This window comes from Faecalimonas hominis, from assembly GCF_054660755.1.
Map to the genome: position 1 here is coordinate 1 of NZ_BAAHSH010000025.1, position 57671 is coordinate 57671.

Here is a 57671-nt window from a genome sequence, read left to right on the forward strand (position 1 = left end):
GGGCAGTTTCTGCCATCTCCGTAACTTCGAGATAAATGGCTTCCGTCATTTTCCCAGAATGTTGATTGCTTTTTTTAATACTTCAAGGGCATCCTGTGCATCTCGTAATTCTCGTTTTAATCGTGCGATTTCTTTTGCTTCATCAGAAGCATAGTTACCGGAACCTCGGCTTTCAATATCACCTGTTTCACGCAGTTCTTTCTGCCAGCGTGATAAAGTCTGCTGACTGATTCCTAAATTTGTAGCACAGCCCTGCAGTCCTAAGGTCTTGTGATCATGATAATACTGGACTGCATCCAGCTTAAATTGTTTGTCATAGTGCTTTGCCATAATGAGATCCTCCTTCAGTGCGGTACCTACATTGTACCATAATTTTTCTTATAAGGAATTCTCATTTTGACTTGTACTATTTATATTCTAACACCATATATCATTTCGTACAATAGAATAGTATAATTGAATTAAGAGGAAAAGCGAAAGGAGGACTGGAATATGGGTATTTTTGTAACTTTGTAATAGCAAGGTGTATCAATGCTATTACGCCTTGCTAATCAGAAATAATATTAAAATTGATTAGGAGGCAAAATTATGTCATATTTTAAGTATCAGTCAAAAAGAATATTTTATAAAGAAATAGGGTGCGGAAAACCACTTATCATGTTGCATGGAGATGCAGTTTCTTCAACTATGTTTGAAATGCTGTTGCCGTTATATCAAGAACATTTTCGAGTGATTTTGATAGATTTTTTAGGAAATGGGAAATCAGACAGAGTGAAGAAAATTCCAGCAGATTTATGGAGTTCACAGGCTCATCAGGTTATTACGCTTATTGAACATTTAAAACTAGAAAAAGTAAATCTATTAGGAACAAGTGGCGGGGCTTGGGTTGCTGTCAATACAGCTTTAGAACGTCCAGACCTTATAGAAAAAGTAATTGCAGATAGTTTTGACGGCAGAAGACTAGATCAAAATTTTGTGGAAAATCTACTGAAAGAGCGTGAATATGCAAAACATGATACATACGGCAAACAGTTTTACGAATGGTGTCAGGGTGAAGATTGGGAAACGGTTGTAGACCTTAATACACAGGCACTTGTCGAGTGTGCAAAGAAAAAAATTCCATTGTTTTCTAAACCATTGGAAAGTTTGAGTATTCCGATTCTGTTTATAGGAAGTAAGCAAGATGATATGTGTCGAAAAGATATGTTAGAGGAATACGCGGAAATGAAAAAACTGGTTAAGCATGGCAGCATACATACTTTTGATACTGGTGGACACCCAACTATTGTCACAAATGCAGAAAAATTCGCAGATATTGTTTTACATTTTCTGAATGATTAAAGAATTGGGAGTGTCGCAAAATAACTGGTTAAATTCAGTTATGGAGCGATACTCCTAACTTTTTGCAAAAAAATGAGAAAATTAGAAGAAAGCGAGGATAATTAACATGAATTTCGGGCAAAATTTGTATCAATGTTTTTAAGCAACGCACAGAGCTTAGTGCTTATAGCGATTGTGGTAATCGGTATCTACTTAAGGATATGCAGGCAAAAGTCGGCTGTGAATATATTTCAGACCTGCCCTTTGAGGTGGACGGATATTCGGGTTTTGTATTTAAAGCAAAATCGGGCAGACCGCTTATGCCGAATGGCGTAAATAGTGTTTTATATAACATTGTAGACGCATATAACAAAACCGAAGTAGAAAATGCTTGACACCAAAAAAATAAAAATTGGTGTCAAATTGGTGTCAAAACAGAAAAAATCACAATTTTAGAAGATATAAAGGATTGCAAACCATTGATTTTACTGGGTTTGCAAAAAAATATGAAAAATATTAGCACTCAACTCTTGACATTGCTGACAGTAAGTGTTATACATAATGTAGAACAAGCAAAAGTAGAGGAGGAGTGACATATGAATATAAACAAATTTACACAGAAATCATTGCAGGCAGTGCAGGGTTGTGAAAAGATTGCTTACGATTATGGCAATCAGGAAGTGGAACAGGAACATTTATTGTACTCTCTTCTTACACAGGAAGATAGTTTGATTTTGAAATTGCTGGAAAAGATGAACATACAGAAAGAATTATTTATCAATCGTGTGGAAGAAGCCCTCAGAAAAAGGGTGAAAGTGCAAGGCGGACAAATTTATATCGGGCAGGATTTGAATAAAGTTTTAATTCATTCTGATGATGAGGCGACGCAGATGGGAGACGAATATGTTTCCGTAGAGCATATTTTCCTTTCCTTATTGAAATATCCAAACAGGGAGATAAAAACTATTTTTAAAGAGTTTGGAATTACGAGAGAACTATTTTTACAGGCTCTTTCCACAGTGAGAGGAAATCAGAGAGTGACAAATGATAATCCTGAGGCAACTTATGATACATTGAATAAATATGGAACAGATTTGGTGGAGCGTGCGAGAGAACAGAAATTAGACCCTGTTATCGGACGAGATGCGGAGATAAGGAATGTTATCCGTATTCTTTCCCGCAAAACAAAAAATAATCCGGTATTAATCGGAGAACCCGGAGTTGGTAAGACGGCAGCAGTGGAAGGATTGGCACAGCGTATCGTTCGTGGTGACGTCCCGGAAGGGCTAAAAGATAAGACAATATTTGCACTGGACATGGGTGCGTTAGTTGCAGGAGCAAAATACAGAGGTGAGTTTGAAGAAAGATTAAAGGCGGTACTGGAGGAAGTTAAAAGCAGCGATGGAAAAATAATTCTTTTCATTGATGAATTGCACACAATTGTAGGCGCAGGCAAAACGGACGGTGCGATGGACGCAGGGAATATGTTAAAACCAATGCTTGCCAGAGGAGAGTTACACTGTATCGGTGCCACAACATTAGATGAATACAGACAATATATTGAAAAAGATGCCGCATTGGAGAGAAGGTTCCAGCCGGTTATGGTGGAAGAGCCTACCGTGGAGGACGCTATTTCTATTTTAAGAGGATTGAAGGAACGATATGAAGTATTCCACGGAGTGAAGATTACAGATGGGGCGCTGGTATCGGCAGCAGTGTTATCCAACAGATATATTTCGGACCGTTTTCTTCCGGACAAAGCGATTGACTTAGTTGATGAAGCGTGTGCTTTAATTAAGACGGAACTGGATTCCATGCCGACAGAATTGGACGAGTTGAGAAGACGTATCATGCAGTTGGAGATTGAGGAGGCTGCATTAAAGAAAGAAAATGACAGGTTAAGTCAGGACAGACTTGTAAATCTTCAAAAAGAACTGGGAGAACTTCGAGATGAATTTGCAGGCAGAAAGGCACAGTGGGATAACGAAAAGGCTTCCGTGGAGAAAGTACAGAAAATCCGTGAAGAAATGGAAGCATTGAATAAAGAAATTCAGAAAGCACAGCGTTCTTATGATTTGGAAAAAGCGGCTGAGTTGCAGTACGGAAAACTTCCGCAGTTACAAAAACAACTGGCTGAGGAAGAGGAGAAAGTCAAAGCAAGAGAACTTACGCTTGTACATGAAAGTGTAACGGACGAAGAAATTGCAAAAATCATTTCCAGATGGACAGGCATACCTGTAGCAAAATTAAATGAAAGTGAAAGAAATAAAACGCTTCATTTGGAAGAGGAACTTCATAAACGTGTTATCGGGCAGGACGAGGGTGTTACGAAAGTGACAGAGGCAATTATCCGTTCAAAAGCAGGTATCAAAGACCCGAGTAAACCAATCGGTTCATTTCTGTTTCTTGGACCTACAGGTGTAGGTAAAACGGAACTTGCAAAGGCGCTTGCGGAAAGTCTGTTTGACGATGAAAACAATATGGTCAGAATTGACATGAGTGAGTATATGGAGAAATATTCCGTATCCAGATTAATCGGAGCGCCTCCGGGATATGTGGGATATGATGAAGGCGGGCAGTTGACGGAGGCAGTAAGGAGAAAACCGTATTCAGTTGTTCTTTTTGATGAAATTGAAAAGGCACACCCGGACGTATTTAACGTATTGCTTCAGGTGCTTGATGACGGACGTATTACGGATTCACAGGGAAGAACGGTAGATTTTAAGAATACGATTCTGATCATGACATCAAATATCGGTTCGGCCTACCTGTTAGACGGAATTGATGGTGACGGAAACATTCAAAAAGAGAGCGAAGAACTGGTGATGAGAGATTTGCGTAACCATTTCAGACCGGAATTTTTGAACCGTTTAGATGAAACGATTATGTTTAAACCGTTGACGAAATCAAATATTTGTGACATCATTGACTTGTTAGTAAAAGATATTAATCATCGATTAGAAGAGAAAGAAATTTCCATTGAACTGACGCAGGCGGCAAAAGCAATGATTACGGAGAGAGGGTACGAAGCAATGTACGGTGCAAGACCGCTTAAGAGATATTTGCAGAAACATGTGGAGACTCTTGCAGCTAAACTTATTTTGGCAGATAAGGTAAAAAGTCAGGATATAATTTTAATCGATGTGGAAAACAATGAATTAAAAGCAAGTGTAAGAGGATAAGATGACACCGATTATTTTTCATATTGATGTAAATTCAGCATATTTAAGTTGGACGGCAGTAGAAAAGTTAAAACAGGGAGCGGATATAGATTTAAGGGAGATTCCTGCCATTATCGGCGGTAATCAGGAATCAAGACACGGAGTTGTTTTGGCAAAATCTGTTCCGGCAAAAAGATATGGCATTCGTACGGGGGAACCTGTTGCGAATGCCTTTCGTAAGTGTCCGAATCTGATTATGGAACCACCTAACCATAAAATGTATAGTATATATAGTAAGGAACTAATGGAGTTTTTAAGGCAGTATACATCAGATATTGAGCAGGTGAGTGTTGACGAATGCTATATGGATTTTACGGGAATTGCGTACAAATATACATCTCCCGTAGAGGCGGCAGTGGAGATAAAGAATAAGATTTTGGAACAGTTTGGGTTTACGGTCAATATAGGGATTTCAACGAATAAACTGCTGGCAAAGATGGCATCAGATTTTGAGAAGCCAAACCGTGTTCACACGCTGTTTCCAGAGGAAGTTTCAAAGAAAATGTGGCCCCTTCCGGTGTCAAGTTTATATATGGCGGGAAGAGCAAGTGTGGAAGTGTTGAGAAAACTGGAGATAAATACAATAGGTGAACTTGCCGGAACGAATCCGCGCATATTGGAACTGCATCTGAAAAGTCATGGAAAGATGCTTTGGGAATTTGCAAACGGAATTGACCATGCAAAAGTACAGTCGGAAGAGACAAATGCGAAGGGGATAGGCAATTCAACAACTCTGGCGAGAGATGTTGCTGACAAAGAGACGGCGAAAGAAGTGCTTCTTTGGCTTTCGGAAAGTGTGGGTAAACGGCTCAGAAAAGCAGGGCAGAAAGCACAGATGATAAGTGTGGAAATCAAGTATTATAATTTCCGGAGTGTATCTCATCAGAGGCAGATGAGAAGGGCAGCGTATGAGGATAAAACTTTATATGAGAATGCATGCGCGCTTTTTGAGGAATTGTGGAATGGAGAGCCGATAAGACTTCTGGGAATCCGCACGTCCAAACTGGTGGAAGAAACGGCGCCGGAACAGTTAAGTATATTTGATATACAACAGGAGAAGCCAAAAGATGAAAAACATAGAAAATTAGATAAAGCATTGGACGAGATAAGAAAACGTTTCGGAGAAGACGCGGTGAAACGTGGAACATTTCTAAAATAGTAGGGAAAGGCAGTGGCATATGAAACTGACAAATCTGCTACGACCGATAAAATACAGTATATTACAGGGAGAATCAGAACCGGATATTGAGAAAGTGACACACGATTCGAGAGAAGTGGAAAGAGATACACTGTTTGTCTGTATAAAAGGTTCGGCTACAGACGGAGCATTATATGTCGGTGAAGCGGTAGAAAAAGGAGCGGTTGCCATTTTAGCGGACAGAAGAATAGAAGTACCTAGGGAAGTTACTTTTATTTTGGTAGAGAATGTGAGGGAAACACTGGCAAAAATAGCAAGTGTATTCTACGGAGAGCCGTCAAAAGAAATGACAGTCATAGGCATCACGGGAACAAAGGGAAAAACAACGACAGCCTATATGATTTATCATATTTTAGAGCAGTCGGGTTACAAAGTGGGGCTTATCGGGACGATTGAAATCCGTATCGGAGAAAAGAGAATACCGGCGAAAAATACATCACCGGAATCCGTAAATATACAGAGATTTTTAAGGGAGATGGTTCGGCAGAAATGTGATATCGCTGTCATGGAAGTGTCCTCACAGGGACTGAAACTGCACAGAACTGATGAAATACAGTTTGATATAGGGATATTTACCAATCTGGGAAAAGACCACATTGGAAAATTTGAACATAAAGATTTTGAAGAATATAAAAATTGTAAGGCGAAATTGTTTAGTCAGAGTGATTTTGGAATTGCAAATATGGACAGTCCGTATTGGAGGGAAATGTTTCTGCGCGCGAACTGTGATGTGGAGACGGTTGGATTTTCTAAGGAGGCAGATTATTATGCTTCAGATGAAGTGGTGACAAGAAAAAGCGGGCGGCTGGGAATTCGGTATCGGCTTAATGGAAAAGATCGGGGCGATATTGTTCTGTCCATGGCGGGCAGATTTAATATTTATAATTCTTTATGTGCCATAGCGGTATGCAGAAGATTAGGCGTTTCGTTTGAAAAGATAAGACAATCGTTATGTAAGACACAGGTAAAGGGAAGAGTAGAGCAGATAAGTACAAATAAGGGGACGATCATACTGATTGACTATGCTCACAACGCAATGAGTTTACAAAGTATTTTAGAAATGGTACACTCATATCGTCCGCATCGGATTATCTGTATTTTTGGCTGTGGCGGAAACAGAGCAAAAGAACGCAGGTATGAAATGGGAAAAGTATCGGGCGCATTGGCAGATTTTACGATTATTACTTCTGATAATCCAAGATATGAAAACCCTCTACAGATTATGAGTGAAATAAGAGAAGGGGTGGAGGACGGAAATGGCAATTATTTGGAGATATGTAATCGGGAAGAAGCCATTCGTTATGGAATAAAATATGCGGGTGCTGCGGATATTATAGTGATTGCCGGAAAAGGGCATGAGGAGTATCAGGAAATAGAGGGAATCAGGTATCACATGACAGACAGGGAAGTAGTCTGTCACATTATAGATGAGGAAAAGAAAAATGTATGCAGATATTATTATTGATATTGCACATGAAAATGTAGACAGAGTGTTTCAATATATTGTTCCGCCACAGTTGGAGGGAAAATTAAAAGAGGGCATGGAGGTCCTCGTTCCTTTTGGTGCTGGAAATAGGGAGAAAAAAGGGTACATTGTAGGTTTTTCTGAAAAATGCAACTATGATTCCACTAAGATGAAGGTGATTCATGATATTTCAGATACGGCAGTGCAGATAGAGGGAAGGCTTGTGGCGCTGGCAGGCTGGATAAAGGAAAATTATGGGGGAACGATGATACAGGCATTGAAAACCGTTCTTCCGGTTAAACAGAAAAGTCAGGAGAAAATAAACAGAACAATCAAACTCCTTCTGACGCAGGAAGAGGCAGAACAAAAACTGGAAGAATTTTTGCACAAAAATATGAAGGCGAGAGCGAGAGTGCTGGCAGAACTTATGGATAACAAAGTACTTCCGGAAAGTATAGTGATAAAGAAGTTAAATGTTGCCCGCAATGTGATAAAGGCATTGGAGGAGCAGAAAATTTTATCCGTGGAATCGGAGAGGATATACCGCAATCCGGTAAAAGCCGGAGAAAGAAAATCTGCTGAAATTACTTATACAAAAGAGCAGGAAAATGCCATAAGATTATTTAAAGATGATTATGATAAAGGAATACGAAAAACATATCTGATTCACGGCGTAACAGGCAGCGGGAAAACGGAAGTATATATGGAAATGATTGAAAAGGTGATTCGGGAAGGAAAGCAGGCGGTTTTTCTTATCCCGGAAATTGCCCTTACCTATCAGACTGTGATGCGTTTTTATCAGCGATTTGGCGACAGAGTGTCCATCATGCATTCCCGATTGTCAGATGGAGAAAAGTATGACCAGATGATGAGGGCAAAAAATGGAGAAATAGATGTAATGATAGGACCCCGCTCGGCACTTTTTACCCCATTTGAAAAGTTGGGGCTGATTGTTATTGATGAGGAGCATGAGGCGACTTATAAAAGTGAGCAGATTCCGAGATACCATGCAAGGGAGACAGCGAGAAGGAGAGCGGAGATGGAAGGTGCGAGCGTAGTGCTTGGCTCGGCAACTCCCTCGGTGGATTCTTATTATAAAGCGCTCCACGGAGAATATGTTCTGTTGGAATTAAAGTGTAGGGCAACAGGTCAGCAGCTTCCGGAAATGTACACGGTGGATTTGCGTGAGGAACTGAAAAGTGGAAACCGTTCTATTATCAGTGACAGACTGAGAACTCTTATGTCAGACAGATTGAAAAAGAGAGAACAGATTATTTTATTTATCAACCGCAGGGGATATGCAGGGTTTGTTTCCTGTCGGTCCTGCGGCTACGTGGCAAAGTGTCCGCACTGTGACGTGGCGTTGTCTGCGCATAAAAATGGAAAACTGGTGTGTCACTATTGTGGTTATGAAGAACCGATGCATACAAGTTGTCCCGAATGCGGGTCGCGACACATCGGAGGCTTTAGAGCGGGAACACAGCAGATAGAGGAACTTGTGAAAAAAGAATTTCCGACAGCGGGAGTGCTGAGAATGGATATGGATACGACGAAGGCAAAAGACGGTCACGAGAAAATTTTATCGGCTTTTGCAAATGAGGAGGCGGATATACTGATTGGAACGCAGATGATTGTAAAAGGGCATGATTTTCCAAATGTCACTTTAGTAGGCATATTGGCTGCGGATTTATCACTCTATGCGGACGATTATCGGGCAGGGGAAAGAACATTTCAACTGCTGACACAGGCGGGTGGCCGGGCAGGACGCGGCGAAAAGAAAGGTGAAGTAGTGATTCAGACATACAGTCCGGAGCATTACTGTATTCAGACAGCGTCCAGACAGGATTATGAAGCGTTTTACGAGGCAGAAATCAATTACAGGGAACTTATGGGGTACCCTCCGGCAGAGCAGTTGCTTGCCATTTATCTGACAAGTGAAGATGAGAAGTTGTTGGAAAGAGGGGCACATTTCCTTAAAGAGTATGCAGAAAGAGTAAATAAAAGAAAAGAATACCGGATTATCGGTCCTGTAAGTCCTTATGTGGAAAAAATAAATGATGTTTACAGAAAATTAATTTATATAAAACAGGAAAGATATGGTATGCTAATAGATATGAAAGATTTTTTAGAAAAATATATTGAGGTGAACTCCGGATTTCAGAGGATAAGAATTCAGTTTGACTTTAATCCGGTGAACGTATTTTAGAAGGGAGCAGACAATGGCTATTAGAGAAATCAGAAAAATAGGCGATGAAGTTTTAACAAAGAAATGTAAAGAAGTAAAAACAATTACACCGAGAACAGTAGAACTTATTGAAGATATGTTTGACACAATGTATGACGAAATGGGTGTGGGACTTGCCGCATCACAGGTAGGCATATTAAAGAGAATTGTTACGATTGACGTGGGGGAAGGTCCAATCCTTCTTATTAATCCGGAAATTATTGAGACAAGCGGAGAACAGACAGGAGATGAAGGCTGTCTCAGTGTTCCGGGCAAAGCAGGTCAGGTGACACGACCTTTTTATGCAAAAGTGCGGGCGTGCGACATTGATATGCAGCCTTTTGAAATAGAGGGAGAAGGACTTTTAGCGAGAGCGTTCTGCCATGAGATTGATCATCTGGACGGTCATTTATATGTAGATAAGGTAGAGGGCGAACTGCACGACGTTTCTTACGGGGAGGAAGAGTAAGATGAGAGTAATTTTTATGGGAACTCCGGATTTTTCTGTCGGAACTTTGGAAGAACTGATTCATGCAGGTCATGAAGTTGTGCTGGCGGTTACACAGCCGGACAAACCAAAAGGAAGAGGAAAAGAAATGCAGTTTACTCCGGTCAAGGAAGTTGCGCTGCAGCACGGCATACCTGTATTTCAGCCGAAGAAAATCCGTGATGCTGAAAGTATAGAAAAACTTAGAGAATATCCGGCAGATGTGATGGTAGTTGTGGCTTTTGGTCAGATTGTACCAAAAGAGATTTTGGAGATGACACCGTATGGCTGTATCAATGTACATGCCTCACTTCTTCCTAAATACAGGGGAGCAGCGCCGATTCAATGGTCTCTCATTGACGGAGAAAGCGTTACCGGAGTGACGACAATGCAGATGGACGAAGGTCTGGATACGGGGGACATGCTTCTTAAGACGGAAATTCCGATTTCTCCAAAAGAAACAGGGGGAAGTCTTCACGACAAACTGGCAGAAGCAGGGGCAAAACTGTGTGTGGAGACATTAAAGGCGTTGGAAGAGAAAACAGTTACAGGAGAAAAACAGGGCGAAACTCCTACTGCGTATGCGAGAATGTTAGATAAAAAATTGGGAAATATTGACTGGAGTAAAGGGGCGGCAGAAATCGAAAGATTAATCCGAGGACTAAATCCGTGGCCAAGTGCATATACTATGTGGGAAGGCAAAGTGATGAAAATTTGGGAAGCGGAAATTTTTGAAGGACAAAAGGAAAATGAGCCGGGAACAGTTGTGAAAGTGGAGAAGGACGGATTTTTCGTGCAGACGGGAAATGGACTTCTTAAAATAACACAGTTACAGATTCCGGGAAAGAAGAGAATGGAAGCGGGGGCATTTTTAAGAGGATATTCCATAAAAGAACAGACAAAATTAGGATAGTTTAGAAAGTAGAGGTAGTAATTATTATGTATTATCCAATGTATTTTGACCCGACATATATTTTAATTATCGCGGGAATGATAATCAGTCTTATCGCGTCAGCAAGAGTAAAAAGTACATTTGCAAAATATCAGCGTGTAGCAAACCACTCCGGTATGACAGGAAGAGATGCGGCGGAGAGAATCCTGCACGGTGCGAATATATATGATGTGCGTATTGAGAGAGTTTCAGGACATCTGACAGATCACTATGACCCGAGAGACAAGGTGCTTCGTCTGTCTGACAGCACATACCAGTCGGCGTCAGTAGCGTCAGTCGGTGTTGCGGCACATGAATGCGGACATGCTATCCAGCATGCGACAGGATATGCACCGCTTCGGTTCAGAGGGGCATTAGTTCCTGTGGCAAATTTCGGAGCGACAATTGCATGGCCGCTAATTTTGCTTGGATTTTTTATTAACAGTCGCTCATCAGATTTATTTATACACTTAGGTATTATTGCTTTTTCACTCTCAGTGTTATTTCAACTTGTCACTCTTCCGGTAGAATTTAATGCGTCCAGACGTGCTGTCAGAATTTTAGGGAGCAGTGGAATGCTATATCAGAATGAAGTGGCAGAAACGAAAAAAGTATTAGATGCGGCTGCGCTGACATATGTGGCAAGTGCGGCAGGTTCGATTTTGCAGTTACTTCGTATTCTTATTATTGCGGGAGGAAGAAGAGGAAATGACTAAGCAGATCAGCGAAAGAGAAATTGTATTAGGAATTTTGCTTGAAATTACAAAAGAGGGTGGATACAGCCACATTGTGCTTAGGAACACTCTGGAAAAATATCAGTATCTGGACAAAAAAGAACGCGCATTTATCACAAGGGTAGTGGAAGGTACGCTGGAGCATTTGATTGAGATTGATTACATAATCAATCAGTTTTCAAAAGTGAAGGTAAATAAAATGAAACCCGTTATCCGCACAATCATTAGGAACTCTGTCTATCAGATAAAATATATGGACAGTGTTCCTAATTCTGCTGTCTGCAACGAAGCGGTAAAACTGGCAGAAAAGAAAGGATTTTTCCAATTAAAAGGATTTGTGAACGGAGTGTTACGGAATATTGACAGAAATGTAAGCAATATTCAATATCCCGATAAAAAGAATATGGTAGAATATATGTCGATAAAATATTCTATGCCAATCTGGATACTGGAAGAGTGGGGGAAATCTTATGATTTTTCAGTGATAGAGAGGATTCTTCAAGGTTTCCTGGAGGAAAAAGGGACAACTATCCGCTGTAATTTAAACAAAATTTCTAAAGAAGAACTTGTGGAAAAGTTGAAAAAGGAGAATGTGCGTGTGAAGGAACACGCATATCTGCCATATGCTTTGGAAATTTCAGGGTATAATTATCTTGGAGATATGGAAAGTTTCAGGGAAGGGGATTTTCAGGTGCAGGACATCAGTTCCATGCTTGTCTCTGAGATAGCAGACCCTAAGAAAGAAGATTACGTCATTGACGTCTGCTCAGCGCCGGGCGGAAAGGCTTTGCACATGGCGGATAAACTGGGTGAAACAGGATATGTGGAGGCAAGAGATTTAACGGATTACAAGGTGAGCCTGATAGAAGATAACATTGAGCGTTCCGGAATGAAAAATATCCGCGCGGTGAAACAGGACGCGTTAATCTGCGATGAGGAGTCAAAAGAAAAGGCAGATATTGTTCTTGCAGACCTTCCCTGTTCAGGACTTGGCGTTCTGGGGAAAAAGACAGATATCAAATATAAGATGACAAGAGAAACTCAGCAAGAACTGAAAAAACTGCAGAGAAAAATATTATCGGTTGTGCAGAATTACACAAAACCGGGAGGAACACTTGTATACAGTACCTGTACGATTAATGAGGAAGAAAATATTGGGAATGTGCGGTGGTTTTTGAAGCAGTATCCTCAATATCAGTTAGTCTCAGTGGAAGACAGGTTGTGCGATGAACTGAAACCGTCCGTGAAAGAGGGCTGCCTTCAGTTACTTCCGGGAATACATAACAGTGATGGATTTTTTATAGCGAAGTTCAGAAAGGATTAGCATGGAAAAGAAAGATATTCGCTCTTACACACTGGAAGAGTTAAAAAAAGAGTTGGAAAGCATAGGAGAAAAGCCTTTCCGAAGTAAACAGATATACAGTTGGTTACATGAGAAACTGGCGGATTCTTTTGAAGAAATGACAAATTTATCAAAAGCATTGCGTGAGAAACTGGAAAAGGATTATGAAATTTATCCGGTGACAATGGTGGAAAGACAGGTTTCTAAATTAGATGGGACAAATAAATTTTTGTTTGCCCTTAGAGATAACCATGTTGTGGAAAGCGTGCTGATGCGATATAAACATGGAAATTCTGTCTGTATATCCTCTCAGGTCGGCTGCCGTATGGGGTGCAGGTTTTGTGCTTCCACATTGGACGGGCTTGCAAGAAATTTAACTCCTTCGGAAATGCTTGGGCAAATTTATCAGATACAGAAGATAACAGGGGAGAGGGTTTCCAATATTGTCATTATGGGAACAGGAGAACCTTTAGATAATTACGAAAATTTCGTCCGCTTTATTAAACTGATAAGCGATGAAAACGGATTACATGTCAGTCAGAGGAATATTACTGTATCCACTTGTGGAATTGTTCCGAATATGAAGAGGCTTGCCGAAGAGAAATTTCAGATTACGCTGGCGCTTTCCCTTCACGGTTCAACGCAGGAAAAGAGAAGAGAACTGATGCCGGTGGCAAATAAATATGAATTAAAAGAGGTACTTGAAGCCTGTGACAACTACTTTGACAGGACGGGAAGAAGAATTACTTTTGAGTACAGTCTTGTGCAGGGAGTAAATGACAGGGAAGAAGATGCAGGGGAACTGATATCCATTTTAAAACCACGAAACTGCCACTTAAATCTGATTCCGGTGAATCCGATTAAGGAAAGAAATTTTGAAAAACCGACACGGCAGAATGCGGAAAAATTCAAAAATAAACTTGAAAAAAGTGGAATAAATGTTACTATAAGAAGAGAAATGGGCTCTGATATTGACGGGGCCTGTGGACAACTTCGAAGACGCTACTCGGAGAAAAGTAAAATATAAGGAGAAGTTTATGAAGATATTTTCATTGACGGACATAGGCAGAAAGCGTGAAGTAAATCAGGATTATGTATATGTAACAGATAAGCCTGTCGGTCATGTTCCGAATCTGTTTGTTGTTGCAGACGGTATGGGAGGCCACAAGGCAGGAGACTTTGCGTCAAAATATGCAGTGCAGGTTTTAGAGGAACATGTCAGAAATCATTCGGGAATGGGTCCTGAGTTGATTATCACTGACGCTGTCCGGGAAGCAAACAGAAAAATTGTGGAGAAGGCAAAACAGGATACCGGCCTGGAAGGAATGGGTACAACTCTTGTAGTTGCAACAATTATTGAACATACACTGTATTTTGCAAATGTCGGAGACAGCAGACTGTATTTAATCAGAGATGAGATAAAACAGTTATCGAAAGACCATTCTCTTGTGGAAGAAATGGTTCGTTTAGGGGGAATAAATGAGGAGGAAGCCAAACATCACCCGGATAAGAATATTATTACAAGAGCAATCGGGGCAAAAGATGATGTGGAAGTGGACTTCTTTGAATATCGCTTGCAGAAGGGCGATATCATTTTGATGTGCACTGACGGCCTGACAAACATGGTTGATGATGATGAGATATTCAGAATCGTCAAAGGTGGGAGAGATGTCGTGGAGACTGCAATGCAATTAGTAGAAAAAGCAAATGAGAACGGCGGAAAGGACAATATTGGGATTGTGCTTGTCGAACCATTTGCATGTGAGGTGAATGTATAATGAAAGATGGAATTTTTATAGGGGATCGCTATGAGGTGCTGAGCAAAGTCGGCTCAGGCGGAATGGCAGATGTATACAAAGGAAAAGACCATAAATTAAACCGCTTTGTAGCGATTAAAATTTTGAAAAAAGAATACAGGGAAGATGAACTCTTTGTAAGAAAATTTCAATCAGAAGCGCAGGCGGCGGCAGGGCTTATGCACCCGAATATTGTAAATGTGTATGATGTGGGTGAGGAAAGCGGCTTATATTATATGGTGATGGAACTGGTGGAAGGAATTACGCTGAAAGACTACATCACTAAAAAAGGTGTTTTGTCATCAAAAGAAGTTATCAGTATTGCGATTCAGGTTGCAAATGGAATTGAAGCGGCACACTTACACAATATCGTTCACAGAGATATTAAACCGCAGAACATTATTATTTCCAAAGAAGGAAAAGTAAAGGTAACGGATTTTGGTATTGCGAAAGCAACATCATCAAACACCATCAGCACAAACGCACTGGGTTCTGTGCATTATACTTCGCCTGAGCAGGCAAGAGGCGGATTCAGTGATTTTAAGAGTGATATTTATTCGCTCGGTATTACGATGTATGAGATGGCTACAGGACATCTCCCGTTTGATGGAGATACGGCGGTTTCCATCGCAATTAAACATCTTCAGGAAGAAATTACGCCACCATCAGAATATGTGGAAGATATTCCGTTTAGCTTAGAGCAGATCATTTTGAAATGTACACAGAAAAGTGCGGACAGAAGATACCAGGACGTTGCTTCTTTAAAAGAAGATTTGAAACATTCTCTAGTGGATCCGGACGGTGATTTTGTCGTTATCGGTCCTATGCGTACGATGGACGAAACAGTAATGTTTAATCCTGACGATGTGCGCAAAGCAAAAAGAGAGACATCGTATGATGAAGATGATTTTTCAGAGGAGGATTATGATGATTACGATGACTTTGAAGATGATGATGACGATTATGATAAAAAAGGCCGAAAGAAGAATGGTGATGTGAATCCGAAGATGGCAAAAATGATGAAAGTGCTGACGATTGTTGCGGTTGTTATCATTGTGTTCATCGTTGTGTTCATTATAGGAAAAGCAACAGGACTGTTAAAGTTCGGTCCTTCAATTAATTTGGAAGATGATGCAGATAAAAACGAAAAAGTAAAAGTTCCTGATTTAAGAGGAATGACAGAAGAAAAAGCGAAAAAAGTTTTAAAAGATAAAAAATATGACATGACATTAGTTGTAGATTCAGAAGAAGAATCAACAACATACGAAAAAGGTCAGATTATCAAACAGACTCCGGGCAGCAACAAAGAAGTAAAGAAAAAAACCGTAATTAAAGTTGTGATCAGTTCCGGTAAAAAAGAAGAGACAAAGGCTATTCCTGATGTATCGGGAAAAGATCAGAGCGAAGCGTTACAGTTATTAAGTGAAGCCGGATTTACAAATGTAAAAGTGGATAAATCAAGATTTGAGACAAGTTCTGAATATGACCAGGACGAAGTTATCCGCACGGAACCGTCTGCCAACACAGAAGTGGCATTAGATGAAGAAATCAATTTGATTGTAAGTCTTGGCGAAAATAAACCGGAAGTTCCGAATGTTATCGGTATGACACAGTCAAGCGCCGTTTCCGCACTGGAAGCGAAAGGTCTTGAAGTTTCCGTGGAGGAAGATTACCATGACAGCACGGAAAAAGGAAAAGTATTTTACCAGAGCAAACGTGCTGGCACTCGAGTGACAGAGGGAAGCACAATCATTATCCGTGTAAGTAAAGGAAAGAAACAGGTAGAAGTTACTGTTCCGGATATTATCGGTAAATCAAAAACTTATGCGAAAAACAGTTTGGAAGCGCAGCAGTTAGGTTACAGAGAAGTATATCAGGACAGCGATTTGCCGAAAGATACGGTTATTTCCTGCGACCCGGGTTCAGGCAAGAATGTTGTACAGGGAACTACAATTACGGTTTATATCAGCAGAGGCCCTTCAACAGATGGCGGTACAGGAACAGGCTCAGATAATTAACAGTAGGAAAAAGAGATGCAGGGGAAAATTATAAAAGGAATTGCCGGATTCTACTACGTTCACGTAGTAGAATTTGGCGTTTATGAATGCAAAGCAAAAGGTGCTTTCAGAAAAGAAAAAGTAAAGTTACTTGTCGGTGACAATGTAGAAATTGATATACTGAATGAAGAAAAGAAACTTGGAAACGTAGTTAAATTATTACCGAGAGAGAATGAACTGATTCGTCCGGCGGTGTCTAACATAGACCAGGCGCTTGTCGTATTTGCCATTACAAAGCCGAAACCTCATTTCAATTTACTGGACAGATTTCTTGTCATGATGGAAAGTAAAAAAATTCCCATTGTATTATGTTTTAATAAAAAAGATATTGCAGAGGAAAAGGAAATTCGGGAATTAGAAGAAATCTATTCTTCCTGCGGTTATCACATTATTTTTACAAGTGCAAAAGAGGAAGAGAACATAAAACTTGTGAAAGAAGTGTTAAAAGGAAAAACAACTGCGGTGGCAGGACCGTCAGGTGTAGGAAAATCTTCGCTAATCAATCTGTTTCAGTCGGAAATCCAGATGGAGACGGGCTGTATCAGTGAAAAAATAGAGAGAGGAAAACATACGACACGACATTCGGAACTGATTCCGATTGATGATAATTCTTATATTATGGATACGCCGGGATTTAGTTCTTTATATGTAAATGATTTTGAGAAAGAAGAATTGAAATACTATTTTCCGGAATTTGAACAATATGAGGGACTGTGTAAATTTAATGGCTGTGACCATATTCATGAGCCGAATTGCGCAGTGAAACAGGCAGTGGAAGAAGGAAAAATCCATAAAGTAAGATATGAAAATTATATAGAGATGTATAAAGAATTACAGGAGAAAAGGAGATACTAACAATGAAGTATATATTGGCGCCGTCCATATTGGCGGCAGATTTTAAAAAATTGGGGGAAGAGATTCAGGCAACAGAGAAAAGTGGAGCGGAGTATCTTCATTTTGATGTGATGGACGGATTGTTTGTACCAAGTATTTCCTTTGGAATGCCTGTGCTACAGTCGATCAAGAGTTGTACAAATCAGGTGATTGACGCTCATTTAATGATAAATGAGCCAATTCGCTATGTGGAAGCATTTCAAAAAGCGGGAGCAGATTTAATCACTGTGCATTTGGAGGCGTGTGAAGATGTTCATAAGACGCTCCAAAAAATTAAAGAGTGTGGAATGAAAGCTGGAATTTCCATCTGTCCTGACACACCGGTATCTGCATTGGAAGAATATGTAGAAGAAGCAGATATGATACTGATTATGTCAGTACACCCGGGATTTGGCGGACAGAAATTCATTGAGGATTCACTGACAAAAATCCGCATGACGCGAGAGATGCTTAACAGATATGGTCTGGAGACGGACATTCAGGTTGACGGCGGTATTTATACATCTAATGTAGAAAATGTGCTGAAGGCGGGAGCAAATATTATTGTTGCCGGTTCTGCTGTTTTCAAGGGAGATGCGAAAGAAAATACGAAAGAGTTTATGGAGATTTTAAAAAAATATGAATAGACGTGCAGTGATTGTAAGCGGTGGAACTATTCAGGAGGAATTTGTATATGCAAAACTCAAAGAATGGGAACAAGATGTGCTTATCGGAGTAGATAAAGGGGTAGAGTTTTTATACCGGCATCAGATAAAACCGGACTATATTGTAGGAGATTTTGACAGTCTTTCTGAAGAAATAGTACAGTTTTACAAGGAAAAGACAGATGTTTTTATACGGGAATTCAATCCGGAAAAAGATTACTCGGACACGGAGATCGCCGTATATCAGGCGATGGAATTAAATTGTGAAGAGATAATTCTTTTGGGGGCAACGGGAAGCCGTATTGATCATGTACTGGCGAACATTCAGGTGTTGGCTATACCGCACAAAAGAGGAATCCATGCGGAAATTCTCGATGAAAATAACAGAATTTCTCTTATCGAACATGAAAAGGTGTTGGAGAAAGAGAAGATGTATGGCAAATATTTTTCTGTATTTCCTTTGGACAGATGTATAGAAAAATTTTCTATTGCGGGAGCAAAATATCCGTTACACAATCACAGGTTATGTCCGTATGACAGTCTGTGCGTCAGCAACCAGGCACAGGAAGAACAGGTAAAGATAACATTTTCAGAAGGAATTGTTATTTTAATAGAAGCAAAAGATGAAAACTAGAAAAAATGAAGGCGAGGATAAAGTAAATGAAATTAGGAATCGTTATTATTCGCCTGATTTCATGTATGTCCGTATAAGTCGTTAAAAGCCTTTAAATGCTGATAGCTAGAGCATTTAGCGGATTTGGGACTCGGATATAACTCCATATAAATTCATATAAGTTTTTGAAAAATGGCCCACTTTGTGGCCCACTGGTTTTAGAAAGTTTTTTATTAAAGTCCTAATACAGTAGAAATGATGGAAAGTTTTTAAGTGGAGAAACGCATGATTCTAAATAAGTGATTGTTGTTGAAGTTAAGATTTCTATATGCAACAACACATATTCATAAGGTACGATTTAAGTAAAAAATCCTCATGACCATGAGGAAAACAAAAGCAAAAAGTATTCTGTGATAAAGTATAAAGGCTTAGAGGAGAAATATCTCTTCTAGGTCTTTTTTAGTAAGAAGTGGTTTGGATGTATGTTTTTGAATCTATAATAAGTGTAGTAAAACTTACACCAGAAGGAACGAGATACCGAGTAAAGAAAGAATTTGCTAACGTGTATAGTTTTCTAGAGGGATATGCATTTAGTGGATAAATAATATATGACTAAGCTATTTTGGGGGAATAATTGAGCAGAGTAAGGGGTAGAGTCTCATTTTTTGTCACTTGGTTTTGCTTAATGTAAGATTGCCTTAAAAAATAAAAAATTGCTATCAGAGTTTTAGAATAGTATAATACAAGAAAAGTGAATCTTTATTTAACTATGGAGAGTGTCAAGTGACAAAAGAGGTTTAGAAAATGAATATTTTAATTATAGAAGATGATAATTCTATCCGTCAGGAGCTAAAACAACTTTTAGAGAATGCATTGTACCATGTGACAATATTAACAGAATGGAATCATATCGTAGAAAATATTATGGAAATCCAGCCGGATTTGATTTTGCTTGATGTAAATCTGCCGGGGGAAACCGGGTTTGATATTTGTCTGAAGGTGAGGGAAAAATCGAATGTACCGATTATCTTTGTGACGAGTAGAACAGACTCGATGGATGAGTTGAGTGGTCTTTTAAAAGGTGGAGATGATTATATTACAAAACCTTTTATTGCCCCAGTATTGTTGGCACACATTGCTGCGGTTTTAAAGAGAACGCAGCAAGTAGATACAGACCAAGCTAAGAACATTTATAAAGGTGTCGTGTTGGACGTTGCTGGTGGATGTGTTTTATATCAGGGAAAACGTGCAGAGCTTTCGAGAAACGAATTGAAAATATTATATTATCTCTTTGAACATAAAGGCGAAATTGTGCCAAGGATGGATTTGGTGGAATATTTGTGGGATCAACAAGTTTTTATTGATGATAATACACTTAGTGTGAATATAACTCGTTTGCGTAATAAGTTAGAAGAAATAGGTATTAGCGATTTAATTGAAACGAAAAGAGGAATGGGATATCGGATATGAAGATTAAGGAGTATTTGAAAGATAAAACATTGTTATTGCTCTTACATATCGTATGCATGTTTCTTCTTGTTAGTTTTCTAAGTTTAACTGGATATCCTTTTGATTCTTGTGCAGTGATATTGGTATGCTGGGGAGTGGTACTTGGAGGTTGGCTGACGCAGCAGTTTCTTTCGCGCAGACATTATTTTCAAGAGTTGAAACATATTACAGAAAATTTGGATCAGAGGTATTTACTGGGGGAACTCATGCCGAAATCAGTGCATTTGGAAGACAGACTGTACCGCATGTTGATTCAGAAATCTAATAAATGTGTTATTGAGCGGATTCATCAGATAGAGCAGGAGCAACAAGAATATCGAGAGTATATTGAAAGCTGGGTTCACGAGATTAAAGCTCCAATTACAGCGATTGCGCTGAACTGTGAAAACAATAGGGATGAGCGGAGTAGGTATCTGTTTGTAGAGAATCAAAAGATAGAAAATTATGTGGATATGGCTCTGTATTATGCTCGTTCGGATGCGGTTTATAAGGATTATATCATCCGAAAAACGGATCTTCAGGAAGTTGTAGAGAAAGTCTTAATGAAAAATAAGTATTATCTGATTCAGAATCATATGCAGGCAGAAGTAGAATGTTCGGATATGGTATTTACCGATGAGAAATGGATTGGCTTTATTCTGAATCAATTAATTCAAAATAGTACAAAGTACAGAAGAGAAAATGATGCACATATTTGTATCCGGACAGAGAAAAAGACTGGTGGAATTCTTTTGAAAATCAAAGATAATGGTATTGGAATTCCGAAAGAAGAACTTTTCCGTATTTTTGAAAAAGGATTTACAGGAACGAATGGAAGAAAAAGAGAAAAATCCACAGGTATGGGATTGTATCTGTGCAAAAAACTTTGTGAAAAGCTGGGAGTTGAAATTAGGGCAGTTTCCGAGACGGGGGTAGGAACAGAGATGATTCTAGAATTTCCAATTAGCACTTATTTGGCAGACTATCGCAATCAGGATAGATAATGAAAACTATGACAGATTTGAGATAGACAATAGAAAATAGAGCGATAAACATGAGGGAAAGAAGATTTGTATCTTTCAAAATTGTAAGATTGTGGAAAGGAAATCTGATACAAAGCAGATGGATTTTTTGTTAAAATAGGCATAGTGCAGGAGATAGGAATAATCCTCTCGCCTGTTACTATGCTTTTTGAAATTTAGTGTCAAAGGAAGGAGCGTAAACTATGCAGGATATGATACGGGTATGCGATGTTGAAAAATATTATGGAAATGGAACACATGTAACAAAGGCGATTGACAGAGTGAGTTTTACTGTAGAACAGGGTGAATTTATTGGGGTCATGGGAGCTTCCGGTTCTGGAAAAACCACGCTTCTGAATTTATTATCTACAATTGACAGTGTGACGGCAGGGCATATTTATTATGGGGATATGGATATTACGGAATTTGGAGAGGATAAACTTTCTGATTTCCGCAAAAATCAATTAGGATTTGTATTTCAGGAATATAATCTTTTAGATACATTAACGTTAGAAGAAAATATTATGCTTGTGATGACGCTACATAGACGTAAGAAAAGAGAGATTCAAAGCCAATGTCAAAAGCTAATGTCGTTGCTTGGAATCGAGGAGGTAAAAGGAAAATATCCTTATCAGGTGTCAGGAGGGCAAAAACAAAGATGTGCATGTGCAAGGGCACTGGCAAATCACCCTACACTTCTTTTGGCAGATGAGCCTACCGGAGCATTGGACTCACAGGCTGCTCAGACACTTTTGGAAACTTTTGTGGATATGAATAAAAAAATGGGAGCTACCATCTTTATGGTAACGCATGACGCATTTTCTGCAAGCTATTGTAGCCGTATTCTTTTCTTAAAAGATGGAAAAATTTTCCATGAACTAGTTCGAGGAGATAAGAAACGCAGGGAGTTCCTCAATGAAATTTTGGATATTCTGTCGTTGACGGGAGGTGAAAGTTTTCATGATGCGTAAGCTAGCTTTTCGGAATGTTCAACGAATGGCAAAAGATTATATAATCTATTTTATGACGATGTCAGTGGTTACAGCGCTGATGTTTTCTTTCAATACACTCCTATTTTCAAAAGATATACAGAAACGCTTTGAGATGTTCGAGGGAATGGCAGCTTTGATGGGGCTTGCCACATTCTTCATCGTTCTGATTGTAGCGTGGTTGATCAATTACATGGTACGGTTTGTATTGGAAAAGAGAAGCCGGGAATTTGGAATTTATCTGCTTGTGGGAATGAAAAAGAAAGAAATAGCAAGGCTTTATCTTTGCGAGAATCTGTTGCTTGGAATTGGGGCTTTTCTGGTGGGAATAGGAGGTGGAATTTTAGTTCAACAGATTTTATTGTCTATTTTTTACAATATGGTTCAGATGAATTATCATTTGAAGTTGGAGTTTAGTAAAAAATGTATTTGTATGACAGCAGCTTGTTATGGTGGGTGTTATTTATTGGCTCTGTTTCGTTGTAAAAGAAGATTTCGAAAGATGAATATCCATGACTTGATGGAGAACCAGAAACAAAACGAGGAGATTACAGAAAAAGATGAAAATCGCAAAAAGTGCTTTTTACCAATTTCTATTTTGTTTTTTGTAGCCTTTGGTGTGTTTTTGTTTTGTTACAAGAAGTGGAACATGGGGATTTTGATTGTGTTTTTGATTGGATTGATACTGACTATTTATCTGTTTTATATAGGGATTGCCGCATGGATATCCTGCTATGTAAAGAAGAAGGGAAAGATGATCTACCATGGGGATGCCCTGTTTTTGTTGAGGCAGTTTTCTTCGAAAATCAGGACATTGAGTTTTACGATGGGGACATTGACAGCATTATTTACATTGGCGATTCTTGGAAGTTCGGTGGCATTAATGTTTAATCATTTTCAAAATGAGGTGTTGATTCACAAAGTTCCTTTTGATGTTCAGGTACACAGTAGCTATGTGGAGGAAGATTTTCACCAAGAAATTGCCTTGTTAAAGAAGGAAACGCAGGTAAATGAAATTTACACATATCAGATTTATGAAAATGGAACAAATACGGTAAATACCTATTTGTATACCCATTTAAAAGAATTTGGTTCCAGATACAAAACGGAAAGCGGAACTCCCGATTACAAAAAGATTCATCAGAATCCAGAAGGAGTTTACTGTGATTTTGATACATATATGGGTGTTTCTACTTACAATCATCTTCGAGAAATGTTGAATTTGCCGGAGATTTCCCTAAAAGAAGATGAATATGCCATTCATATGAAAGAGCGAGTATTTCAGCAAGTGGGAGATTTTTCAGATCAGATTGTGATAGAAAATGAGGGGCAAGTGCTTACTTTTGCAGGTTGCTATACGGAAAGTTTTTCACAAGACGGACATAACGGAGGAGATTATATTCTTGTGGTTCCGGATAAAGTACTAAAGCAGATGCGTAAATACTATGCAGAAATGGTGGCAGATATCCAAGGGAAAGCACCTGAAACATTACAGACGCAACTGGACGACATCGAAGAAGATCGCGGGAAAGGAAATGCTCAGGAATTTGCAGGGACGGAAGAAGATTTTGAGGATTGGGAAGAGAGGGAACTGGAAAATTTTTGTTCAGGCTCCGACTCAATCGTTGTTTATGCGTCAAAAAATTTAGTGCGGGACAATTTCATTCCGGAAGTAAAATATATGCTGTCTTCCATCATATTTCCGTTGTCGTATATCGGTTTGGTATTTTTATGTGTTTCTTTGACTGTGCTTTCGGTACAACAGCTTAGCGATTCTGTGAAATATGGATTTCGTTATCAAGTGCTTTCTCAAATTGGTTATAGTAGAAAATCAATCAACAGAATTGTTTTGAAACAGCTTAGCACATATTATTTGTGTCCAGCATTGGTGGCACTTGTGATTAGTGGACTGATTTCAATCTATGCAGGGAACCGTTTTGATTTTTATACAGGGGTTCATACTTCTCCGGCGATGTATTTTCTGTTTTCGACAGTATTGTTTTTTGGTATCTATTTTGTATATTTTCTTGTTACTTATATCGGATTCAAACGGAATATAGAATAGAAGTGTGAAAGAAATATTTTCAACAAAAGGGAAAAGAATGAGGAGATTATAAATAACAGGAGGCAGATTCTATGAGTAAGACCGTAAAGGTAATTGTTTTAACGACAGCAATTTGTGCAGTCATGTTTGGAACTGTATTGGGCTGCGGATTAGAACGAGAAGAATATGTAAAAGAAACAGGAACAGAGAAACCTTTGAAAATAAATGGAAAACATTATCGGCAGAAAAAGGAAAAATTAAACTATACTGGGAAAATGATTCAGGTGGATTTGAAACAGATAGATTTTAGTGTCTGTACATCAGATGATGAAAGTTTTTATCTAGAATATGATATCTGCAGTAAGAAGGATAAAAATCCACTATCTGTAAGTGTAAAAGATGAAACACTTGTTTTAAAAGAACAGGACGGGGAAACAGCAGAATACTACGAAGGAGTATATGTAGATGGAATTGGAAATCTGATAAAAGGTACGAAAGAAAGATATCGGGGAGTAGCTGTTTTGTATGTACCTGTTGCGATGAACGAAGGCAGTTTATCCCTCAATATGGGAAATGGAGATGCTGAGATTCAGGGAACGGTTTGGAAAGAATTAAATGTAAAGATGGAAAACGGAGATCTGCAGTTAGCGGATGGAAGTATTTGTAATGGTAGTCTTTTGCTTACCGAAGGCGATATAGAGACAGAAAATGTGGGAGTATCTGGGAGGATGGAAGTACAGACGGGAGAAGGCGATATAGATTGGAAATTAAATCCATCAGATTACGATAATCTACCTATTTATGCAAGAACAGAAATGGATATAGATGTTTTGGGAGTATTTGACGGAAATTTAATCCAAAATGAAAGCAATTCCTTTTATAAAAGAATAGTAGAAAATGAACAGAGAATTTTAAAACTGATTTCAGAAGAGGGGGATATTGTCATTGAATCCTACACACAGTAGCTGGTATGGAATTGGATTTTGTGACGCGAATTGAAGTAAAAATAGAGTTAGAGATAATTTGTTGAAAAGTTATATTTGAATAAATACGAAAGCAGTCTGGTGCTAAATCAGGCTGCTTTTTTATGTAGAAAAATAAAAAATTTCCTTTTCCACCCTGTATTTTCCTCTCTGAGCCTTTCGTTATATGAGGGCAAAAAAATAAGATTCATTTTTATTTGTAAAAAGCCCTCTCTACGTTCTGATATATGAGGAACAAATTACATTTGCCTTAAAAGAATCGGGCCTGATTCAAGAACAAACATGAATATGAAGAGCGAAAGGAGAAATTACATGAACAAAACAATCTTAATGGGAAGACTGACAAAAGATCCGGAGGTGAAATATCTCCAGGATGAAAACAGTACTGCAATGGCAAGATACGCGCTGGCAGTAGACAGACGATATCGAAAGGACGGAAAGGCAGAAACAGATTTTATTTCTTGTGTTACCTTTGGGAAGAATGCTGAGTTTGCAGAAAAATATCTGAAAAAAGGTTTGAAGATTTTAGTAAGCGGACGGATCCAGACTGGAAGCTATGTGAATCAGGAGGGGAATAAAGTTTATACCACCAACGTGATCGTAGAAGAACATTATTTCGCAGAAGGGAAGAAACTGTCAGGATCAGAAAAGAAAGAAGATACCGATCCAGATGGATTTATGCATCTTCCAGACGGAGAAGAACTTCCGTTTGAGTAAGAAAAACTCGGATGCTGAAAGCAGAAGAGCGCACTTATATACCTTACAAGGTATGTGCGTCCTACGGAAGTAGCATCTTTCTGAAGGGGAATTCCGAAAGTGTTTGCGGATGATCCATCCGAAGAAGGGTTCCCCTTCCGGCAGAAATGCCTATCCCGTAACAGAGAAAAGGGAAGAATTGAAAAAGGAGGAAAAGAACGATATGGCGAAGAAGAAAACATTTCAGGAATATACTCAGGAAGCACTTCTTGAGATTGAAAAAACAGAAGCTGCATTGAAACAGGCAAAGCTTGAGAAGGAACAGGCAGAGCATAGGATACAGAGATCCTTGAACTATCTAGATACACAGAAAAAGAAAAAACGAAAGGCACGAACCCATCTGTTGATCCAGAAAGGAGCAGCCATAGAAGCAATCTGTAAAGATACCAAATATCTGACCGAGGCGGAATTTTATCAGCTGATGGATGAACTTCTTCATGATCCCGCTTGTAAGTTTTGTGATGTCGTTCATGACATGGTTCGTGGACGGGCGGAAACTGCAGAAGCGAAGGAACGAGAATTCGCAGAAGAGGAAGCACTATTAAAGGCGATGCAGCGAGGTGAACTGCCACAGGGAGATGAGTAAGATGGGATGTTATCACTTTCATCTAAATCAATTATCCAGAGGAAAAGGGCAGTCTGCCATTGCTAGTGCTGCTTACCGAGCCGGTACAAAACTGGAATGTACGTATTATGGAGAAGTGAGTGATTATACGAGAAAAGGCGGTGTGGTATTAGCGGAGATCCATCTTCCCCAACAGGCTCCGGAGAGATTCAAAGACAGAGAGACCCTTTGGAATGAGGTGGAATGGATCGAAGGGAATAAGAAAGCACAGCTGGCACACAGCTTTGATATTGCCTTGATGAATGAGTTTTCCATGGAAGAAAATATTGAGCTTGCAAGAAGATTTGTGGAAGAACAATTGGTGGCAAGAGGAATGATCGCTGATCTGGCAATCCATGATCCGAAGAAGGGAAAGGATAAAATTCCCAATCCCCATATGCACATCATGGTTCCCATCCGCCCTTTACAGGAAGATGGTACCTGGGGACAAAAACAAAAAAAGGTTCCAGTATTAACACCGGATGGACAGACGGTTTTGAATCAGAAAGGACAACCGGTATTTCGGGCGGTACATACAACGGATTGGAGCAGGAAAGAAACCTTGGAAGAATTGAGAAGTGCCTGGGCGAAGATGTGTAACGAACTGTATGAAGAAAAAGGACTTACAGAAAGAGTCGATGCCAGGTCTTATGAGGAACGGGGGATTGATAAGATCCCGATGGTGCATGAAGGACCGAACGTACAGGCAATGGAAGCAAGAGGGATTTCAACCGCACTGGGAAGTTTAAACCGACTCATCCGAGCCTTAAATGATATGAAAGAACGGGCAAAGAATCTTCTTCAATGGTCCTTGTTTCGAGAAAGCCAACTGATGGAACGGATGGTGTTCTTACATCAGCCAACCTTAGCGGATTATCTGAGAAACTATTGTGATAAGAGAAATGCAGTTGCAGAATCCTACGCTTATGGAACACAAAAGGCGAAGAATACAAATCTGAAACAATTTGCAGAGACGATCCGCTTTCTGGAAGAGCAGGATGTGAGAACCCCGGAACAGCTGACAGAGAAAATCCAGGAATTAGATACTCAGCTAAAAGAGGTAAGTCAGCGGTTGAATCAACAACTGTCTGCTTTGCGAAGTGTCAACAGCAATCTTTATGCAATGAAAGAGTATTTTGAAACAAGACCTGTTTATCTGAAATTAAAGAACAAATATTTTGGCAGGGAAAAATTCAAAGAGGAATATAAGAAGGAACTTAGCGGATATTATCGTTCGGAAAGAATCTTAAAAGAAAATCTAGACCCAAGTGGGAAGATTCCGGAAGGACAATGGAAACGAGAAGCCGCTCGTTTATCAGAAGAGATAGCTGCTTTACGAAAAGAAGATAAACGGATCCATGCCATGTTACGAAAGTATGAGGGGATCAAAAATCATGTGGAAGTTTTGATGGCAGAGGAGGATGAAGGGATTACTCTTCCAGAAACAAACAAGAGGGAGCAATCCACAGAAGCAAAAGAAGCAGTGAGAACCATGAAACGAAAAAAGAAACATCATGGAATGGAATTATAGGAGGAATTTTAGAAGATGGAAGAATATACAAGAGAACAAATTCAAAGAGCAGATGATACCGATTTATATGTTTTTCTTTCTGGGAGAGGAGAACAGTTCAAACGATGTGGAAAAGAATACCGGTGGTTACGACATGACAGTGTGATGATCAACAAGAATGAATGGTATCGTTTTAGTCAGAATAAAGGCGGCCATGCCATTGATTTTATGAAAGAATTCTACGGTCTTTCTTTTGCAGAGGCAGTTAAAGAATTATTAGGAGAAGAGGGAGCTGGAGAAACCAACAGAAGAACGGCGAAGGAAGATGCAGGCAGACAGAAGGTCTGCCCCATCCCCTTGCCTGGATTGGAACTGCCAGAAAGAAATGAAAGCTGTGAGATTGCAAGGAAGTATCTCATTGAGCAGAGGAAACTATCGGAATGGCTGATAGATCAGATGATTGCAAAGGGGGATATTTATGAAAGTAAAAACTATCACAATGTGGTATTCGTCGGGAGAGACAAAGAACAGAATCCTAGATATGCAGCTATGCGGGGAACCGATGAGAACCGATATCGTGGGGAGGCAAGAGGTTCGGAAAAAGCCTATGGATTTGGCCATATAGGAACGGATGAAAAACTGTTTGTGTTTGAATCCCCCATTGATCTTTTGTCTTATATCACTGCAGTTCCGGAAGACTGGGGAAAGCATAGTTATATTTCTCTGGGCGGATTGAGTGAAAAAGCAATGAAACGGATGTATACAGAATATCCTCATATTCATTCCATCTACTTGTGTCTGGATAATGATGAGCCTGGAAATGAGAGATGCAGGCAGTTTGTTTCTCTTATTCCGAAGGAACTGAGTGTGTACCGATTAGAACCGGTGAAGAAAGACTGGAATGAATGTCTGGTAGCAGAAGTTCCAGTAGAAAATATGGCAAAGCAGATGTGTTGGAGAGATGCCAGGGAAAAACCAGTTCCGGTCATGAAAATGTCGGAGGTTGAGGAAACGGTGGTCCAGTGGTTATGGTATCCCTTCATTCCCTTTGGAAAGGTTACTTTGATCCAAGGGAATCCGGGAAAAGGAAAAACATGGCTTGCAATGGCAATCGCCGCATACTGTACAAATGGAAAAGAACTTCCCAATGCACTTCCCATAGAACCCTTTAATGTGTTGTATCAAACAGCAGAGGATGGGATAGCAGATACCATTAAGCCTAGATTAGCAAAATGTGGTGCAGATATGACAAGAGTACGCTTCATCAATGAAGATGAAAAACAGCTTTCTATGACGGACGATCGGATTGAAAAAGCCATCCGACAGAATAATGTACGCCTCATGATCATGGATCCCATACAGGCTTATCTGGGAGCCAATGTGGATATGAACCGGGCGAATGAGATCCGTCCCTTATTTCGACATCTCAGTACGATTGCAGAGAGAACTGGATGTGCCATTGTTCTCATTGGACATTTGAATAAGTCATCGGGAAGTCAGAGCGATTACCGTTCCTTGGGATCCATTGATATCGCAGCGGCAGTACGAAGCATCTTATTTGTAGAAAAGGTGGAAAAAGAGAAGGACCAGGATATTCGAGTGGTATATCAGCAAAAGGATTCTCTTGCTAAGAAGGAAAATCCGGTAGCGTTTTCTTTAGGAGAAGAAGGCTTAAAATGGTTAGGAGAATACGATATATCCATTGAAGATCTGCTGATGGGAAAAGCAGGAACGAAAAAGGAAACGAAACTGGAAAAGGCACAGAAGTTGATCCTGGAGTTATTAAACAAACGAAAAGTAATGTGTTTAGAAGAATTAGAGGCAGAACTACTAGCCTATGGGATTTCTTCCAGAACAGGAAGAGATGCAAGAAAGCAATTGGAAAGTAGATTAAGCTACGACTGGTGTCAGGGAAGAAAAACAGTTGCGTTAATCACAGAATAAAGGATGACATTGGCAAAAAACTACTTTGGCATTGGCAGTCTTTATAGATACCTTTGCCAGCCGCCAATGTCAAAGATATTTACCATTTATTTCAAAAAATGGTCGTGTGTATTGCGAGGTGAAATTTATGCTATGCACGTAAAACAGGGAAAGGATATTATGAATAAACCATATGTACCGATTTATGAAAAGGTGGCTCTTACAATTGAAGAGGCAGCTGAATATAGTAATATTGGACAAAATAGAATTAGTAATTTATTAAAAGAGCCACGATGTCCATTTGTACTTTATGTAGGAGCTAAAAAACTTGTAAAGAGAAAAGAATTTGAAAGATTTATTTCGGAAAATATAGAGATTTAAGAGATAGGAGATGAGATGGAAATTGAATATTCACAAAGATAAAATGGTATGGTATAATATAAGATACTGTATTAGGGCTTCTTTGAAAGGAGCTAAAATATGGGAAAAGATTTAAAAGGCAAAGAACTTGGTGTGGGTATATCACAGGAAAGTACAGGATTATACTCCGCAAGATTTGTAGATCGGTTTGGAAAGAGAAAGCATAAACGATTCAAAAAACTACAAGAGTGTAGAGCTTGGCTTGCAGATGCGATTTATGTAGATGAACATAGTGATATTTCAATGCCATCTGATATGTTGGTGGATCATTGGTTTGATTACTGGATTGGAATAAAGAAGAAAACAGTCCGTCCGAATACGGTTCGTAATTATACGGAGAGATATATAAGAAATATTAAACCATTGATTGGGAAAATGTCATTATCAGATGTGAAACCTCTACATTGTCAAAAGATATTTTATGATATGGCGGATCAAGGCTATCGTACGTCTACGATTTATCAAGCAAGAATTACATTATATAATATGCTTGAATATGCAAAAGAAAATGAAGTATTACGAACGAATCCCTGTAAAAGGTCAGTAAAGAGTGATATGGGAAAACCTTCGGAGAAGAAAGTTGCATTAGAAAGAGATGTGCAAAAAATATTTTTGAGATATGCAGAAGGGCAGAGTTATGAAAATCAGTATCGATTTATTCTTCAAACCGGATTGAGGACAGGCGAATTAGTTGGATTGAAATGGGAAGATATTGATTTTGAATCTAAAACAATTCAGATTCGCAGGAGTATGGAATACCGTTATAGTGTAAAAGAGTGGCGTATTGGAGAACCAAAGAGTAAATCAGGTTATCGTACGATACCTTTAACAGAAGAAGCGGTTGCTATACTGAATAAACAAAAAGAAAAGAATAAGTGGATTTCAGAAATTTCAAAAGAATGGGAAGAGTTTGTGTTTCTGTGCAGAAAGGGGACACCAGTTAAGAACAGTACATATGATACGGCATTGTTTAAGATTTGTGACAAAGCACAGATTCCTAGATTTTCAATGCATATTTTGAGACATACATTTGCTACTAGATGTATTGAAGCAGGTATGAAGCCCAAAACACTTCAAATGCTACTGGGCCATTCAAATATTGGAATTACCATGAACTTATATGTTCATACTACCGAAGAAGAAAAGAAAAAAGAAATTGATTTGGTAGCAGAAGCGCTTATGGCAATATGATGGCCCACTAAATGGCCCACCTATTAAAGTAAGTATGCTGAAATCCCTTGAAATCTAAGGATTTATAGGAGGAAATAGAAGAAATGAAACTAGGTATCGTGGGATTACCAAATGTGGGAAAAAGTACATTATTTAATTCCCTCACAAAAGCAGGAGCAGAATCAGCAAACTATCCGTTCTGTACAATCGATCCAAATGTGGGTGTTGTAACTGTGCCGGATAAACGTTTGGACGTTTTGGGAGAGATGTATCACACAAAGAAAATCGTTCCGGCGGCAATTGAATTTGTAGACATTGCGGGATTGGTAAAAGGAGCATCAAAAGGAGAAGGGCTTGGAAATCAGTTTTTGGCAAATATTCGAGAAGTAGATGCTATTGTACATGTTGTGCGCTGTTTTGAGGACAGCAACATTGTCCATGTAGATGGAAGTATTGCGCCTCTTCGTGATATTGAAACAATTAATTTAGAGTTGATTTTCTCTGACATTGAAATCTTAGAAAGAAGAATTGCAAAAGCGGTAAAAGTGGCAAGAAATGATAAGACGGTAGCAAAAGAACTGGCACTGTTAGAGCGTTTGAAAGCATATTTGGAAGAGGGGAACATGGCACGCAGTTTTGAAGCGGAAGATGACGATGAATTGGAATGGCTTGAAAGTTATAATCTTCTCACATACAAACCGGTTATTTTTGCCGCAAATGTAGCCGAAGATGATTTGGCAAATGACGCACAGGATAATGAGGGTGTTTGTGCAGTGCGCGAATATGCAAAGAAAGAAAACTGCGAAGTGTTTGTTGTCTGTGCGCAGATTGAACAGGAAATTGCAGAATTAGATGACGATGAAAAGAAAATGTTTTTGGAGGATTTAGGTTTAGAGGAATCCGGATTGGAAAAATTAATCCGTGCAAGTTACAGTTTACTTGGTCTAATCAGTTATCTGACAGCAGGTGAACCGGAAGTTCGTGCATGGACAATTAAAAAGGGAACAAAAGCGCCGCAGGCGGCAGGAAAGATTCACACAGACTTTGAACGCGGATTTATCCGTGCAGAAATTGTAAGTTATGATGATTTGATGGAATGCGGAACATACACTGCTGCAAAAGAAAAAGGACTTGTCCGCTTAGAGGGGAAAGATTACGTTGTAAAAGACGGAGATATTATTTTATTTAGATTTAATATATAAAAGATAAGCGGGGGAAAGAGTATGAATAAGATAATTAATTTCCCTAATTTAAACATTCATTGGGAAAATGTAGGGGAAAAGATAAATTTGTTTGGAATTGAAATCACATATTTTGGGATTTTGTTAGGGGTGGCAATTCTTTTTGGAATTGCATTGACAATGTGGCTTGCCCATAGAAGCGGGCAGGAAGCGGAGGAATACCTGAACCTTTCCGTTTATGTCATTATTTTTGGCATAGTCGGAGCGAGACTTTACTATGTTCTTTTCGGATTTGAACAGTTCAAAGGGCATTGGACAAAAATTTTCAATATCCGTTCGGGAGGTCTGGCGTTTTACGGTGCGCTTATAGCAGGGATAATTACGGTGTTTATTTTTTGTAAAAGACAGGGACTTCTTGTTTGGAAAGTACTCGATACAATCGTTCCGGCGCTTCTCATCGGACAGATATTGGGAAAACTCGGGAATTTTTTTAACAGAGAGGCCTTTGGGGAATATACAGATGGAATTTTTGCCATGCAGTTGCCGATTGATTCGGTGAGAGCGGTGGACGTGACGGAAAAAATGCGTCAGAATGTGGAGAAGATAGATGGAATCAATATGATTCAGGTCAGCCCGTCGTTTCTGTATGAAATTATACTCTGTTTAGTTATTTTGATATTTATTTTAATCTACCGTCGATTTGAAGTGTACAGGGGAGAAATTTTTCTTTTATATATTATCAGTTACGGTGCGGGAAGATTTTTTATCGAAATGGGACGTGTGGACAAGTTGAGAACGCTTATTTTCCATTTGCCGGTATCTCAGGTTGTGGCGGTTCTTTCGGTTATCATAGCGATGGGACTTCTTTGCATCACATACAGATCGGGTGACGGACAGGGAAAAGGATTCTTTCGTGCCAAAGCAAAAAAGAAAAAAACAAAACTAAAATTTTCAAAATAAAATAGAAGTCTGGTGATAGTCGTATTGTTTTGCAAAAGGAACAAATAATCACTAGACTTTTATTTTTTATAGGGCTATAATATAAGTATATGTGAAAATTCAACATTAAAATTTGAAGGAGGACAAACCAATGGGAAGAAAAATGAAAACCATGGACGGTAATCATGCAGCAGCACATGCGTCATATGCTTTTACTGACGTTGCAGCTATTTACCCAATTACACCTTCATCCGTTATGGCGGAAGCTACAGATGAATGGGCTACTCAAGGTAGAACAAATATTTTTGGACAGACAGTTCAAGTTACAGAAATGCAATCAGAAGCAGGTGCAGCAGGTACCGTACACGGTTCTTTGGCAGCAGGTGCTTTGACAACAACATACACAGCATCTCAGGGATTATTACTTATGATTCCTAACTTATACAAAATTGCAGGAGAACAGTTACCGGGTGTATTTAACGTATCGGCACGTGCTTTAGCGAGCCATGCATTATCTATTTTCGGTGACCATTCAGATGTTTACGCTTGTCGTCAGACAGGTTGTGCAATGCTTTGTGAATCAAGTGTACAGGAAGTTATGGACTTAACTCCGGTTGCTCATCTTTCAGCAATCAAAGGTAAAATTCCGTTTATCAACTTCTTTGACGGTTTCAGAACATCTCATGAAATTCAGAAAATTGAAACATGGGATTATGAAGATTTAAAAGATATGGCAGATATGGATGCGATTGATGCATTTAGAAAACATGCATTAAATCCAAACCACCCATGTCAGAGAGGTTCGGCACAGAACCCTGATATCTTCTTCCAAGCAAGAGAAGCATGTAATCCATACTACGATGCAATGCCTGCAATCGTACAGGAATATATGGATAAAGTAAATGCGAAAATCGGAACAAACTATAAATTATTCAACTACTACGGTGCAGAAGATGCAGAACATATTATTGTTGCTATGGGTTCTGTATGTGATACAATTGATGAAACAATTGATTATTTAATGGCAGCAGGACGCAAAGTTGGTGTTGTTAAAGTTCGTCTTTATAGACCATTCTGTGCGGAAGCGTTAGTAAATGCAATTCCTGATTCTGTAAAACAGATTACAGTTCTTGACAGAACAAAAGAACCGGGTGCATTAGGCGAGCCATTATACTTAGACGTTGTAGCAGCATTAAAAGGAACAAAATTTGATGCAGTACCTGTATTTACAGGACGTTACGGTTTAGGTTCTAAAGATACAACACCTGCTCAGATCGTTGCGGTATATGATAATACTGAAAAACAGAAATTTACAATCGGTATCGTAGATGATGTGACAAACTTATCATTGGAAGTTGGAGCGCCATTAGTTACAACTCCTGACGGAACAATCAACTGTAAATTCTGGGGACTTGGTTCTGACGGTACTGTTGGTGCAAATAAAAACTCTATTAAGATTATCGGTGATAACACAGATATGTATGCACAGGCATACTTTGATTACGACTCTAAGAAATCAGGCGGTGTAACAATGTCACACCTTCGTTTTGGTAAGAGCCCAATCAAATCAACATATTTAATTAAACAGGCTAACTTTGTTGCCTGCCACAACCCGTCTTATATTAATAAATATAACATGGTTCAGGAATTGGTTGACGGTGGTACATTCTTATTGAACTGCCCATGGGATATGGAAGATTTGGAAAAACATTTACCGGGACAGGTAAAAGCGTTTATCGCAAATCACAATATCAAATTCTATGTAATTGACGGTATTAAGATCGGTAAAGAAATCGGACTTGGCGGACGTATCAATACGGTTCTTCAGTCAGCATTCTTTAAACTTGCAAATATTATTCCGGAAGACCACGCTATCGAATTAATGAAAGCGGCAGCAAAAGCATCTTACGGTAAAAAAGGTGACAAGATTGTTCAGATGAACTACGACGCTATCGATGCAGGTGCAAAACAGGTAGTGGAAATCGAAGTTCCTGAATCTTGGAAAAATGCAGAAGATGAAGGTTTATTCACACCTGAAGTGAAAGGCGGAAAACCTGAAGTAGTAGATTTCGTTAAAAATATTCAGGCTAAAGTAAATGCACAGGAAGGAAATACACTTCCGGTATCTGCATTCACAGAATATGTTGACGGTTCTACACCATCAGGTACATCTGCATACGAAAAACGTGGTATTGCAGTAGATATTCCTGTATGGAAATCTGAAAACTGTATCCAGTGTAACCGTTGTGCATATGTATGTCCTCACGCAGTTATCCGTCCGGTAGCGTTGACAGAGGAAGAAGCGGCAAATGCACCGGAAGGACTTGAAACAATCGATATGATTGGTATGCCGGGATTGAAATTCACAATGACTGTATCTGCTTATGACTGTACAGGTTGTGGTTCATGTGCTAACGTATGTCCTGGTAAGAAGGGTGAAAAAGCACTTGTAATGGAAAATATGGAAGCAAATGCAGGAAAACAGGACTTCTTTGATTATGGAAGAGAAATCCCTGTAAAACCTGAAGTAGTTGCTAAATTTAAAGAAACTACAGTAAAAGGAAGCCAGTTCAAACAGCCATTACTTGAGTTCTCAGGCGCTTGTGCAGGTTGTGGAGAAACTCCATACGCAAAATTAGTTACACAGTTATTTGGTGACAGAATGTACATTGCAAATGCAACAGGTTGTTCTTCAATTTGGGGTAACTCTTCACCATCTACACCATATACAGTAAACGAAAAAGGACAAGGTCCTGCATGGTCTAACTCATTATTTGAAGACAATGCCGAGTTCGGTTACGGTATGTTATTAGCACAGAAAGCATTAAGAAACGGCTTAAAAGCAAAAGTAGAAAAATTAATCGAAGGTTCAGAAAATGAAGCAGTTGTTACAGCAGGAAAAGAATGGTTAGATACATTTAACTGTGGAGCAACAAACGGAACAGCAACAGATAACTTAGTTACTGCGTTAGAGAACTGTGACTGCGGATGCGAATTAAGAGCAGACATCTTAAACAATAAAGATTTCTTAGCGAAAAAATCACAGTGGATCTTCGGTGGAGACGGTTGGGCTTATGATATCGGATTTGGCGGTGTTGACCATGTATTAGCATCAGGTCAGGACATCAACATTATGGTATTCGATACAGAAGTTTACTCTAATACAGGTGGACAGTCTTCTAAATCAACACCTACAGGTGCAATCGCTCAGTTTGCAGCAGCAGGTAAAGAAGTGAAGAAGAAAGATATGGCAAGTATCGCTATGAGTTACGGTTATGTATATGTAGCACAGATTGCTATGGGCGCTGACTTTAACCAGACAGTAAAAGCAATCGCAGAAGCTGAAGCATATCCGGGACCATCATTAATTATTGCTTACGCTCCATGTATCAACCACGGTATTAAGAAAGGTATGAACAAAGCGCAGACAGAAGAAGAATTAGCAGTAAAATCAGGATATTGGCACAACTTCCGCTTCAATCCGGCAGCAGAAGGAAACAAATTTACTCTTGACAGTAAAGAGCCAACTGAAAGTTACAGAGAATTCTTGGACGGTGAAGTTCGTTACAACGCTTTAGCAAGAATGAATCCGGAAAGAGCAGAAGAATTATTTGCTCAATCAGAAAAAGCGGCAAAAGAAAGATACGCTTATCTGAACAAATTAATTGCTCTTTATGGAAATGAAGAATAGAATAAAATAGTAAGACAGCACGGTTGATTCTGACCGTGCTGTTTTTGAAATATGAAAATTTTATGAAAGAAAAGTGAAAAAACATTTTACAATCTACAAAAAGTATGATACAATCAAAGACAATTGAATAACTGAAAGATAGAGGTGCATCTTTTAAGAGTATCGTTTAGTTTAAGTGGGACAGACTTCTGAGCGGGAAAGGGAAAGATGCCGAAGAATAGATTCTTTGTCCGAGAATTTATTCTGGGACGTTGTATAAGATGCAACGTACTGTCACAGAAGTGTGGAGCGCTATCATAGATTAGAATATATCAATATGTCGTATATTTCATTGTATACATAACCATAGACGTTCCCCCAAGAAGTCTATGGTTTTTTTCATTCTAAGAAGTGAGCAGTATGTTTCAGTCATTCAAAATAAAAAGAATGAAGAGAGGGTTTATGATGAGAAAAGATTCAAGAAGAAAATTACTTGCTGTTATGAGCATGGTTTTATTATGTGTAATGATGTGTTCCATGACAGTATTTGCGGCGGAGGAACCGCCGAAACCGGAACTATATGCGACATTTTGGGCGTTAGTTCCACCTGTAGTTGCCATTGCGTTGGCGTTGATTACGAAAGAAGTTTATAGTTCATTGTTTGTAGGTATTTTAGTAGGTGCGTTGTTCTATTCGGGATTTTCTTTCGAGGGAACAGTGACACATATTTTCCAGGGGGGAATTATCAGTGTACTTTCAGACGAGTACAATGTAGGTATTTTAGTATTCCTTGTTATTTTAGGAGCAATGGTATCGCTGATGAACAGAGCGGGAGGCTCGGCAGCATTTGGACGTTGGGCAGGACAGCATATTAAAACGAGAGTGGGGGCTCAGTTGGCAACAGTTGTTCTCGGCGTACTGATTTTTATCGATGACTATTTTAACTGTTTGACAGTCGGAAGCGTTATGCGCCCGGTTACAGATAAACACAATGTATCCCGTGCAAAACTGGCTTATTTAATCGACTCGACAGCAGCGCCGGTTTGTATTATCGCACCGATTTCTTCATGGGCAGCCGCTGTTACAGGTTTCGTAAAAGGAGAAGATGGATTTTCCATTTTCATTCAGGCAATCCCATATAACTTTTACGCTTTACTCACAATTGTAATGATGATTGCAATTGTAACAATGAAAGTAGATTATGGTCCGATGAAAATTCATGAGGACAATGCAAAAAAAGGTGATATTTATACAACGCCTGACAGACCATATGAAAATGCGTCAACAGAAGTGGTAAATCATAACGGAAAAGTAATTGATTTGGTTATTCCGATTATTTCACTTATTGTATGCTGTGTAATCGGTATGATTTATACAGGCGGATTTTTCAGCGGAACAGATTTTGTTACGGCATTTTCACAGAGTGATGCCTCAGTAGGTCTTGTACTTGGAAGTTTCTTCGGACTGATTATTACGATTGTGTTATATATGGTTCGTAAAGTATTAAGTTTTTCAGACTGTATGTCATGTATTCCGGAAGGATTTAAAGCGATGGTGCCTGCGATTATGATTTTAACATTTGCATGGACGTTGAAAGCGATGACAGACAGTTTGGGAGCGGCGGTCTATGTAGAAGGATTAGTGAAAAGTTCAGCCGGAAGTTTGATGAATTTCTTGCCTGCAATTATTTTCTTAATCGGTTGTCTCCTTGCTTTTGCCACAGGTACTTCATGGGGAACATTTGGTATTTTAATACCGATTGTTGTTCAGGCGTTTGCAAACGATCCGAAACTTATGATTATCTCTATTTCAGCTTGTATGGCAGGAGCTGTTTGCGGTGACCACTGTTCACCGATTTCTGATACGACAATCATGGCATCGGCGGGAGCACAGAGTAACCATGTAAACCATGTATCTACGCAGTTGCCATATGCGGTGACGGTGGCAGCAGTCAGTTTCGTTACATATATCGTTGCAGGGTTTGTGCAATCGGCATGGATTGCATTGCCGTTTGGTATTGTGTTGATGTTGGCAGTACTGTTCGTGATTAAGAAAAGAACAAAAAGTGCGTAAAGCATAAGGAGACGGGTCTATGCTAATTTTACATTGCATAAAAGAAAAACTGTATGAAGAGATGAGAGAAGACAGGTATTTCGGGAAAGTATTGTTGAAAAATAATCCGTTTATTCATTGTTCTTCCATCGAATATTTTTGGAGAGTCTCACCTCATTTTGCCAACGAAAAGGAAAAATTGGTGTTGCTTGTAATTGATACGGACAATCTTGATGTACCTGTAAAATGGGAAGACTTAGAAGGCTGCGGAAGAGAATATCCGCATATTTACGGCTTAGTAAAAATGGAAGCAATTAAAAATGTCCTTCCTTATTTGAAGAAGGAAGACGGGACTTGGATAAAGAATGAAGAATTAAAACATATTGCAGATAAGTAAAAAATTGTGGTATTATGTATATAGTCAAAATGGCGGGGACGGTGAAAACCGTCCCTTAAAATAAGGAGGTTGTGACATGAAAGTTACAGAGAGAATCGCAAAATTGCGTGCATTGATGGAAGAAAAAAACATTGACATGTACATTGTTCCATCAGCAGATAATCACCAGAGTGAATATGTTGGAGAACATTTCAAGGCGAGAGAGTTTATCACAGGATTTACAGGTTCTGCAGGTACTGCGGTAATTACTAAGACAGAAGCGGGACTTTGGACAGACGGAAGATACTTCCTTCAGGCAGAACAGCAGTTGGAAGGGTCAGGCGTGGACCTTTACCGTATGGGAAATCCGGGAGTTCCTACAGTTCTTGAATTTATAGCAGATAAATTAAATGAAAACGGTACATTAGGCTTTGACGGACGTTTAGTTGCGGTAGACGAAGGAAAAGAATATGCGAAAGCAGCATCGAAAAAAGGTGGAAACGTGAATTATGCATATGATTTAGTAGATGAAGTGTGGGAAGACCGTCCTGCATTATCAACAGAGAAAGCATTTGCGTTAGATGAAAAACTTGTAGGAGAAAGTACAGAGTCTAAATTAGCACGAATCAGAAAAGTGATGGAAGAAGTGGGCGCAAACGTTCATGTTATCACATCATTAGATGATGTTGCATGGACATTGAACGTCAGAGGAAATGACGTTGCATACTCTCCATTATTATTAAGTTATCTTGTTATCACAATGGATCAGGTAGATTTATATGTGGACGAAACAAAATTAAATGATGAAATTAGAGCAAACTTCAACAAAGTAAATGTTGTCCTTCACCCATATAATGATATTTACGAGGCAATGAAAGTATACGATGCAAATGATACATTGCTTATCGATCCTGACAGATTAAATTATGCACTTTACTATAATATTGGTGCAAACGTTAATACGGTGGAAAGACAGAATCCAACAGTATTGATGAAAGCAATGAAGAATGAAGTAGAACTTGCCAACACAAGAAACGCACACATTAAAGACGGCGTTGCGATGACAAAATTCATGAAATGGGTAAAAGAAAATGTTGGAAAGATGACGATTACGGAGATGAGTGCATCTGATAAACTGGAAGCATTCCGTGCAGAGCAGGAAGGCTTCTTATGGCCAAGTTTTGAGCCAATCTGCGGATATGGAGAACACGCTGCCATCGTACATTATACTTCTACACCGGAAACAGATGTGGAATTAAAAGAAGGGGCATTATTCTTAACAGATACAGGCGGAAACTACTATGAAGGTTCTACAGATATTACAAGAACATTTGCATTGGGCGAAGTAAGCGACGTTGAAAAATTACACTTTACAACAGTTGCGAAAAGTATGTTAAATCTTGCAAACGCAAAATTTATGTACGGTGCAATGGGTGTGAATTTAGACATTCTTGCAAGAAAACCATTCTGGGACATGAACTTAAACTTCAACCACGGAACAGGTCATGGAGTAGGGTACTTATTAAATATCCACGAAGGTCCTTCAGGAATCAGATGGCAGTACAGACCGGGCGAATCGACACCTTTTGAAGAAGGTATGGTTGTTACAGATGAGCCGGGTATTTACATTGCAGGTTCTCACGGTATCCGTACAGAAAATGAATTGATTGTCCGCAAGGGAGAAGCAAACGAGTATGGTCAGTTTATGTATTTTGAAACAATGACATTCGTGCCAATCGACTTAGATGCAATCAATCCGGATATTATGTCAGCAGAAGATAAGAAAATGCTGAATGATTACCACAAACAGGTATTTGAAAAAATTTCTCCATACTTAAATGAAGAAGAAACAGAATGGCTTAGAAAATATACAAGAGAAATCTAAAAATAATTTTAAGGAAAGCGGAAATCCAATCGGACTTCCGCTTTCTTTGTCTTAAACTACTGCGACGAACTTCTTTTTTTATAGAAAAGGTGTTATAATAGACTAAATTGGCAAAAATGTAAAAGAATGAAAATAAAATAGGAGAGAAGAAATATATGAAGTTACAGGAATTGACAACATATGAATTGATTCAGGAACATCATCTGAAAGATTTACAGTCAGAAGGCTATATATTAAAACATAAGAAAAGCGGTGCAAAAGTTGTGCTGCTTTCAAATGATGACGAGAATAAAGTGTTTTCCATCGGATTCCGTACACCGCCAAAAGACAGCACCGGATTACCTCATATTTTGGAACATTCGGTTCTGTGTGGTTCAAAGCGGTTCCCGTCAAAAGACCCGTTTGTCGAATTGGTGAAAGGTTCCTTAAATACATTTTTAAACGCAATGACATATCCGGATAAAACGGTATATCCGATTGCAAGTTGCAACGATAAAGATTTTCAGAATCTGATGCATGTATATATGGACGCAGTGTTCTATCCAAATATTTATGAACATGATGAAATTTTCCGTCAGGAAGGCTGGAGTTATAAACTGGACAGTGCGGACGCAAAATTAGAGTACAATGGCGTTGTATATAATGAGATGAAAGGCGCTTTTTCTTCTCCGGAAGGAGTGTTGGACAGAGTTGTATTGAATTCATTATTCCCGGACACATCGTACAGAAATGAGTCGGGAGGGGATCCGGAAGTGATTCCTGAACTCACATACGAGCAATTTTTGGATTTTCACAGAAAATACTATCACCCGTCCAACAGTTATATCTATCTGTATGGGGATATGGATATGACGGAAAAACTGGAATGGCTTGATAAGGAATATTTAAGTCATTTCGATGCCATGGAAATTGATTCAAAGATTCAGAAACAGGAAGCGTTTGCTGAGAGAAAAGAAGTGGAAATAGCGTACTCTGTTTCAAGTAATGAGTCTGAGGAAGACAATACGTATTTATCTTATAATAAAGTTATCGGAACAAGTTTAGACAGAAATTTATACTTAGCATTTGAAATATTGGACTACGCACTTCTCTCCGCACCGGGAGCACCGCTTAAAAAGGCGCTTGTAGATGCGGGAATCGGAAAAGACATTATGGGTTCGTATGATAACGGAATTTATCAGCCCGTACTTTCCATCGTGGCAAAAAATGCAAATCAGGAGCAGAAAGAGGAGTTTATTTCCGTAATTGAGGACACGCTGAAATCCATTGTGGAAAACGGCATGGATAAAAAAGCGATTGAAGCCGGAATTAATTATCATGAATTCCGCTATCGGGAAGCCGATTTTGGAAATTTCCCGAAAGGGCTTATGTACGGGCTTCAGATTTTTGACAGTTGGCTGTATGATGATGAAAAACCATTCATTCACTTAGATGCCATTGAAACATTTAAGTTTTTAAAAGAACAGGTAAACACAAACTATTTTGAACAACTCATTCAGAAATATCTGTTGGATAATACACACGCATCTATCGTGGTTGTAAAGGCGGAGAAAGGGCGTACTGCCAGATTGGAAAAAGAATTGGACGAAAAACTGCAGGCATATAAAGCGAGCCTTTCAAAAGAAGAAGTGGACAGGCTTGTGGAGAGAACGGCACAGTTAATCGCATATCAGGAAGAGCCGTCCACGGAAGAAGAGTTAAAGACGATTCCGGTACTGGAGAGAGAGGATATTTCTAGAGAAATCGCACCGATTTATAATGAGGAGAAATATTATGACGATACATTGATGGTATATCATAATATTGAAACAAACGGAATCGGTTATGTAGATTTATTGTTTGATCTGTCAGTGGTTCCGGCAGAACTGTTACCTTATGTAGGCATTTTACAGTCTGTTCTGGGGATTATTGATACAAAAAATTATGAGTATGGGGAATTGTTCAATGAAATCAATGTCCATACGGGGGGAATCGGCACTTCACTGGAAATGTATCCGAATGTGACAAAAGTAAAGGAAAAAGAATTCAAAGCCACTTTCGAGATGAAGGCAAAGGCGTTATATGATAAATTACCGACTGCATTTGCCATGATGAAAGAGATTTTGGTAAATTCTAAATTAGATGACGAGAAACGTCTGAAAGAGATTTTGGATATAACAAAATCAAGATTACAGATGCGTTTTCAATCAGCAGGGCATACGACATCGGCTCTGCGCGCAATGTCTTACGCTTCACCGCTGGCAAAATTTAAAGACATTACAAATGGAATCGGATTTTATCAGACGGTAAACGATATTTGTGAACATTTTGAGGAGAAAAAAGAGGAACTGATTCAAAATCTGCAGAAGTTGTGCAAAATGCTTTTCAGAGCCGAAAATATGATGATAAGTTACACGGCATCAGAAGAGGGGCTTGCGGATATGGAAAAACTGATTGCAGATTTGAAGACAGATTTGTATAAAGAAACAGTGGAGAGTGTACCGTGTATTCTTCAGTGTGAGAAAAAGAATGAAGGATTTAAAACATCGTCAAAAGTACAGTATGTGGCGAGAGCGGGAAATTTCATTGACCAGGGTGTGGATTATACGGGAGCGCTTCATATTCTGAAAGTTATTTTAAGTTATGACTATTTATGGCAAAATGTCAGGGTAAAAGGCGGAGCATACGGCTGTATGAGCAGTTTCAACCGCTTGGGAGACGGATATTTCGTATCTTACCGTGATCCGAATCTGGAGAAGACGAACGAAATCTATGAAGGCATTACGCAATATCTTCGTCAATTCGATGTGTCTGACAGAGATATGACAAAATACATTATCGGAACAATCAGCAATATTGACCAGCCGATGAATCCGGCGGCAAAAGGTGACCGTTCATTAAATCTTTACATGAACCATGTCTCGAAAGAGATGATAGAAAAAGAAAGAAAAGAAATATTAGATGCAACTCAGGAAGACATTCGCAAACTTGCCGATGTAGTTGATGCGGTGCTTAAGGCAAATCAACTCTGCGTTATCGGAAGTGAGGAAAAGATCGAGGAACAGAAAACGCTGTTTGATGAGACAAAAGATTTATTTTAAAAATACAAAAAGAGAGGTAAGCATGAGAGCAGATTATAAATCAGGGTTTGTAACCTTAATCGGAAGACCAAATGTTGGTAAATCAACATTGATGAATTATTTGATAGGACAGAAAATTGCAATTACATCAAATAAACCGCAGACGACAAGAAACAGAATACAAACTGTGCTGACAACGGAGCAGGGACAGGTTGTGTTTGTGGATACTCCGGGAATTCATAAGGCAAAGAACAAACTGGGAGAATATATGGTAAATGTGGCGGAACGCACGTTAAATGAGGTGGACGTTGTACTTTGGCTCGTAGAGCCGTCCACATTTATCGGCGCAGGAGAAAAACACATTGCAGAACAACTGAAAAGAGTAAAAACACCTGTTATTCTCGTTATCAATAAAGTGGATATGGTAAAAAAAGACGAAGTATTTGCTTTTATTGATGCGTATCAGAAAATCTATGATTTTGCGGCAATCGTTCCGGTTTCGGCAAAAAATGGAGAAAATACGGAGGAATTACTGAAAGTTTTATTTCAATATCTTCCTTACGGACCACAGTTCTATGATGAAGACACGGTGACAGACCAGCCACAGAGGCAGATTGTTGCAGAGATTATCCGCGAAAAAGCATTGCACGCATTAAACGAAGAAATTCCGCACGGGATTGCGGTTTCCATTGAAAAAATGCAGTTTAAAAGAAAGATTGTGGAGATTGAGGCGACAATCATTTGTGAGAGAGATTCCCACAAAGGAATTATCATTGGAAAACAGGGAAGCATGCTGAAAAAGATTGGCACAAACGCCCGCTATGAAATAGAAAAAATGCTGGAAATGCAGGTGAATTTAAAACTGTGGGTAAAAGTGAAAAAAGACTGGAGAGACAGCGACTTCCTCATTAAGAACTTTGGCTATACAAAAGATGAATAATATTTTGGAAATGTTGGAAGTTTTTTGATAGTATAGAGCAAGTTTAATCGGAGAACCTAAAAGTAAAGAAACAGAAGAAGAGGTGATTCGATGGAACTTACGGCATGGGATAAATTTTCCAAGTCGGGAAAAATTGAGGACTATTTAGAATACTGTGAAAGCAGAGTGGAAAAGACAGGGGAATACAATCGTGAATCAGCCGGTGATAGTGACAGGTATTGTGCTGTCAGTGACTCCGATAGGGGAGTACGATAAAAGAGTTGTGATTCTGACAAAGGAAAAAGGGCGGATTTCAGCATTTGCAAAAGGGGCAAGAAGACCGAACAGCCAATTTGGAGGTGCCGTAAGTCCTTTTTGCTTTGGAGAATTTACGTTATATGAAGGAAGAAACTCTTATAATATTATGCAGGTTCATATTTCCAATTATTTTCAGGAACTGAAAAATGATATGGAGGCTACATATTACGGGTTCTATTTTATGGAATTTGCAGAATATTATACAAGAGAGCAAAATGATGAGACGCAGATGCTAAAATTACTGTATCAGACGTTTAGGGCATTAACGAAAAAAAATATTTCTAATGAATTAATACGGTGTATTTATGAATTAAAGGCAGTTTATATCAATGGAGAGGGACCGCAAGTATTCCAATGTGTAAAATGCGGAAGCGCAGATGCTCCGGTTGTATTTAGTGTAAGACAGGGAGGCATCATTTGTAAGAACTGTATAAATGAGGTAAAAGACGCGGTGGAAATCGACACGTCCACACTGTATGCCATGCAATACATTGCAGGCTCATCAATTGAGAAGTTATATACATTTACGGTATCGGAAAATGTACTGAAAAAATTGAAAAAAATTGTATCAGGATACCTTTCTTTTTATGTGGATAAAACTTTCAAATCTTTGGAGATATTGGAAATTTGCCTAAAGTAGACATTTACAAGTTTATAGAAAAACTGTATAATAATTAACAATTTATAAAATCTATAAATTACATAGAAAAGACATTTGTTACGGAAAAATTTATGTATCTGTAAGTTAAAAATAAAATGTGAAGGAGAGAAAACGAATGGAAAAGACAATGGAAAAAATTGTAGCAGTAGCAAAATCGAGAGGATTTGTATATCCAGGTTCAGAAATTTACGGGGGACTGGCAAATACATGGGATTACGGTAATCTCGGTGTAGAATTAAAAAACAACGTAAAAAGAGCATGGTGGAAGAAATTTATTCAGGAAAATCCATATAACGTAGGTGTTGACTGTGCTATCCTGATGAATCCGCAGACATGGGTTGCCTCAGGACATTTGGGCGGATTCAGCGATCCTTTAATGGACTGTAAAGAATGTAAAGAAAGATTCCGCGCTGACAAATTAATTGAAGACTTTGCGGCAGAAAACGGAATTGAACTGACAGAAAGTGTAGATGCATGGTCAAAAGAGCAGATGGAAGCGTGGATTGCAGAACACGAAGTTCCATGTCCAACTTGTAAAAAACATAATTTTACGGAAATCCGTCAGTTTAACTTAATGTTCAAAACATTCCAGGGTGTTACGGAAGATGCAAAAAATACAGTATATTTACGTCCGGAAACAGCACAGGGAATTTTTGTAAACTTTAAAAACGTACAGCGTACATCAAGAAAGAAAATCCCATTCGGAATCGGACAGATTGGTAAATCATTCCGTAACGAAATCACTCCGGGTAACTTCACTTTCAGAACAAGAGAATTTGAACAGATGGAATTAGAATTCTTCTGTGAACCGGGAACAGACCTTGAATGGTTTGCATACTGGAAAAAATTCTGTTTAGACTGGTTATATTCACTAGGATTAAAAGAAGATGAAGTGCGTGCGAGAGACCATTCTCCGGAAGAACTTTGTTTCTACAGCAAAGCGACAACAGACGTAGAGTTCTTATTCCCATTCGGCTGGGGAGAATTATGGGGAATTGCTGATAGAACGGATTACGATTTATCTCAGCATCAGGAAGTGTCAAAACAGGATATGACATATTTTGATGATGAAAAGAAAGAAAAATATATCCCATACGTTATCGAACCTTCTCTTGGAGCAGACCGTATGGTATTGGCATTCCTTTGCAGCGCTTACGATGAGGAAGAATTGGAAGGCGGAGATGTGCGTACTGTAATGCACTTCCACCCGGCATTAGCGCCAATTAAAATCGGTGTATTGCCGCTTTCTAAGAAATTAAACGAAGGTGCGGAAAAAGTATTTGCTGAATTATCAAAAACATACAACTGTGAATTCGATGACAGAGGAAACATCGGAAAACGTTATCGCCGTCAGGACGAAATCGGAACACCGTTCTGTGTAACGTATGATTTTGATTCTCAGGAAGACGGAGCAGTTACGGTTCGTGACCGTGATACGATGGAGCAGGAAAGAATTAAAATTGAAGACTTAAAAGCATATTTTGAGAAGAAGTTTGAGTTTTAGTTTATTTGATTCATTTGGTGATTCATTTGGGGACGTAGTCATTTGCGATTTGACTACGTCCCCAAATGAGAAATACCCTGTCCCTTTTTACAGAATACCCCGTCCCTAAATGAATAATAAAAGGGAAGGTGAAATATGCCGCGTCAACGAAGAAGAAAAAGTGCTACCGGATTTTATCATGTGATAGCAAAAGGAATAAATAAAGAGAGAATTTTTAATCAAACGCGTGAAAAACTTTATTTTAAAAGAATTTTACGAGAATATCTTAAAGAAGATGAAGTGGAAATTTATGCATACTGTATTATGTCTAATCATGTACATCTAATTATCAAATCCGATATGGCTGTTTTAGCCGCATTCATGGCCAAATGTCTGGCAAAATACGCAGAATATTATAATTATAAACATAACAGAAACGGACACGTTTTCCAAAATCGGTTTAAAAGCGAATGCATTGAAAGTGAACGATATTTTTGGAATTGTGTGCGCTACATTCATTTAAATCCGATGAAATGTCATAATGAAAATACTTATTTACAGTACAAATATAGTAGTATAGGCGAATATCAATTATTAAAAAATGATATATTGCATGAAAACGCATTGACTATATTTCAAAGAAAATTTGAAGAGTGGGAAGATGTTGTGAATTTTCATAATAAAAAGCAATATGTAGTTATAGATGATGTAAAAGAAGATATGCATTTGCAAAGGCAGGAAATTGCTTTAAATATTTTGGAACAAATGAAAATGGAAAAGAATTTATCCAAAATAGAAGAAATTATAGAGGAAAAATCCTTGCGCGAAGAGTATAAGGAAAGGTTAATTGATAAAATGAAAATTTCTTCCACAAGGAGTGAGAACCTATATTTGTTTGTAAAGAAAAAGATTATTGGTGAGTAGTAGTAAAAAGGGACGGGGGATTCTGTAAAAAGGGACAGGGGATTTTGTGTTTGGGGACGTAGTGAAATGTAAAAAAACTACGTCCCCAAACACAAGGTGTTCACAAAAACTACATACAATCATCACAGAATTTTTTCCAATTATTGTTAGAATGGACAACGAAAGTATTTTGCAGGAGGTAGCAGGCAATGATTGAGGTAAAAAATCTGGTAAAGAAATACGGAGAGTATTTAGCAGTGGACCATTTGAGTTTTACCGTGAATAAGGGGGAAATCTATGGCTTTCTTGGACCAAACGGTGCGGGAAAATCTACGACAATGAACATTATGACAGGATATTTAGGAGCGACAGAAGGGGAGGTGATTGTTAACGGACATAACATTTTAGAAGAACCTGAAGCAGCAAAGAAGAGCATAGGGTATTTGCCTGAAATTCCACCGCTATACACGGATATGACAGTTTTGGAGTATCTTTGTTTTGTGTCAGATTTGAAAAAGATTCCTAAATCCGAGAGAAATGAGCAGATTAATAAAGTTGTGGAACTTGTAAAACTGGAAGAGGTGGAGATGCGCCTGATTAAAAATTTATCCAAAGGGTATAAACAGCGTGTCGGACTTGCACAGGCAATTTTAGGATTTCCGGAGATTATTATTTTAGATGAGCCTACGGTGGGGCTGGATCCAAAACAGATTATTGAAATTCGAGAATTGATTCGGGAACTGGCAAAAGAGCATACTGTTATTTTGAGTTCGCATATATTGGCAGAAGTGCGGGAAGTATGTGATTATATTATGATCATTTCCAATGGAAAGTTGGTGGCAAGTGATACACCGGAGAATCTTGAAAAGAGGATAAGCGGAACAGAAATGCTTCATCTTGTGGCAAAGGCAGATGAAGTTGGAAGAGTGGAAAATATTTTAGAAAAAGTGGAGTATATTGAACATATAGAGTGTAAACAACGGGGAGAATTTGTGGAAGTGGATATTGAAATTGAGAATGGAAGAGATATTCGGGAAGAAGTTTTCTTTGCCTTTTCAAAAAACGAATGTCCGCTTGTGGAGATAACAAGACAGAAGGTTTCTTTGGAAGATGTATTTTTAGAATTGACGGAAGAGGAAAAACATGAAGCAATTGTAGAAGAGGAGGAATTGGAAGATGAAAGCGATTTATAAGAGGGAATTGAAATCCTATTTCGACTCAATGACGGGGTATGTGTTTATCGCCGCGATTATTATTTTTACCGGAATATATTTTATGGTATATAACTTGAATATGGGGTACCCATATTTTTCCTATGCACTGTACGGAGCAGGTTTTATTTTCATTTTGAGCATACCGATTTTAACTATGAGATGTTTTGCGGAGGAGAGGAAGAACAAGACGGATCAGTTGCTTTTGACATCACCGGTCAGTGTACTGTCAGTCGTTTTAGGAAAATATTTTGCCATGACGACAGTTTTTTTTGTTCCGAATCTTATTTTTATGGCTTTTCCGATTATTATTAAAAGTCAGGGGAAAGCAAATTTTCTGATTGATTATGCAGGGATTTTTACTTTTTTTGTTATGGGCTGTGTTTATATCGCCATCGGAATGGTAATTTCTGCTCTGACGGAAAGTCCGGTTATTGCATTGCTGAGCACTTTTGGAGTTCTTCTGGTGATGTATTTGGGAGATGCGCTTTTGGCATATCTGCCTACTTCGGCTGTAGGAAATCTGGCAGGGATTCTTGTCCTCATCGCACTGCTTTCTTGTATTGTCTATAGAAATACAAAGAACTGGGTAATTGGCGGTGGACTGGGAATAGTTGGATTTGGGATAACGATTGCAGGATATGTTTTGAAAAAGACATGGTTTGAAAATAGACTGGCAGAGTTACTTAAAAAAGTTCTTCTGACGGAAGGGTTTGAAAATATTGTGTTTAATCATCTGCTGGATATAGGAAGTCTGATACTATATATTTCTCTTATTTTTGTATTTGTTTTTCTGACAATGCAGACAATACAGAAAAGACGTTGGAATTAGGAGGAAACAGATATGCAGAAAATAAAAGAATTGTTTAAGAGCGTACATACTAAAAAAGGTACATACAGTATGGCGCTGACGGCTGTTGTTATAGCGATAGCGATTGTGGTAAATATGCTGGCGGGAAAACTGCCGTCGAGTGCGAAGACTATTGATGTCAGTGGAAATCAATTATATGAAATTACAAATACAAGTAAAAAAGTATTGAAAGAACTGGATAAAGAGATTACATTTACGATTTTGGCGGAGAAAAAGTCTGTGGACGACAGAATCAAAACTTTTGTAAAAAAATATGCCGCCTTATCTGATAAGATTGATGTAGAATATGTGGATCCTGTTTTACACCCAAGTGCTTTGGATAAATATGACGGGGAAGAAAATAGTATTGTTGTGCAATGTAAAGAAACAGAAAGAAGTATTGTGATTCCGTTTACGGATATTATTGTGTATGATGAAATGTCCTATTATAGCGGGACAATGCAGGAAAAAGAGTTTGATGCGGAAGGGCAGTTGACAAGTGCGGTGAATTATGTGACAAGTACGGTAAATAAAACGGTGTATCGCCTTGCGGGACACGGAGAGAGTACGCTGTCAACGGAGGTGTCGGCTCTTCTTGGAAAATCAAATATCAGCGTAAATGAACTGAATTTAATGATGAAAAAAGAGATACCGGAAGACTGTGATTTGATTTTTATCTATGCACCGACTACAGATATCACGGCAGATGAGCAGAAAACACTTTCGGCATATTTAAAAGAAGGCGGAAAAGTATTGTTTATGTCCGGTGGGGCAGATGCGGATACACCGAATTTGAAAAATCTGTTGAAAGAATACGGTTTACAGCAGGCGGAGGGGTATATTGCCGATACGGAGCGGTCTTATCAGGGGAATTATTATTACTTAATCCCGAATCTTTCCGTTTCAGGAAAGATGGCAAATGATATTTCGTCTGAAACGGTATTGCTTGTAAATTCGGTAGGATTTACGGAAACTACTCCGGCAAGTGAAAATGTGAGTGTTGACAGTTTCATGACAACTTCGGAAAAAGCATATGCAGTGACGGAGAAAGAACAAAAAGAGGGAACGTACATACTGGGTGCGGTTGCGGAGGACAGTGAGACAAAGGGAAGACTTACCGTTATCGGTGCAAGCACGATGATTGACTCGAACTTAACGGAAATGTTTTGCAATACGGAAAATCTGACCTTGTTTGTAAATGCCGTGACAAGTAATTTTGATGATGTGGAAAATGTATCTGTTAAACCAAAAAGTCTGGAAGTGACTTACAATACCGTCCGGCATGCAGGAGCATTCAGTCTGCTTGCTATTTTTGGAATACCGGCATGTATTTTAATTATCGGTGCTTCAAGATGCTGGAAACGAAGAAAGGCGTAAAGAAATGAAAAAGAAATCGTTATGGATATTACTTGGAATTTTAATTCTACTAATTGGCGTTTATTTTGGAATCGGGCATTGGCAGAAAGTACAGAAGGAAAAAGACGATTTGGAGAAAGAAAAAAGCAAAATTACTTTGGTAAAGGGCAACGACTGGAAGAAATTGTCCTATACAAAGGACGGCAGTGAATTGCGATTTGAGAAAAAAGAAGATACATGGTACGTGGAAGGAGATGATAAAACAAAACTGACACAAAGTTATGTGACGGCAATTGCGGAAGCGTTTTCCGATTTGCAGGCGGTACGTGAACTGAAAGGCGGAGATGAACTTTCAGACTATGGTTTGGATAATCCGACATATACCGTAACCTTGACGGATAAGGACGGAAAACAGATAGTATGCTATATAGGAAACGGAGCGGGAGAAAATTATTATTTTACAATGGGAGAAAAAAAGAAAGTATATTTAATCCCGGGAGAAGTTGTCCAGACATTGCAGTACGATTTGGAACAGATGAAAAGTACGGAAGAATAGAAGATGATATTTTCGTTGCCTGTCCGAGATGAAAGGAATATAATAAAAACTATCAAAAGGACAGGGAGGAAGACTATGAATAAAAAGATGAAAGTGGCACTTGCAGGTCTTGGCAGCAGAGGGAAAGATACATATGCACCGACAGCAAAATTATTTCCGGATAAAATGGAAATCGTGGCGATTGCGGATATTGATCCTGCAAAAGTACAAGAGGTGGCAAAAGAATATCATATACCGGAAGAAATGTGTTTTTCCAGTGCAGAGGAATTGATCGCGCAGGACAAACTGGCAGATATTATGTTTATAACCACGCAGGATAAGCAGCATGTAGAGCAGGCGATCCCGGCATTGAAAAAAGGGTATCACCTTTTACTTGAAAAACCGATTTCGCCGAAACCGGAAGAGTGCAGGGAAATTGTAAAAGTAGCGAAAGAATACAACAGACAGGTAATTGTGTGTCATGTTCTTCGCTACACCCCAATCTATTCTAAGTTAAAAGACATTTTGGATACGGGAGTTATCGGTGATATTGTTTCGGTAATGTCCATTGAAAATGTGGGATATTGGCATCAGGCACACAGTTTTGTGCGTGGCAATTGGAGAAATTCGGAGACGACAAGTCCGATGATTTTACAGAAGTGCTGTCATGATATGGATTTACTTCTTTGGCTGACGGGGAAGACATGTGAGTCCGTTTCTTCATTTGGTGACACATATTTATTTAAAGAAGAATGTGCACCTAAAGGGGCGGCGCTTCGCTGTATGGACGGCTGTAAAGCAAGGGAAGACTGTCCGTATGATGCGGAGAAAATTTATTTGGAACACCATAAGATTGGTGCAAAGACAGGATATACGGAATGGCCGTTAGATGTATTGACGCTGCACCCTAGTGTGGAAACCATTACGGAAGCGATAAAAACAGGGCCATATGGACGGTGTGTGTATCATTGCGATAATAATGTAGTTGACCATCAGATTGTGAATATGAAAATGACGGACGGGACTACAATCAGCCATACAATGTGCGGATTTACCGCCACGGGAAGCAGATATGCAAAGTTTATGGGGACAAAAGGTGAAATTATCGCAGATATGACGGAAAATACAATCAAAATAACGGTATTTGGACAGAAAGACACAGAGGTAATTGACATCTCTAAAATCGCCACGGATTTTTCCGGACATGGCGGTGGGGATAACAGAATGGTGGAAGAATTTTTAGATATGCTGATAAATGAAACAGGGGCTACAAAACGGACAACTTCCGTAGAACAATCAGTGGAAAGTCACTATTGTGCATTGGCGGCAGAGGAGTCCAGAATAAATGGCGGAAAGGTGATTTTTTTGGACAAATACAGAAACGGGAAATAAATAGTTTTCTGTCGAAAAGACCTTGACGAACCTTGACAAACCGTATAAAATATATGTGCGATAGATTATCGTATTGCAATATGTTAATAATAAGAAGAAAACCTTTTTATTAAAAAATATTATGTAGGAGGTCGTAAAGACATGGCAAAATGGGTTTATATGTTCACCGAAGGTGACGCAACCATGAGAAACACTCTTGGTGGTAAAGGTGCTAACCTTGCTGAGATGACTAAATTAGGTCTTCCTGTACCACAAGGGTTCACAATTACAACAGATGCTTGTACTCAGTACTATGAGGACGGAAGAAAAATCAACGATGAGATCATGGAACAGATCATGGACGCAATCGTAAAAATGGAAGAAGTTACTGGAAAGAAATTTGGAGATAAAGAAAATCCACTTCTTGTATCTGTTCGTTCAGGAGCAAGAGCATCTATGCCAGGTATGATGGATACTATCTTAAACCTTGGTTTAAATGAAGAAGTTGTTAAAGTATTAGCAGAAAAATCAGGAAATCCACGTTGGGCTTGGGACTGCTACAGAAGATTCATTCAGATGTACTCTGATGTAGTTATGGAAGTAGGTAAAAAATACTTTGAAGAACTTATCGACAAGATGAAAGAAGAAAAAGGTATTACTCAGGACGTAGACCTTACAGCAGAAGACTTAGAAGTTCTTGCTAACCAGTTCAAAGCAGAATATAAAGAAAAAATCGGTGAAGAATTCCCGATTGATCCAAAAGAACAGTTAATGGGAGCAGTAAAAGCCGTATTCCGTTCTTGGGACAACCCTCGTGCTAATGTTTACCGTCGTGATAACGATATCCCATATTCTTGGGGAACAGCTGTTAACGTACAGATGATGGCATTCGGTAACATGGGTGAAACATCAGGAACAGGTGTTGCATTTACTCGTGACCCAGCTACAGGTGAAAAACACTTAATGGGTGAATTCTTAATGAACGCTCAGGGTGAAGACGTTGTTGCCGGTGTTCGTACACCACAGAAAATTGATCAGTTAAAAGAAGTTATGCCTGAAGTTTACGAACAGTTCGTAGGAATCTGTAATACATTGGAAGATCATTACAGAGACATGCAGGACATGGAATTCACAATTGAAGATAAAAAACTTTACATGTTACAGACACGTAACGGTAAAAGAACAGCACAGGCTGCTTTAAAAATTGCTTGTGATTTAGTAGATGAAGGAATGATTACAGAGGAAAAAGCGGTTGCTATGATCGATCCTCGTAACTTAGATACATTACTTCACCCACAGTTTGATGCTGCTGCATTAAAAGCTGCTGCACCGGTTGCAAAAGCACTTGGAGCATCTCCGGGAGCTGCTTGCGGTAAAATCGTATTTACAGCAGAAGACGCTAAAGAATGGGCTGCAAGAGGAGAAAAAGTTGTTCTTGTACGTCTTGAAACATCACCGGAAGATATCGAAGGTATGAAAGCCGCTCAGGGTATCTTAACAGTACGTGGTGGTATGACATCTCACGCTGCCGTAGTTGCTCGTGGTATGGGTACTTGCTGTGTATCTGGTTGTGGTGACATCACAATGGACGAAGCAAATAAGAAATTTACATTAGCCGGAAAAGAATACCATGAAGGAGATTCTATCTCTCTTGACGGTTCAACAGGTAACATCTACGATGGAATTATTCCAACAGTAGACGCTACAATCGCTGGTGAATTCGGAAGAATCATGGGTTGGGCTGACAAATACAGAACATTAAAAGTTAGAACAAATGCAGATACACCAGCAGATGCTAGAAAAGCACGTGAACTTGGTGCAGAAGGTATCGGTCTTTGCCGTACAGAGCATATGTTCTTTGAAGGAAACAGAATTGATGCTTTCCGTGAAATGATTTGTTCTGAAACATTAGAAGAAAGAGAAGCAGCTCTTGAAAAAATCCTTCCAGAGCAGCAGGGAGACTTCGAAGCATTATACGAAGCATTAGAAGGACACCCAGTTACAATCCGTTTCTTAGATCCACCTCTTCACGAGTTCGTACCAACAACTGAAGAAGATATTAAGAAACTTGCAGATACTCAGGGTAAAACAGTTGAACAGATTAAAGCAATCATCGATTCTTTACATGAATTCAACCCAATGATGGGACACAGAGGACTTCGTCTTGCTGTAACTTATCCTGAAATTGCTAAAATGCAGACAAGAGCAGTTATCCGTGCTGCTATCAACGTTCAGAAAGCACACAGCGACTGGACAGTAAAACCGGAAATCATGATTCCATTATCATGTGATGCTAAAGAATTAAAATATGTTAAAGATATGGTAGTAGCAACAGCAGATGCTGAAATCGCTGCTGCAGGTGTTGAACTTGCATACGAAGTTGGTACTATGATTGAAATCCCAAGAGCTGCTCTTACAGCTGATGAGATTGCAAAACAGGCAGACTTCTTCTGCTTCGGTACAAACGACTTAACACAGATGACATATGGTTTCTCTCGTGATGATGCTGGTAAGTTCTTAGATGCTTACTATGATGCAAAAATCTTCGAGAACGATCCATTTGCTAAATTAGACCAGACAGGTGTAGGTACATTAATGGAAACTGCTATTAAATTAGGAAAACCAGTTAATCCAAACCTTCACGTAGGTATCTGTGGAGAACACGGTGGAGATCCAAGTTCTGTAGAATTCTGCCACAAAATTGGCTTAGACTATGTATCTTGCTCACCATTCCGTGTGCCAATCGCAAGATTAGCTGCTGCACAGGCTGCTATCAATAACAAGTAATACACCATAGATAACAGGTGCAGAAACTTCATTAGTTTCAATAACAGAACCCCTTACGCAATGAAAGCGTAAGGGGTTTTTCGTCATTTTTTCGGTATAACTTCTATTAGATGCTATGAAAATATTTTAAGAATGAACTAATGTTACTATCCATATGGACGGGCATTTACAAGCGGCGGTAATCAAGCGATTATGGAGGTTGCCTTAACGTAGCTTGGCAATGCGGCTATCTTTTCATATATCGTCAACTCATTAAAAAAACTTGGTTCAAATGTATAGT

45 protein-coding genes, 1 pseudogene and 1 riboswitch are annotated in these 57671 nt (G+C 39.0%); of the genes and pseudogenes, 45 read left to right on the plus strand and 1 reads right to left on the minus strand.

What is annotated here, in order from left to right:
• Positions 1 to 45: 45 nt before the first annotated feature.
• Positions 46 to 330 carry a transposase gene (locus tag ACYQ35_RS04340; RefSeq protein WP_459829726.1) on the minus strand — a complete coding sequence of 95 codons (285 nt, stop codon included), beginning with the start codon at positions 328 to 330 and terminating at the stop codon, positions 46 to 48.
• A gap of 258 nt (positions 331 to 588) precedes the next feature.
• On the opposite strand from ACYQ35_RS04340, the gene ACYQ35_RS04345 reads away from it, so the two are divergent.
• From ACYQ35_RS04345 to ppdK, 45 genes and pseudogenes are all read left to right on the plus strand, one after another.
• The gene (locus ACYQ35_RS04345) at positions 589 to 1341 is read left to right on the plus strand and encodes an alpha/beta fold hydrolase (RefSeq protein ID WP_009757479.1); all 753 of its coding nucleotides are present in this window, start codon (positions 589 to 591) and stop codon (positions 1339 to 1341) included.
• A gap of 239 nt (positions 1342 to 1580) precedes the next feature.
• Positions 1581 to 1712 (plus strand): annotated as a pseudogene (locus tag ACYQ35_RS04350) (site-specific integrase); the annotation flags it as partial.
• A gap of 204 nt (positions 1713 to 1916) precedes the next feature.
• The gene (gene clpB / locus ACYQ35_RS04355; RefSeq protein ID WP_459830660.1) at positions 1917 to 4502 is read left to right on the plus strand and encodes an ATP-dependent chaperone ClpB; all 2586 of its coding nucleotides are present in this window, start codon (positions 1917 to 1919) and stop codon (positions 4500 to 4502) included.
• Position 4503: 1 nt separating this feature from the next.
• Positions 4504 to 5700, plus strand: a complete 1197-nt coding sequence (locus tag ACYQ35_RS04360; protein WP_009757477.1) for a Y-family DNA polymerase — start codon at positions 4504 to 4506, stop codon at positions 5698 to 5700.
• Positions 5701 to 5719: 19 nt separating this feature from the next.
• Positions 5720 to 7204, plus strand: coding sequence for a UDP-N-acetylmuramoyl-L-alanyl-D-glutamate--2,6-diaminopimelate ligase (locus ACYQ35_RS04365; RefSeq protein WP_459830668.1), 1485 nt, complete (start codon positions 5720 to 5722; stop codon positions 7202 to 7204).
• Positions 7182 to 9410, plus strand: a complete 2229-nt coding sequence (gene priA, locus ACYQ35_RS04370) for a replication restart helicase PriA (protein ID WP_459830673.1) — start codon at positions 7182 to 7184, stop codon at positions 9408 to 9410. Before ACYQ35_RS04365 ends, priA begins: the two co-directional genes overlap by 23 nt.
• 13 nt (positions 9411 to 9423) lie before the next feature.
• Entirely contained in the window at positions 9424 to 9897 is a 474-nt protein-coding gene (def, locus tag ACYQ35_RS04375; protein WP_009757474.1) for a peptide deformylase, read from the plus strand.
• 1 nt (position 9898) lies between these two features.
• Positions 9899 to 10828 (plus strand): methionyl-tRNA formyltransferase, encoded by a 930-nt coding sequence (gene fmt, locus ACYQ35_RS04380; RefSeq protein ID WP_009757473.1) that lies wholly within the window; start codon positions 9899 to 9901, stop codon positions 10826 to 10828.
• A 26-nt stretch (positions 10829 to 10854) separates the two neighbouring features.
• Positions 10855 to 11562: a zinc metallopeptidase gene (locus ACYQ35_RS04385; protein ID WP_009757472.1), complete on the plus strand. Its 708-nt coding sequence runs from the start codon at positions 10855 to 10857 to the stop codon at positions 11560 to 11562.
• Positions 11555 to 12904, plus strand: a complete 1350-nt coding sequence (gene rsmB, locus ACYQ35_RS04390; RefSeq protein ID WP_009757471.1) for a 16S rRNA (cytosine(967)-C(5))-methyltransferase RsmB — start codon at positions 11555 to 11557, stop codon at positions 12902 to 12904. The genes ACYQ35_RS04385 and rsmB overlap by 8 nt, the downstream gene beginning before the upstream one ends.
• A 1-nt stretch (position 12905) precedes the next feature.
• Complete coding sequence (rlmN, locus tag ACYQ35_RS04395; RefSeq protein ID WP_009757470.1) at positions 12906 to 13949, plus strand: dual-specificity RNA methyltransferase RlmN; 1044 nt, start codon at positions 12906 to 12908, stop codon at positions 13947 to 13949.
• A 10-nt stretch (positions 13950 to 13959) separates the two neighbouring features.
• Positions 13960 to 14700: a Stp1/IreP family PP2C-type Ser/Thr phosphatase gene (locus tag ACYQ35_RS04400; RefSeq protein ID WP_009757469.1), complete on the plus strand. Its 741-nt coding sequence runs from the start codon at positions 13960 to 13962 to the stop codon at positions 14698 to 14700.
• Entirely contained in the window at positions 14697 to 16736 is a 2040-nt protein-coding gene (pknB, locus tag ACYQ35_RS04405; RefSeq protein ID WP_459830771.1) for a Stk1 family PASTA domain-containing Ser/Thr kinase, read from the plus strand. Before ACYQ35_RS04400 ends, pknB begins: the two co-directional genes overlap by 4 nt.
• A 15-nt stretch (positions 16737 to 16751) precedes the next feature.
• Positions 16752 to 17630, plus strand: coding sequence for a ribosome small subunit-dependent GTPase A (gene rsgA, locus ACYQ35_RS04410; RefSeq protein ID WP_009757467.1), 879 nt, complete (start codon positions 16752 to 16754; stop codon positions 17628 to 17630).
• 2 nt (positions 17631 to 17632) lie between these two features.
• Positions 17633 to 18295 (plus strand): ribulose-phosphate 3-epimerase, encoded by a 663-nt coding sequence (gene rpe, locus ACYQ35_RS04415; protein ID WP_459830687.1) that lies wholly within the window; start codon positions 17633 to 17635, stop codon positions 18293 to 18295.
• Positions 18288 to 18947: a thiamine diphosphokinase gene (locus ACYQ35_RS04420; protein WP_459830690.1), complete on the plus strand. Its 660-nt coding sequence runs from the start codon at positions 18288 to 18290 to the stop codon at positions 18945 to 18947. The genes rpe and ACYQ35_RS04420 overlap by 8 nt, the downstream gene beginning before the upstream one ends.
• A gap of 783 nt (positions 18948 to 19730) precedes the next feature.
• Entirely contained in the window at positions 19731 to 20396 is a 666-nt protein-coding gene (locus tag ACYQ35_RS04425; protein ID WP_268805960.1) for a response regulator transcription factor, read from the plus strand.
• On the plus strand, positions 20393 to 21418 hold the full coding sequence (locus ACYQ35_RS04430; protein ID WP_459830695.1) for a sensor histidine kinase: 1026 nt from the start codon (positions 20393 to 20395) through the stop codon (positions 21416 to 21418). The genes ACYQ35_RS04425 and ACYQ35_RS04430 overlap by 4 nt, the downstream gene beginning before the upstream one ends.
• A 221-nt stretch (positions 21419 to 21639) precedes the next feature.
• A complete protein-coding gene (locus tag ACYQ35_RS04435; protein ID WP_268805962.1) occupies positions 21640 to 22407 on the plus strand; it encodes an ABC transporter ATP-binding protein in 768 nt (255 codons plus the stop codon).
• Positions 22397 to 24490 carry an ABC transporter permease gene (locus ACYQ35_RS04440; protein WP_268805963.1) on the plus strand — a complete coding sequence of 698 codons (2094 nt, stop codon included), beginning with the start codon at positions 22397 to 22399 and terminating at the stop codon, positions 24488 to 24490. The genes ACYQ35_RS04435 and ACYQ35_RS04440 overlap by 11 nt, the downstream gene beginning before the upstream one ends.
• A gap of 71 nt (positions 24491 to 24561) precedes the next feature.
• Positions 24562 to 25434, plus strand: coding sequence for a DUF4097 family beta strand repeat-containing protein (locus tag ACYQ35_RS04445; protein WP_268805964.1), 873 nt, complete (start codon positions 24562 to 24564; stop codon positions 25432 to 25434).
• Between the two features lie 330 nt (positions 25435 to 25764).
• On the plus strand, positions 25765 to 26169 hold the full coding sequence (locus ACYQ35_RS04450; protein WP_268805965.1) for a single-stranded DNA-binding protein: 405 nt from the start codon (positions 25765 to 25767) through the stop codon (positions 26167 to 26169).
• Positions 26170 to 26371: 202 nt separating this feature from the next.
• A complete protein-coding gene (locus ACYQ35_RS04455) occupies positions 26372 to 26794 on the plus strand; it encodes a DUF3847 domain-containing protein (protein ID WP_268805966.1) in 423 nt (140 codons plus the stop codon).
• Position 26795: 1 nt separating this feature from the next.
• The gene (gene mobQ / locus ACYQ35_RS04460; RefSeq protein WP_268805967.1) at positions 26796 to 28343 is read left to right on the plus strand and encodes a MobQ family relaxase; all 1548 of its coding nucleotides are present in this window, start codon (positions 26796 to 26798) and stop codon (positions 28341 to 28343) included.
• Between the two features lie 15 nt (positions 28344 to 28358).
• Positions 28359 to 30266 (plus strand): AAA family ATPase, encoded by a 1908-nt coding sequence (locus ACYQ35_RS04465; RefSeq protein ID WP_459830710.1) that lies wholly within the window; start codon positions 28359 to 28361, stop codon positions 30264 to 30266.
• 9 nt (positions 30267 to 30275) lie between these two features.
• Positions 30276 to 30626 (plus strand): excisionase, encoded by a 351-nt coding sequence (locus ACYQ35_RS04470; RefSeq protein ID WP_459830715.1) that lies wholly within the window; start codon positions 30276 to 30278, stop codon positions 30624 to 30626.
• Positions 30627 to 30725: 99 nt separating this feature from the next.
• Positions 30726 to 31856 (plus strand): tyrosine-type recombinase/integrase, encoded by a 1131-nt coding sequence (locus tag ACYQ35_RS04475; RefSeq protein ID WP_022269016.1) that lies wholly within the window; start codon positions 30726 to 30728, stop codon positions 31854 to 31856.
• Positions 31857 to 31939: 83 nt separating this feature from the next.
• The gene (ychF, locus tag ACYQ35_RS04480; protein ID WP_459830720.1) at positions 31940 to 33037 is read left to right on the plus strand and encodes a redox-regulated ATPase YchF; all 1098 of its coding nucleotides are present in this window, start codon (positions 31940 to 31942) and stop codon (positions 33035 to 33037) included.
• 21 nt (positions 33038 to 33058) lie between these two features.
• On the plus strand, positions 33059 to 33976 hold the full coding sequence (lgt, locus tag ACYQ35_RS04485; RefSeq protein ID WP_459830722.1) for a prolipoprotein diacylglyceryl transferase: 918 nt from the start codon (positions 33059 to 33061) through the stop codon (positions 33974 to 33976).
• A 130-nt stretch (positions 33977 to 34106) separates the two neighbouring features.
• The gene (gene nifJ / locus ACYQ35_RS04490; protein ID WP_459830724.1) at positions 34107 to 37646 is read left to right on the plus strand and encodes a pyruvate:ferredoxin (flavodoxin) oxidoreductase; all 3540 of its coding nucleotides are present in this window, start codon (positions 34107 to 34109) and stop codon (positions 37644 to 37646) included.
• 131 nt (positions 37647 to 37777) lie between these two features.
• A riboswitch (Lysine riboswitch) is annotated at positions 37778 to 37948 on the plus strand.
• A gap of 178 nt (positions 37949 to 38126) precedes the next feature.
• On the plus strand, positions 38127 to 39698 hold the full coding sequence (locus tag ACYQ35_RS04495) for a Na+/H+ antiporter NhaC family protein (protein WP_459830774.1): 1572 nt from the start codon (positions 38127 to 38129) through the stop codon (positions 39696 to 39698).
• Positions 39699 to 39717: 19 nt separating this feature from the next.
• Positions 39718 to 40074, plus strand: coding sequence for a DUF952 domain-containing protein (locus ACYQ35_RS04500; RefSeq protein WP_459830726.1), 357 nt, complete (start codon positions 39718 to 39720; stop codon positions 40072 to 40074).
• 76 nt (positions 40075 to 40150) lie between these two features.
• On the plus strand, positions 40151 to 41938 hold the full coding sequence (locus ACYQ35_RS04505) for an aminopeptidase P family protein (RefSeq protein ID WP_459830728.1): 1788 nt from the start codon (positions 40151 to 40153) through the stop codon (positions 41936 to 41938).
• A 155-nt stretch (positions 41939 to 42093) separates the two neighbouring features.
• Positions 42094 to 45018 (plus strand): insulinase family protein, encoded by a 2925-nt coding sequence (locus ACYQ35_RS04510; protein ID WP_459830731.1) that lies wholly within the window; start codon positions 42094 to 42096, stop codon positions 45016 to 45018.
• 22 nt (positions 45019 to 45040) lie between these two features.
• Positions 45041 to 45937: a GTPase Era gene (gene era / locus ACYQ35_RS04515; RefSeq protein WP_009757456.1), complete on the plus strand. Its 897-nt coding sequence runs from the start codon at positions 45041 to 45043 to the stop codon at positions 45935 to 45937.
• Positions 45938 to 46027: 90 nt separating this feature from the next.
• A complete protein-coding gene (locus tag ACYQ35_RS04520) occupies positions 46028 to 46192 on the plus strand; it encodes a hypothetical protein (RefSeq protein ID WP_459830734.1) in 165 nt (54 codons plus the stop codon).
• Entirely contained in the window at positions 46128 to 46874 is a 747-nt protein-coding gene (recO, locus tag ACYQ35_RS04525) for a DNA repair protein RecO (protein ID WP_459830736.1), read from the plus strand. Before ACYQ35_RS04520 ends, recO begins: the two co-directional genes overlap by 65 nt.
• Before the next feature lie 136 nt (positions 46875 to 47010).
• Positions 47011 to 48399 (plus strand): glycine--tRNA ligase, encoded by a 1389-nt coding sequence (locus ACYQ35_RS04530; RefSeq protein WP_459830738.1) that lies wholly within the window; start codon positions 47011 to 47013, stop codon positions 48397 to 48399.
• 135 nt (positions 48400 to 48534) lie between these two features.
• On the plus strand, positions 48535 to 49302 hold the full coding sequence (locus tag ACYQ35_RS04535; RefSeq protein ID WP_009757453.1) for a transposase: 768 nt from the start codon (positions 48535 to 48537) through the stop codon (positions 49300 to 49302).
• Positions 49303 to 49490: 188 nt separating this feature from the next.
• Positions 49491 to 50474 carry an ABC transporter ATP-binding protein gene (locus ACYQ35_RS04540; RefSeq protein WP_009757452.1) on the plus strand — a complete coding sequence of 328 codons (984 nt, stop codon included), beginning with the start codon at positions 49491 to 49493 and terminating at the stop codon, positions 50472 to 50474.
• Positions 50458 to 51324, plus strand: a complete 867-nt coding sequence (locus ACYQ35_RS04545) for an ABC transporter permease (RefSeq protein ID WP_459830741.1) — start codon at positions 50458 to 50460, stop codon at positions 51322 to 51324. Before ACYQ35_RS04540 ends, ACYQ35_RS04545 begins: the two co-directional genes overlap by 17 nt.
• A 12-nt stretch (positions 51325 to 51336) precedes the next feature.
• The gene (locus ACYQ35_RS04550; protein WP_459830743.1) at positions 51337 to 52719 is read left to right on the plus strand and encodes a Gldg family protein; all 1383 of its coding nucleotides are present in this window, start codon (positions 51337 to 51339) and stop codon (positions 52717 to 52719) included.
• Between the two features lie 4 nt (positions 52720 to 52723).
• Positions 52724 to 53254: a DUF4340 domain-containing protein gene (locus tag ACYQ35_RS04555; protein ID WP_009757449.1), complete on the plus strand. Its 531-nt coding sequence runs from the start codon at positions 52724 to 52726 to the stop codon at positions 53252 to 53254.
• A 75-nt stretch (positions 53255 to 53329) separates the two neighbouring features.
• Entirely contained in the window at positions 53330 to 54625 is a 1296-nt protein-coding gene (locus ACYQ35_RS04560) for a Gfo/Idh/MocA family protein (RefSeq protein WP_009757448.1), read from the plus strand.
• Positions 54626 to 54766: 141 nt separating this feature from the next.
• On the plus strand, positions 54767 to 57391 hold the full coding sequence (gene ppdK, locus ACYQ35_RS04565; RefSeq protein WP_459830746.1) for a pyruvate, phosphate dikinase: 2625 nt from the start codon (positions 54767 to 54769) through the stop codon (positions 57389 to 57391).
• Positions 57392 to 57671: the final 280 nt, after the last annotated feature.

Coding starts and splice junctions, on each gene's coding strand:
- nifJ (WP_459830724.1), top strand. CDS start 34,107: ATGGGAAGAAAAATGAAAACCATGGACGGTAATCATGCAGCAGCACAT.
- ACYQ35_RS04520 (WP_459830734.1), top strand. CDS start 46,028: ATGGAACTTACGGCATGGGATAAATTTTCCAAGTCGGGAAAAATTGAG.
- ACYQ35_RS04435 (WP_268805962.1), top strand. CDS start 21,640: ATGCAGGATATGATACGGGTATGCGATGTTGAAAAATATTATGGAAAT.
- ACYQ35_RS04450 (WP_268805965.1), top strand. CDS start 25,765: ATGAACAAAACAATCTTAATGGGAAGACTGACAAAAGATCCGGAGGTG.
- ACYQ35_RS04385 (WP_009757472.1), top strand. CDS start 10,855: ATGTATTATCCAATGTATTTTGACCCGACATATATTTTAATTATCGCG.
- ACYQ35_RS04365 (WP_459830668.1), top strand. CDS start 5,720: ATGAAACTGACAAATCTGCTACGACCGATAAAATACAGTATATTACAG.
- ACYQ35_RS04425 (WP_268805960.1), top strand. CDS start 19,731: ATGAATATTTTAATTATAGAAGATGATAATTCTATCCGTCAGGAGCTA.
- clpB (WP_459830660.1), top strand. CDS start 1,917: ATGAATATAAACAAATTTACACAGAAATCATTGCAGGCAGTGCAGGGT.
- rpe (WP_459830687.1), top strand. CDS start 17,633: ATGAAGTATATATTGGCGCCGTCCATATTGGCGGCAGATTTTAAAAAA.
- ACYQ35_RS04420 (WP_459830690.1), top strand. CDS start 18,288: ATGAATAGACGTGCAGTGATTGTAAGCGGTGGAACTATTCAGGAGGAA.
- fmt (WP_009757473.1), top strand. CDS start 9,899: ATGAGAGTAATTTTTATGGGAACTCCGGATTTTTCTGTCGGAACTTTG.
- ACYQ35_RS04465 (WP_459830710.1), top strand. CDS start 28,359: ATGGAAGAATATACAAGAGAACAAATTCAAAGAGCAGATGATACCGAT.
- ACYQ35_RS04560 (WP_009757448.1), top strand. CDS start 53,330: ATGAATAAAAAGATGAAAGTGGCACTTGCAGGTCTTGGCAGCAGAGGG.
- ACYQ35_RS04345 (WP_009757479.1), top strand. CDS start 589: ATGTCATATTTTAAGTATCAGTCAAAAAGAATATTTTATAAAGAAATA.
- ACYQ35_RS04555 (WP_009757449.1), top strand. CDS start 52,724: ATGAAAAAGAAATCGTTATGGATATTACTTGGAATTTTAATTCTACTA.
- ACYQ35_RS04430 (WP_459830695.1), top strand. CDS start 20,393: ATGAAGATTAAGGAGTATTTGAAAGATAAAACATTGTTATTGCTCTTA.
- ACYQ35_RS04475 (WP_022269016.1), top strand. CDS start 30,726: ATGGGAAAAGATTTAAAAGGCAAAGAACTTGGTGTGGGTATATCACAG.
- ACYQ35_RS04505 (WP_459830728.1), top strand. CDS start 40,151: ATGAAAGTTACAGAGAGAATCGCAAAATTGCGTGCATTGATGGAAGAA.
- ACYQ35_RS04495 (WP_459830774.1), top strand. CDS start 38,127: ATGAGCATGGTTTTATTATGTGTAATGATGTGTTCCATGACAGTATTT.
- mobQ (WP_268805967.1), top strand. CDS start 26,796: ATGGGATGTTATCACTTTCATCTAAATCAATTATCCAGAGGAAAAGGG.
- priA (WP_459830673.1), top strand. CDS start 7,182: ATGTATGCAGATATTATTATTGATATTGCACATGAAAATGTAGACAGA.
- ychF (WP_459830720.1), top strand. CDS start 31,940: ATGAAACTAGGTATCGTGGGATTACCAAATGTGGGAAAAAGTACATTA.
- rsgA (WP_009757467.1), top strand. CDS start 16,752: ATGCAGGGGAAAATTATAAAAGGAATTGCCGGATTCTACTACGTTCAC.
- ACYQ35_RS04530 (WP_459830738.1), top strand. CDS start 47,011: ATGGAAAAGACAATGGAAAAAATTGTAGCAGTAGCAAAATCGAGAGGA.
- era (WP_009757456.1), top strand. CDS start 45,041: ATGAGAGCAGATTATAAATCAGGGTTTGTAACCTTAATCGGAAGACCA.
- ACYQ35_RS04360 (WP_009757477.1), top strand. CDS start 4,504: ATGACACCGATTATTTTTCATATTGATGTAAATTCAGCATATTTAAGT.
- ACYQ35_RS04400 (WP_009757469.1), top strand. CDS start 13,960: ATGAAGATATTTTCATTGACGGACATAGGCAGAAAGCGTGAAGTAAAT.
- rlmN (WP_009757470.1), top strand. CDS start 12,906: ATGGAAAAGAAAGATATTCGCTCTTACACACTGGAAGAGTTAAAAAAA.
- ACYQ35_RS04510 (WP_459830731.1), top strand. CDS start 42,094: ATGAAGTTACAGGAATTGACAACATATGAATTGATTCAGGAACATCAT.
- def (WP_009757474.1), top strand. CDS start 9,424: ATGGCTATTAGAGAAATCAGAAAAATAGGCGATGAAGTTTTAACAAAG.
- ACYQ35_RS04440 (WP_268805963.1), top strand. CDS start 22,397: ATGATGCGTAAGCTAGCTTTTCGGAATGTTCAACGAATGGCAAAAGAT.
- ACYQ35_RS04340 (WP_459829726.1), bottom strand. CDS start 330: ATGGCAAAGCACTATGACAAACAATTTAAGCTGGATGCAGTCCAGTAT.
- ACYQ35_RS04550 (WP_459830743.1), top strand. CDS start 51,337: ATGCAGAAAATAAAAGAATTGTTTAAGAGCGTACATACTAAAAAAGGT.
- ACYQ35_RS04500 (WP_459830726.1), top strand. CDS start 39,718: ATGCTAATTTTACATTGCATAAAAGAAAAACTGTATGAAGAGATGAGA.
- ACYQ35_RS04540 (WP_009757452.1), top strand. CDS start 49,491: ATGATTGAGGTAAAAAATCTGGTAAAGAAATACGGAGAGTATTTAGCA.
- ppdK (WP_459830746.1), top strand. CDS start 54,767: ATGGCAAAATGGGTTTATATGTTCACCGAAGGTGACGCAACCATGAGA.
- rsmB (WP_009757471.1), top strand. CDS start 11,555: ATGACTAAGCAGATCAGCGAAAGAGAAATTGTATTAGGAATTTTGCTT.
- ACYQ35_RS04455 (WP_268805966.1), top strand. CDS start 26,372: ATGGCGAAGAAGAAAACATTTCAGGAATATACTCAGGAAGCACTTCTT.
- ACYQ35_RS04445 (WP_268805964.1), top strand. CDS start 24,562: ATGAGTAAGACCGTAAAGGTAATTGTTTTAACGACAGCAATTTGTGCA.
- lgt (WP_459830722.1), top strand. CDS start 33,059: ATGAATAAGATAATTAATTTCCCTAATTTAAACATTCATTGGGAAAAT.
- ACYQ35_RS04545 (WP_459830741.1), top strand. CDS start 50,458: ATGAAAGCGATTTATAAGAGGGAATTGAAATCCTATTTCGACTCAATG.
- ACYQ35_RS04535 (WP_009757453.1), top strand. CDS start 48,535: ATGCCGCGTCAACGAAGAAGAAAAAGTGCTACCGGATTTTATCATGTG.